Source organism: Ruegeria meonggei, assembly GCF_900172215.1.
Classification (GTDB): domain Bacteria; phylum Pseudomonadota; class Alphaproteobacteria; order Rhodobacterales; family Rhodobacteraceae; genus Ruegeria; species Ruegeria meonggei.
The window spans coordinates 1-56,431 of record NZ_FWFP01000018.1 but is presented as its reverse complement, the minus strand read 5'-3'; the positions used below and the strand labels follow the sequence as shown (position 1 = coordinate 56,431).

General features: G+C 54.7%; 54 protein-coding genes and 5 pseudogenes (1 of these 59 cut by a window edge). 24 read left to right on the top strand and 35 right to left on the bottom strand.

The genetic code is table 11. The features are described 5' to 3' along the window. Both RUM8411_RS21725 and RUM8411_RS21720 read right to left on the bottom strand, forming a co-directional pair. Nucleotides 1-334 (bottom strand): annotated as a pseudogene (locus tag RUM8411_RS21725) (hypothetical protein) (its annotated part extends 158 nt beyond the left edge of the window); the annotation flags it as partial. An 83-nt stretch (nt 335-417) separates the two neighbouring features. Beyond that, on the bottom strand, nt 418-1,752 hold the full coding sequence (locus RUM8411_RS21720) for an APC family permease (protein WP_085824822.1): 1,335 nt from the start codon (nt 1,750-1,752) through the stop codon (nt 418-420). 149 nt (nt 1,753-1,901) lie between these two features. On the opposite strand from RUM8411_RS21720, the gene RUM8411_RS21715 reads away from it, so the two are divergent. From RUM8411_RS21715 to RUM8411_RS21705, 3 genes are all read left to right on the top strand, one after another. Continuing rightward, on the top strand, nt 1,902-2,372 hold the full coding sequence (locus tag RUM8411_RS21715) for a c-type cytochrome (protein ID WP_085824821.1): 471 nt from the start codon (nt 1,902-1,904) through the stop codon (nt 2,370-2,372). A 133-nt stretch (nt 2,373-2,505) separates the two neighbouring features. Then, a complete protein-coding gene (locus RUM8411_RS21710) occupies nt 2,506-2,955 on the top strand; it encodes a phasin family protein (RefSeq protein WP_085824820.1) in 450 nt (149 codons plus the stop codon). 60 nt (nt 2,956-3,015) lie between these two features. Beyond that, on the top strand, nt 3,016-3,423 hold the full coding sequence (locus RUM8411_RS21705) for a universal stress protein (RefSeq protein ID WP_085824819.1): 408 nt from the start codon (nt 3,016-3,018) through the stop codon (nt 3,421-3,423). Between the two features lie 307 nt (nt 3,424-3,730). Here RUM8411_RS21705 and RUM8411_RS21700 read toward each other — a convergent pair whose 3' ends face one another. From RUM8411_RS21700 to RUM8411_RS21680, 6 genes are all read right to left on the bottom strand, one after another. Continuing rightward, nucleotides 3,731-4,354 carry a class I SAM-dependent methyltransferase gene (locus tag RUM8411_RS21700; RefSeq protein ID WP_085824818.1) on the bottom strand — a complete coding sequence of 208 codons (624 nt, stop codon included), beginning with the start codon at nt 4,352-4,354 and terminating at the stop codon, nt 3,731-3,733. A gap of 37 nt (nt 4,355-4,391) precedes the next feature. Then, nucleotides 4,392-4,610, bottom strand: a complete 219-nt coding sequence (locus RUM8411_RS21695; protein ID WP_085824817.1) for a helix-turn-helix transcriptional regulator — start codon at nt 4,608-4,610, stop codon at nt 4,392-4,394. Nucleotides 4,611-4,613: 3 nt separating this feature from the next. Then, nucleotides 4,614-5,063: a hypothetical protein gene (locus RUM8411_RS21690; RefSeq protein WP_085824816.1), complete on the bottom strand. Its 450-nt coding sequence runs from the start codon at nt 5,061-5,063 to the stop codon at nt 4,614-4,616. Between the two features lie 147 nt (nt 5,064-5,210). Continuing rightward, complete coding sequence (locus RUM8411_RS21685; RefSeq protein WP_085824815.1) at nt 5,211-7,115, bottom strand: type IV secretory system conjugative DNA transfer family protein; 1,905 nt, start codon at nt 7,113-7,115, stop codon at nt 5,211-5,213. Next, nucleotides 7,108-7,266 (bottom strand): hypothetical protein, encoded by a 159-nt coding sequence (locus RUM8411_RS22775; protein WP_159453951.1) that lies wholly within the window; start codon nt 7,264-7,266, stop codon nt 7,108-7,110. The genes RUM8411_RS21685 and RUM8411_RS22775 overlap by 8 nt, the downstream gene beginning before the upstream one ends. A 12-nt stretch (nt 7,267-7,278) precedes the next feature. Continuing rightward, on the bottom strand, nt 7,279-7,836 hold the full coding sequence (locus tag RUM8411_RS21680; protein WP_442475985.1) for a CpaF/VirB11 family protein: 558 nt from the start codon (nt 7,834-7,836) through the stop codon (nt 7,279-7,281). Nucleotides 7,837-8,057: 221 nt separating this feature from the next. Here RUM8411_RS21680 and RUM8411_RS21675 point away from each other — a divergent pair. Beyond that, nucleotides 8,058-9,183, top strand: a pseudogene (locus tag RUM8411_RS21675) (IS3 family transposase). Between the two features lie 655 nt (nt 9,184-9,838). Here the strand turns inward: RUM8411_RS21675 and RUM8411_RS21670 are convergent. The 7 genes from RUM8411_RS21670 to RUM8411_RS21645 all read right to left on the bottom strand — a co-directional run bounded on the left by RUM8411_RS21670 (nt 9,839) and on the right by RUM8411_RS21645 (nt 17,117). Next, on the bottom strand, nt 9,839-10,822 hold the full coding sequence (locus tag RUM8411_RS21670; RefSeq protein WP_085824813.1) for a C45 family autoproteolytic acyltransferase/hydrolase: 984 nt from the start codon (nt 10,820-10,822) through the stop codon (nt 9,839-9,841). An 8-nt stretch (nt 10,823-10,830) separates the two neighbouring features. Then, the gene (locus RUM8411_RS21665) at nt 10,831-12,279 is read right to left on the bottom strand and encodes a biotin carboxylase (RefSeq protein ID WP_085824812.1); all 1,449 of its coding nucleotides are present in this window, start codon (nt 12,277-12,279) and stop codon (nt 10,831-10,833) included. Between the two features lie 22 nt (nt 12,280-12,301). Next, complete coding sequence (locus tag RUM8411_RS21660) at nt 12,302-15,034, bottom strand: aminotransferase class I/II-fold pyridoxal phosphate-dependent enzyme (protein WP_085824811.1); 2,733 nt, start codon at nt 15,032-15,034, stop codon at nt 12,302-12,304. 42 nt (nt 15,035-15,076) lie between these two features. Then, nucleotides 15,077-16,045 (bottom strand): carbon-nitrogen hydrolase family protein, encoded by a 969-nt coding sequence (locus tag RUM8411_RS21655; protein ID WP_085824810.1) that lies wholly within the window; start codon nt 16,043-16,045, stop codon nt 15,077-15,079. Beyond that, a complete protein-coding gene (locus RUM8411_RS22770; protein WP_159453949.1) occupies nt 16,042-16,179 on the bottom strand; it encodes a hypothetical protein in 138 nt (45 codons plus the stop codon). Before RUM8411_RS22770 ends, RUM8411_RS21655 begins: the two co-directional genes overlap by 4 nt. Continuing rightward, on the bottom strand, nt 16,176-16,526 hold the full coding sequence (locus RUM8411_RS21650; protein WP_085824839.1) for a hypothetical protein: 351 nt from the start codon (nt 16,524-16,526) through the stop codon (nt 16,176-16,178). The genes RUM8411_RS22770 and RUM8411_RS21650 overlap by 4 nt, the downstream gene beginning before the upstream one ends. A gap of 69 nt (nt 16,527-16,595) precedes the next feature. After that, nucleotides 16,596-17,117, bottom strand: coding sequence for a VOC family protein (locus tag RUM8411_RS21645; protein WP_085824809.1), 522 nt, complete (start codon nt 17,115-17,117; stop codon nt 16,596-16,598). Between the two features lie 230 nt (nt 17,118-17,347). Between RUM8411_RS21645 and RUM8411_RS21640 the strand changes: the two genes are divergently transcribed. From RUM8411_RS21640 to nadC, 5 genes are all read left to right on the top strand, one after another. Further along, the gene (locus RUM8411_RS21640; RefSeq protein ID WP_085824808.1) at nt 17,348-17,578 is read left to right on the top strand and encodes a type II toxin-antitoxin system CcdA family antitoxin; all 231 of its coding nucleotides are present in this window, start codon (nt 17,348-17,350) and stop codon (nt 17,576-17,578) included. Continuing rightward, nucleotides 17,578-17,877 (top strand): CcdB family protein, encoded by a 300-nt coding sequence (locus tag RUM8411_RS21635; RefSeq protein ID WP_085824807.1) that lies wholly within the window; start codon nt 17,578-17,580, stop codon nt 17,875-17,877. Before RUM8411_RS21640 ends, RUM8411_RS21635 begins: the two co-directional genes overlap by 1 nt. Nucleotides 17,878-18,136: 259 nt before the next feature. Further along, nucleotides 18,137-19,189, top strand: a complete 1,053-nt coding sequence (nadA, locus tag RUM8411_RS21630; RefSeq protein ID WP_085824806.1) for a quinolinate synthase NadA — start codon at nt 18,137-18,139, stop codon at nt 19,187-19,189. Between the two features lie 8 nt (nt 19,190-19,197). Further along, on the top strand, nt 19,198-20,763 hold the full coding sequence (locus RUM8411_RS21625; protein ID WP_085824805.1) for an L-aspartate oxidase: 1,566 nt from the start codon (nt 19,198-19,200) through the stop codon (nt 20,761-20,763). Further along, the gene (gene nadC, locus RUM8411_RS21620) at nt 20,760-21,608 is read left to right on the top strand and encodes a carboxylating nicotinate-nucleotide diphosphorylase (RefSeq protein WP_085824804.1); all 849 of its coding nucleotides are present in this window, start codon (nt 20,760-20,762) and stop codon (nt 21,606-21,608) included. Before RUM8411_RS21625 ends, nadC begins: the two co-directional genes overlap by 4 nt. A 298-nt stretch (nt 21,609-21,906) precedes the next feature. On the opposite strand, the gene RUM8411_RS21615 is transcribed toward nadC, so the two are convergent. Next, on the bottom strand, nt 21,907-22,326 hold the full coding sequence (locus tag RUM8411_RS21615) for a methylglyoxal synthase (protein WP_234995320.1): 420 nt from the start codon (nt 22,324-22,326) through the stop codon (nt 21,907-21,909). Between the two features lie 112 nt (nt 22,327-22,438). On the opposite strand from RUM8411_RS21615, the gene RUM8411_RS21605 reads away from it, so the two are divergent. Beyond that, nucleotides 22,439-23,128, top strand: a complete 690-nt coding sequence (locus tag RUM8411_RS21605; RefSeq protein ID WP_085824803.1) for a helix-turn-helix transcriptional regulator — start codon at nt 22,439-22,441, stop codon at nt 23,126-23,128. A 95-nt stretch (nt 23,129-23,223) separates the two neighbouring features. On the opposite strand, the gene RUM8411_RS21600 is transcribed toward RUM8411_RS21605, so the two are convergent. Next, nucleotides 23,224-23,655 carry a helix-turn-helix domain-containing protein gene (locus RUM8411_RS21600; protein WP_085824802.1) on the bottom strand — a complete coding sequence of 144 codons (432 nt, stop codon included), beginning with the start codon at nt 23,653-23,655 and terminating at the stop codon, nt 23,224-23,226. An 81-nt stretch (nt 23,656-23,736) separates the two neighbouring features. Between RUM8411_RS21600 and RUM8411_RS21595 the strand changes: the two genes are divergently transcribed. From RUM8411_RS21595 to RUM8411_RS21585, 3 genes are all read left to right on the top strand, one after another. Next, complete coding sequence (locus tag RUM8411_RS21595) at nt 23,737-24,228, top strand: DUF2938 domain-containing protein (RefSeq protein WP_085824801.1); 492 nt, start codon at nt 23,737-23,739, stop codon at nt 24,226-24,228. A 284-nt stretch (nt 24,229-24,512) separates the two neighbouring features. Next, nucleotides 24,513-25,154: a GNAT family N-acetyltransferase gene (locus RUM8411_RS21590; RefSeq protein ID WP_143534974.1), complete on the top strand. Its 642-nt coding sequence runs from the start codon at nt 24,513-24,515 to the stop codon at nt 25,152-25,154. A gap of 332 nt (nt 25,155-25,486) precedes the next feature. Next, nucleotides 25,487-27,547, top strand: a complete 2,061-nt coding sequence (locus RUM8411_RS21585) for an adenylate/guanylate cyclase domain-containing protein (protein WP_234995319.1) — start codon at nt 25,487-25,489, stop codon at nt 27,545-27,547. A gap of 388 nt (nt 27,548-27,935) precedes the next feature. On the opposite strand, the gene RUM8411_RS21580 is transcribed toward RUM8411_RS21585, so the two are convergent. From RUM8411_RS21580 to RUM8411_RS21570, 3 genes are all read right to left on the bottom strand, one after another. Continuing rightward, the gene (locus RUM8411_RS21580; RefSeq protein ID WP_085824799.1) at nt 27,936-30,470 is read right to left on the bottom strand and encodes a cation:proton antiporter; all 2,535 of its coding nucleotides are present in this window, start codon (nt 30,468-30,470) and stop codon (nt 27,936-27,938) included. Nucleotides 30,471-30,550: 80 nt separating this feature from the next. Beyond that, nucleotides 30,551-31,153 carry a hypothetical protein gene (locus RUM8411_RS21575; RefSeq protein ID WP_143534973.1) on the bottom strand — a complete coding sequence of 201 codons (603 nt, stop codon included), beginning with the start codon at nt 31,151-31,153 and terminating at the stop codon, nt 30,551-30,553. 70 nt (nt 31,154-31,223) lie between these two features. Further along, entirely contained in the window at nt 31,224-32,297 is a 1,074-nt protein-coding gene (locus RUM8411_RS21570) for an AraC family transcriptional regulator (protein WP_159453948.1), read from the bottom strand. Between the two features lie 472 nt (nt 32,298-32,769). Between RUM8411_RS21570 and RUM8411_RS21565 the strand changes: the two genes are divergently transcribed. The 4 genes from RUM8411_RS21565 to RUM8411_RS21550 are packed head-to-tail and all read left to right on the top strand — an operon-like array spanning nt 32,770 to nt 36,198. Continuing rightward, complete coding sequence (locus tag RUM8411_RS21565; protein WP_085824796.1) at nt 32,770-33,828, top strand: DUF1214 domain-containing protein; 1,059 nt, start codon at nt 32,770-32,772, stop codon at nt 33,826-33,828. A 16-nt stretch (nt 33,829-33,844) separates the two neighbouring features. Further along, the gene (locus RUM8411_RS21560) at nt 33,845-34,855 is read left to right on the top strand and encodes a DUF1254 domain-containing protein (RefSeq protein ID WP_085824795.1); all 1,011 of its coding nucleotides are present in this window, start codon (nt 33,845-33,847) and stop codon (nt 34,853-34,855) included. Between the two features lie 40 nt (nt 34,856-34,895). Next, entirely contained in the window at nt 34,896-35,684 is a 789-nt protein-coding gene (locus tag RUM8411_RS21555; protein WP_085824794.1) for a hypothetical protein, read from the top strand. A gap of 49 nt (nt 35,685-35,733) precedes the next feature. Further along, a complete protein-coding gene (locus RUM8411_RS21550; protein ID WP_200818624.1) occupies nt 35,734-36,198 on the top strand; it encodes a phosphate-starvation-inducible PsiE family protein in 465 nt (154 codons plus the stop codon). A 55-nt stretch (nt 36,199-36,253) separates the two neighbouring features. Here RUM8411_RS21550 and RUM8411_RS21545 read toward each other — a convergent pair whose 3' ends face one another. Together RUM8411_RS21545 and RUM8411_RS21540 are read right to left on the bottom strand one after the other, a co-directional pair. Beyond that, on the bottom strand, nt 36,254-36,670 hold the full coding sequence (locus tag RUM8411_RS21545; protein WP_085824793.1) for a hypothetical protein: 417 nt from the start codon (nt 36,668-36,670) through the stop codon (nt 36,254-36,256). 116 nt (nt 36,671-36,786) lie between these two features. Next, complete coding sequence (locus tag RUM8411_RS21540; protein WP_268808370.1) at nt 36,787-37,329, bottom strand: glutathione S-transferase C-terminal domain-containing protein; 543 nt, start codon at nt 37,327-37,329, stop codon at nt 36,787-36,789. On the opposite strand from RUM8411_RS21540, the pseudogene RUM8411_RS23105 reads away from it, so the two are divergent. After that, nucleotides 37,280-37,444: pseudogene (locus tag RUM8411_RS23105) on the top strand (SDR family oxidoreductase); the annotation flags it as partial. The gene RUM8411_RS21540 and the pseudogene RUM8411_RS23105 sit on opposite strands and share 50 nt — an antisense overlap. Before the next feature lie 146 nt (nt 37,445-37,590). Here the strand turns inward: RUM8411_RS23105 and RUM8411_RS21535 are convergent. The 3 genes from RUM8411_RS21535 to RUM8411_RS21525 all read right to left on the bottom strand — a co-directional run bounded on the left by RUM8411_RS21535 (nt 37,591) and on the right by RUM8411_RS21525 (nt 39,855). Then, on the bottom strand, nt 37,591-38,079 hold the full coding sequence (locus RUM8411_RS21535) for a DUF8737 domain-containing protein (protein ID WP_085824835.1): 489 nt from the start codon (nt 38,077-38,079) through the stop codon (nt 37,591-37,593). Between the two features lie 61 nt (nt 38,080-38,140). Next, complete coding sequence (locus RUM8411_RS21530; protein WP_085824791.1) at nt 38,141-38,701, bottom strand: carbonic anhydrase; 561 nt, start codon at nt 38,699-38,701, stop codon at nt 38,141-38,143. A gap of 47 nt (nt 38,702-38,748) precedes the next feature. Then, nucleotides 38,749-39,855, bottom strand: coding sequence for an NmrA family NAD(P)-binding protein (locus RUM8411_RS21525; protein ID WP_159453947.1), 1,107 nt, complete (start codon nt 39,853-39,855; stop codon nt 38,749-38,751). 87 nt (nt 39,856-39,942) lie between these two features. On the opposite strand from RUM8411_RS21525, the gene RUM8411_RS21520 reads away from it, so the two are divergent. Beyond that, nucleotides 39,943-40,530 (top strand): TetR/AcrR family transcriptional regulator, encoded by a 588-nt coding sequence (locus RUM8411_RS21520; protein WP_085824789.1) that lies wholly within the window; start codon nt 39,943-39,945, stop codon nt 40,528-40,530. A 105-nt stretch (nt 40,531-40,635) separates the two neighbouring features. On the opposite strand, the gene RUM8411_RS21515 is transcribed toward RUM8411_RS21520, so the two are convergent. Both RUM8411_RS21515 and RUM8411_RS23100 read right to left on the bottom strand, forming a co-directional pair. Continuing rightward, complete coding sequence (locus RUM8411_RS21515) at nt 40,636-42,867, bottom strand: adenylate/guanylate cyclase domain-containing protein (protein ID WP_085824788.1); 2,232 nt, start codon at nt 42,865-42,867, stop codon at nt 40,636-40,638. A 630-nt stretch (nt 42,868-43,497) separates the two neighbouring features. Further along, nucleotides 43,498-44,064, bottom strand: a pseudogene (locus RUM8411_RS23100) (transposase); the annotation flags it as partial. 422 nt (nt 44,065-44,486) lie between these two features. On the opposite strand from RUM8411_RS23100, the gene RUM8411_RS21505 reads away from it, so the two are divergent. From RUM8411_RS21505 to RUM8411_RS21500, 3 genes are all read left to right on the top strand, one after another. Next, nucleotides 44,487-45,191 carry an adenylate/guanylate cyclase domain-containing protein gene (locus RUM8411_RS21505; protein WP_268808369.1) on the top strand — a complete coding sequence of 235 codons (705 nt, stop codon included), beginning with the start codon at nt 44,487-44,489 and terminating at the stop codon, nt 45,189-45,191. 302 nt (nt 45,192-45,493) lie between these two features. After that, complete coding sequence (locus tag RUM8411_RS22910; protein WP_200818622.1) at nt 45,494-45,697, top strand: hypothetical protein; 204 nt, start codon at nt 45,494-45,496, stop codon at nt 45,695-45,697. Nucleotides 45,698-45,748: 51 nt separating this feature from the next. After that, nucleotides 45,749-45,997, top strand: coding sequence for a tetratricopeptide repeat protein (locus RUM8411_RS21500; RefSeq protein WP_085824787.1), 249 nt, complete (start codon nt 45,749-45,751; stop codon nt 45,995-45,997). A gap of 570 nt (nt 45,998-46,567) precedes the next feature. Here the strand turns inward: RUM8411_RS21500 and RUM8411_RS21495 are convergent. From RUM8411_RS21495 to RUM8411_RS21470, 6 genes are read right to left on the bottom strand one after another with little or no spacing between them, the layout of a single operon-like run. After that, entirely contained in the window at nt 46,568-47,320 is a 753-nt protein-coding gene (locus tag RUM8411_RS21495; protein ID WP_085824786.1) for an ABC transporter ATP-binding protein, read from the bottom strand. A gap of 1 nt (nt 47,321) precedes the next feature. Next, the gene (locus tag RUM8411_RS21490) at nt 47,322-48,170 is read right to left on the bottom strand and encodes an ABC transporter ATP-binding protein (protein WP_085824785.1); all 849 of its coding nucleotides are present in this window, start codon (nt 48,168-48,170) and stop codon (nt 47,322-47,324) included. After that, a complete protein-coding gene (locus tag RUM8411_RS21485) occupies nt 48,167-49,078 on the bottom strand; it encodes an ABC transporter permease (RefSeq protein ID WP_085824784.1) in 912 nt (303 codons plus the stop codon). The genes RUM8411_RS21490 and RUM8411_RS21485 overlap by 4 nt, the downstream gene beginning before the upstream one ends. Next, nucleotides 49,075-50,133: an ABC transporter permease gene (locus tag RUM8411_RS21480; RefSeq protein WP_085824783.1), complete on the bottom strand. Its 1,059-nt coding sequence runs from the start codon at nt 50,131-50,133 to the stop codon at nt 49,075-49,077. The genes RUM8411_RS21485 and RUM8411_RS21480 overlap by 4 nt, the downstream gene beginning before the upstream one ends. Next, nucleotides 50,134-51,729: an ABC transporter substrate-binding protein gene (locus RUM8411_RS21475; RefSeq protein ID WP_085824782.1), complete on the bottom strand. Its 1,596-nt coding sequence runs from the start codon at nt 51,727-51,729 to the stop codon at nt 50,134-50,136. Between the two features lie 35 nt (nt 51,730-51,764). Next, nucleotides 51,765-52,823 carry a dipeptidase gene (locus RUM8411_RS21470; RefSeq protein ID WP_085824781.1) on the bottom strand — a complete coding sequence of 353 codons (1,059 nt, stop codon included), beginning with the start codon at nt 52,821-52,823 and terminating at the stop codon, nt 51,765-51,767. A gap of 118 nt (nt 52,824-52,941) precedes the next feature. Here RUM8411_RS21470 and RUM8411_RS21465 point away from each other — a divergent pair, with 118 nt between their 5' ends. Further along, nucleotides 52,942-53,853: a LysR family transcriptional regulator gene (locus RUM8411_RS21465; protein ID WP_085824780.1), complete on the top strand. Its 912-nt coding sequence runs from the start codon at nt 52,942-52,944 to the stop codon at nt 53,851-53,853. 133 nt (nt 53,854-53,986) lie between these two features. Here the strand turns inward: RUM8411_RS21465 and RUM8411_RS21460 are convergent, their stop codons facing one another. Beyond that, entirely contained in the window at nt 53,987-54,352 is a 366-nt protein-coding gene (locus RUM8411_RS21460; protein ID WP_085824779.1) for a VOC family protein, read from the bottom strand. A 187-nt stretch (nt 54,353-54,539) separates the two neighbouring features. Between RUM8411_RS21460 and RUM8411_RS21455 the strand changes: the two are divergent. After that, nucleotides 54,540-54,915 (top strand): annotated as a pseudogene (locus RUM8411_RS21455) (IS110 family transposase); the annotation flags it as partial. A 281-nt stretch (nt 54,916-55,196) separates the two neighbouring features. On the opposite strand, the gene RUM8411_RS21450 reads toward RUM8411_RS21455, so the two are convergent. After that, nucleotides 55,197-56,213 carry a helix-turn-helix domain-containing protein gene (locus tag RUM8411_RS21450; protein WP_085824778.1) on the bottom strand — a complete coding sequence of 339 codons (1,017 nt, stop codon included), beginning with the start codon at nt 56,211-56,213 and terminating at the stop codon, nt 55,197-55,199. Nucleotides 56,214-56,431: the final 218 nt, after the last annotated feature.

Below are 56,431 nucleotides of genomic sequence, written 5' to 3'. Positions count from 1 at the left end.
TAACGGTGAAGATCTGGTTCAGATATTTTGTTCCAAGGCTGCTTGCCGACAATGCCATGTTGGTGAACGACGCCATTACGGCAAAAAAGGTGGCATTCAGATGTGTTGGGGCGTTGCGCGCGATCCAGGCCAACATTGGGACCATCGCGATCTGACCCAGCGGTGACTCAACGGCCGTGTCAAGAATGGCGATGAACCTTGCATCCACAACGCCACCTGTGCGCGCGGCCGTCCATTCATGCACCCCGTAGTACAAAGCAAGGTTTGGTAGGGCCAGCACTCCGGCGGCAATCGTAAGTAACACCACAACCTGCGCAATCGAACGACTTGCCATATCCGCCTTCCAAGTGTTGGTCGATCAGTGTTCATGCGTCTGTCGGACCCCGTTCTGATGACCCTGTGCTGTCGGTTTTCCTCTCAGAGAAATCCGGCACCAAAAAGCAGAGCGCTGGTCAGCACTCCAAGAATTGGCACGATAAGAGGTACTTGGAATTGTTGCCGGGTTGAGGCTGGTTTCAACTTCAGAATGATTAGCGAGACATTGACCAGAACAAACACTCCCAAAACGATCTGGGATGTGCGTTCCGCTAGTATGCCGATTGGCAAAGTTTGCGTCAGCAGAAGGATTATCGCAACTACCAACAGGGTTGCGACGACCGGTGTTTGGGTAACCTGCGGGACAGTCGCCAGTATTTTCGGCAGATGATCCCGGTCGGCAAGACCATAGATCACCCGCGACGCCATAATCATCTGGATCATGACGCCATTGACTGTTGCAACGACCGCGACTGCGGCGAACCCTTGTTTGATTACTTCGGGTGCGTCGAAGAAAACCAGCGTGAGTGGGGCGGCCGAGGTCGACAAGGTATCGATAGGAACAACGAGCAGGACCGTGATCGAGGTCGCCAGATACAAACCCGTCGCCAGAACGAGCGTCAAAAGGATAGCCTTTGGAATTGTGTGGGTTGGGTCTTTTACCTCTTCGGCGACGTTTGCCATGTCCTCAAAGCCGACAAAGGCAAAAAAAGCCAGCAGAGATGCCGCCATAATACCGCGCCAGGTACTGAGCTCGAGTCCCGGAATCATCTCACTAATTTCATGACCTTGCGGTTCCTGCACAGACATGCCCCAGCCAATCACAAAAAGAAGCCCCGCGATCTCGATGACCGTGATCACGGCTGCCACAAATACCGATTGTGTAATGCCCCAGATTGCAATCAGCCCCATGACCGACACAACGCCGATCGTAAGCAACGCGGTGCCAAGCCCCGTCAGGGTGTGAAGGTATGAGGCCGCGCCAATCGCAACAGCGGAGGCTGAAATAATCCCAGACGCAGCAACGGCAAGACCGATTAGAACCGCCATCCAGCCCCTTTGAAATCCCGCTTCAACGTATGCCGCTTCACCCGCGCTTACGGGAAAGCGTGTCGCGAGTTCGGCGTACGACAAAGCAGTCAGCGAAACGACAAGCGCTGCAACAAGAAACGAAACTGCTGCATAAGGACCCGCGACCTCGGCGGTAGCGCCAACGAGCACATAGATCCCCGCACCGACGGTGACGCCTAGCCCATAAAGCGTAAGCAACGGGGTGGTAAGCGCGCGTCGGAGTTTAGGTGTCGGTGGATCAACTGTATGCATTGGCCTCACTCCTTGATGGACAATTGCCTGCGTACCGAAGCTGTGCCGCGAACAGGCACCCCGAGCATAAACCAGGGGCTCGCCAACACTCATGCCGAGCTTCTGCTGAAACATTCATACTTTGCTATGTAATGCTTCATTTTGCATTGATCTAAATCATTAGGCCTAAGACCCGATCAGCGAGGCGGAATCAACTGCAGCGAACGTCCTTTCGTTACGGTTTTTTCCAGCTGGTACTCAAAGGCTGAATATGAGCGAGATCAATGAAGCGTTCATGCAATAGCGCGTATTCTAAACTCGAAATTCTGACTTTGGAGGAGGAACAGATGCCAGTTTGTCGCGCACTTCTTTTGTCAATATTTGCTGCAAGTGCTGCACTGGCGCAGGATATTGACCTTCAAAACGGGCACAATCTCTACAGAACCTATTGCTGGCAATGCCATGGTTTCGAAGCCTCAGGAGATGGTCCAATGGCGGAGATGTTGGCGATAAGGACGCCTGATTTGACCAGGCTTGCGGCCCAAAACGACGGCGTTTTTCCGATTGAGGCGGTGGCGCGTCAAATTGATGGTCGCGCACCATTGCTCGCGCATGGCGGAGAAATGCCCATTTTTGGACCAGCTTTGGATTCGGACCAAAAAGTTGCGCTGACCATGCCTGACGGCCAGCCGATGTTCGCAGGTGTGCCGTTGGCAAATGTGATTTTTTATCTGGAGTCTATTCAAATCGAGTAGGTTGGTACAAATGCCGCCATTAGATTGTAGAGCACCACTGCCCACGTTTGTTGACGTCGGTTGATCTACATTAAGGTTATTTTCTACGAGAATTGGTAACATTCAGCATTGGGAAGATGAGGAGGAATCTCCGATGCCTGAAGAGAAGCCAAAATCAAGTTACTCCAACCCACTTGTCGATGTTTTCAAGCAGATGCAGCCGACTACTACGGCCAATCCGTTTTTAGGCGCTCAGCTTGAGCAATTCTGGGACACGCAGGAGAAATCACTGAAAGAGACAGAGGCCTTTGCTCAACATTGGTTTGAGAGGCGTCACGAGGCTGTTCGAACCGCGCTAGAAGCTGCGCGCTCGGCGTCTGCTGCAGACCCGGCTGATCCGGCGAAAGCACTGCAATCCATAGCAGACTGGCAGAAGCATTCAGCCGAACGCCTCGTGGCTGACGCTCAGGAATGGTTCGAAACAGTTGCCCGATGTGTAGCATATGCAGCGGAAACCGAAGCCGAAGCTGTGGAAAAAACAATAGATGATGTTGCAAGCACAGCAAAGAAAGCGGGTAAGTCTTCGAAATCCGAACCGGTTTAGAGTGCCGTATCACCGCGGAGGCCGGAATGATCGTAGCTGGAGCAATCGAAGGTCACTAACATGTATAAGAACATTCTGATTCCAGTCGCGCTGGACAAAGATCACGATACACAGGCCTCTTTTGAAGCTGCTCGTTTGCTAGCGAATGCCGATGCGGAATTCACAGTGCTCCATGTGCAGGAGCCGATCCCTGCATATGTGGCATCCCAGATACCCGAGGAAGTTCTGGCAAACACGCGAAAAGAGCTTCAGGAGGGCTTACATCGGAACGCTGCAGAGCTACCGGGTGCGAAACCGCGGCTTATCTCGGGGAGCGCTGGCCGAGCGATCGTTGATTTCGCAAATGAAAATGACATCGATTGCATAGTGCTGGCCTCACACAAGCCGGGGATCGAGAACATTTTTATTGGGTCGACTGCGAACCGGGTCGTTCACCACGCCAATTGTTCTGTCCACGTGGTCCGCTGAACCGGTTTCTGGTAGGTGCCGCACATCGATTATGCGGTCGGTTATTCGATATTGCAGACCTTGGCGCAAACGCGGTGAATTTACCCTTTGTCCCGCGACTCGTTCCTTGCCTGGCGAAATCTTGCTGCACCCGACACGAATGGCGGCTGTAACACTGCATTGCCGCGCTAAAGATGATGCCTGCGCGGCAAAATCCGTGCTGCGAGCGCTCGCAGCGCGAAAAACGAATTCACAGGAAGGGCGCTCTCCAGCCGTTCTCTGCGGCGTGCGTGAACGGCTGGGTTAGTGTTGTCAGATGTCGAACGAACTAACCGCTGTTCCTTGCGATGATGAAAGCAGTCGAACCCGTTTCGGGACGCCACTTTTGTTCAATTTCGAACCCATGAGCTTGCACACGCTCGACAAGGATTTCTTGCGTCAGGACGCGGATCTTGGGCAATAGGCCGATGGTCCCGAGAGCTGGTATGACGAACTTCTCGAGACCTTCCAGGCAGACCGTCGAGCTGAAGAACAGACCACCTTCTTTCAAGGAACTGCGAACGCGATCCAGTGTCGCGTCAAGGTCCAGGACAAGGTGTAAGATCGACATAGCCAACACGGCATCATATTGTTGACCGCTCACTGGGATAGGCCAGCAATCAAATGCGCTGACTTCAAAGTTGACGTTCTTGATGCCCTGCACTTTGGCCTTTTCCTGGGCGATTGAGATCATTTCGGAGGAATAGTCGATGGCGTCGATATGGGCGACTTTTGGGGCGTGAATGAGCGCCGTCGTACCTGTGCCACAACCGAATTCTAGGACGCGGTCTTGGGGGGACAGGTGTCTCGAAGTAATGTTCAGTTTGTACTCATACGCGGCTTGGTTTTGAACCGGACGGCGGGCATAGGAGCGCGCCATCAGATTCCAGAACCGAGGAGGGTTGATGAACATATCTATTCCTTTGGTAAGGTGCAGCAGGCGCGATGATTTAGCTGGCGTCTTGGATGTCGAAGACTTTTTCGAGGGGCTCGCCGAACACACGAGAAATCAAGATGGCCAGCTCGAGCGTTGGTGAATATTTGGCGTTTTCGATGGCAACGATGGTTTGTCGGGTGACTCCAACCTTTTCGGCGAGTTCCTTTTGCGTCATTTCATCAGCGTCAAAGCGTAGACGTCTAATGTTGTTGGTGATCCTGAGCTTGCCCATGGATCAATACCCCCGCCGATAGCTAGCAAATTTGACAATATCTGCTGACAGGGATCCGAAAGCCATTCCGAAATAGATGATGTTGAAGCCGGTGAGCGCTGATGCGTTGAGAGCCATCGCGACGACGGCTGAGACAAAACCCGCACCCGCGAAGATAATGATGGCGTAGCTGCCACGGCGCTCGAACATCTTGTCACGTTCATCAACGACGAAGCTGGGTTTGGGTTCGTGTGTAACAATCGCAAATCCAATGTTGAACAGTATGGTGCCGATGATGGTGGCAAAGACGCCCAGGGGGATCAGCCAGATCACCATGCGGGCCCAGTTGTTCACTGCGCCTGGACCATCAAACAATCCAGAGGCATTCATATCCAGAAGCCGTGAAACAACAAATGCACTAACGGCGAGGTTCACGAAGATCGAGACGACGGTATTGCGATCTTGGTAGGTCATTTCTGAAATCCCTTTTGGACAGGACACTTCTGGTGAGTCGATTATTGTTTACGCCTTGTATGAAATATTATACACAGAGTCAAAAATAATATACCTATACATCGAAGCGCAGTCGCAGCTCGTGCTCGATGATGGGCATCTACGCCTTCAACTGGAGTGCTGCGCGTTTCCGACTGGGCTCGACGGTTGTGTCGCCAACTTCTCCACCGCCATGTCTTTTGCGGACCGGCTTTTTCTTTTGGCTACTGTGCGCTGCGCATCAAACGCCGCCTGAAGTTCCTGATCTTTTTCCGAAACCTCTTTCACCGGGGCAGGGGCCGGTTTCGCATCAGCCAGCACCTTTGCCGTGTCCCTGGCTTGCTCTACAGCCAGATCGAGGTGTGTGCCTTTGATCTTCGGACTTTCGCCACCCAAGAACTGCATGAAATAGGGATCTTCAAAGTACCTGATCTTGTTTGCAATCACCGGCATCTTACCCTCGCGGATCAGCACAACCTCACTTTCAGGCAGTCGGCCAACGTGTTCCGGCCTGAGCAGACGAATGCCTTCTTCACGCTCTGATATGCTGCCCATTTCCATTTTACCCAGCGCCCGTGACTTTGATTTGCTCATGACGGTTTTGTCACCGATGGACCTGGACACATGTTCACGCACCTCAGAGTCTTCGGAGGCCGCAAACATCTGCGTTCCGGCGTTTGCCAGCATCGCCCGGACGCCCTCGTGCCCATAAATGTCCTGCAGGCGCGACAGCGTTTGCGAAATCACGATGATCCGACCGCCGAACGATCGCATGGTGTCATATGCTTCAACGACGCGCTCAAGGTGGCCGAGACGCTGAAACTCATCGAGCAGCATCAAAACCTTGAACGGCTCATCTGGGCCCGGTTCGTGGGTTTCGATTGTGTTCACCAGATCGAGGAAGAACAGGCGAATGAGTGTCCGGAATTCTTTGACCTTTTTCCCCGGCACAGAAAAGTAGATCGAGGTGGGGCGCCGACGCAGATCTTCAAAGTTGATGTCATTGCCCTGCGTCGCCCTTGCCACAGACGGGTTGCGCCAGAGCTGAAGGCCGGAGTTGTTCATAACCGAAATCGTTGACCGGAGGATTTTGGATTCTTCGGCTGCGAGATTCAGGAACTCATCTGCTGCCCGGGCATAGCCTACTTCTTCGGCCATCTTTTCATAATCCTTTTGCTTGGTCGTTTTGACCAGGCGCAGGATCTCGGAAATGTACGGACGGTTCCGCTTGATTGCCAACATTGCCATTGCGCAGAACATGCCTTCGACGCCGCCCAAAAAACCCTGAGCGGACGAGCTGGGCGTGTCGAACATCTGCGTTGCGACCTGAATTACTTCTTCCCAACGCCGATCCAGATTGTCTGCGCGAGCTGCGCGCCTCAGCGGGTTATAGCTGTGGCTTTTTTCTGGGTTCTCAGGGTCGAAAACAAAGACCTCATCCCCCATTGTTGCCCGCCGTGCGCCGGTCGCTTGGAATATCTCGCCTTTGATGTCCAGAACAACGCAGGAGCCGTTGAAACGCAGAATGTCGGGGATCACAAAGCCGCTTGTTTTACCCGAGCCAGACGGAGCAATGAACATCGCATGTGGTTTCTGTACGCTTGGACCGGGCTTATAGAAAATCGCGTTTTTCTCTTTTGGTGGCCCGAATTTGGCAAAGACGATTTCACTGTCCAGTTTTGATTTCAGCTTCAGAGGTGCCGCGTATCCTTCTGTGACGAGCTGAGGCGCTTTCGCAAAAACCGCATCCCCGTATTTGGTCGAGGGGCCGCGCAAAGCAGCGGCCACAAACGCAAAGGTCAGAACGCAGACGGCCACAACAGCCACAAGCCCGATGACCTGTTGTTCTTCTGCAGGCCGTGCCATGAGCTTTTCCGGGATTGCCCAGATGTGCAGCCCCCGGAATCCTTTCGTGTTGAGGTATTCGATGTCCAGGCCGACCACCAACACCGCACAGGCTGAAGTAGCGATAAAGCCCATTGTGCCGGCTATCGCTACCTTCTTGCCTTTTGGGAGATCCTGAAACTCAGCCATCCGTCAGCTCACGCTTGAAAAAGCACACAAGGCCAAATTCAGCGCGGGCGACACCGACCATTCCCCAACCTTCATTCCCCAGCTTTGCGAACTTTACTTTCGCGTCGTCATGCTCCGAAAAGGGCACGTCTCGATACTCAAATTTCTTCATCTTTTGACTCCTTCAGATAAGTTGGTCAGCGGTCATCAGGGGCCGGAAAATCACGCCGTTGACCTTCCGCTCGTCTCCGATTTTCTTCATGTGAACGATCATGTGAATGGTGGCTCTGATGTCATCAACCACCTCTGACTTTTGGACAGTCGGAGATCCGCGCCGCACCATTTTGCTCATGCGCCCAATGGCATCAACGGGCGAGTTTGCGTGCATGGTGCAGACAGATCCATCGTGGCCGGTGTTCACCAGCTCCAAGAACATATTCGCGTCGTCGCCCCGGATTTCCCCGCAAACCAGCCGATCAGGCCGGAGGCGAAGCGCAGATTCAAGCAGTTTCGTCGGGGATCGAGGCCCATTTTCTTCGGAACGATCAGCAAGCAAGTCAACCGAGTTTGGTTGCTCGATGTCCAGCTCTGCCACTTCCTCAATCGTCACGATCCGTTCGCCTGGATCGACGCGCTTCAACATTGCATTCAAAACAGTGGTTTTGCCCGACGATGTACCGCCCGCAATAATCACGTTCCATTTGCTCTGCATCGAAAGGTCGGCCAGCTCGTCAAAGCTCATTGTGCCCGCTGCTAGAGCAGCCCGAGCATTTTCAAGCGCGCTGTGATCGTTGCTTTCAGCTAGTGCGCCCTCTTTGCTAGCAAAGCTGAAAGCGCCCAGGTCAACGCTTTTCACGCGGAGCAGACGGATCGCCACGGAACCCACGCCGGTTGTCGCAGGTGGAATTGATCCTCCCCCACAGAATTGGTCCGCCCCTATAGTTAGGATGCGGAGAATCAAAGATGGGAAACAAGCGACACAAGCCGGAAGAGATTGTCACGAAGTTACGGCAGGTTGAGGTGCTGTGCGGCCAAGGGATGCCACGTGTTGATGCTATCCGCCAGGTGCAGATAACCGAGCAGACGTTTTACCGCTGGCGCAAGCAATATGGCGGCATGGGAACCGACCAACTGAAAGAACTAAAGCGCCTTCAAAAGGAGAATGACCGATTGCGCCGGGCGGTATCGGATCTGACTTTGGACAAGCTGATCCTGTCTGAGGCTGCACGGGGAAACTACTGAGCCCGTCACGTCGCCGGGCTTGCATTGATCACATTCGCAACGAGATGCGGGTGTCTGAACGGCGGGTCTGCCGTGTTCTGGGTCAGCACCGTTCCACGCAGAGGCGGTTGCCAGTTGGACGTGCTGACGAAGACCGCCTGGTGTCTGACATGATCGAGCTGACGCGCCAATATGGTCGATACGGGTATCGCCGGATTGCCGCAATGCTGCGGGATGCGGGCTGGTTGGTGAACGACAAGCGTGTCGAACGTCTATGGCGACGTGAAGGGCTTAAAGTGCCAATGAAACAGCCGAAGAAAGGGCGGCTCTGGCTGAACGACGGCTCGTGTGTTCGGCTGCGGCCGGAGTATCGTGACCACGTCTGGTCCTACGACTTCGTGCACCACCGGACGGATGACGGGAATGCGTTCCGGACTCTGAATGTCCTGGATGAATACAGCCGGGAATGCCTGGCGATCCGGGTGAAGCGGAAGCTGAACTCGACCGAGGTTATAGACGCACTAACGGACCTGTTTACCCTGCGAGGCGTGCCTGCCTACATCCGATCAGACAATGGCCCTGAGTTCATTCTCAGGCCGTCCAAGATTGGATTGCAGCGGCCGGTGCCAGGACTGCCTACATTGAGCCGGGATCACCTTGGGAGAACGGATACTGCGAGAGCTTCAACGCCCGGTTCAGAGATGAACTGCTGAATGGCGAGGTATTCTACAGCTTGCGGGAGGCACAAATCCTGATCGAACAATGGAGGAAACACTACAACACCAAACGCCCTCACAGTGCTCTGGGCTACCGCCCACCGGCCCCGAAAACCATCGTCCCAATGGAAACCAGGCCCATCATGCACTAACATTCAAACTGGACCACTTAGGTGGGGCTGATCATCATCGTAGCGTGGAAACACTCGAGAAGACGTGAATTCAGTTGCATGTGTCGAGCCCAACCATGTAATCTCGTTAGTTATTTGAGCGCCCACAAGCATGGCACCGCTTTGGTAGACTAATCAGATCCTAGAAAAGCAACTAAACCGCTCAAGACCAGTTGCAACCACGGAGAGAACGATGCCTGCGTAAGATGCTTACGTCAATGTCAGCTTCGTAATGCGCTGTAGTCGTGCCATAATAATGCAGCATCCGCGAACTGAGCTCAGAGCCGACCTCGGATGGTCGTAAGATTCTTACGATGGGTTCTGATGCTGTCACATTGGCAGATTGACGGAAATTAGTTTGATCTCCGATGATTTGAATAACGAATGGTTAAAGAAAACGAGGCATTACTTGAGTTAAGTATTAACATACCTCTGATCATAGGATTCTGCTTGGTTGCAACAAACTGCTGAACGATTGAACCCAATTTTCACAATCGCTACGGTTGGGCATAGGTCGAACACCAACAACTTCCGGGCTTTGAAGCTCGCGGTGACACTAGGCTGGCGAGAAATCGCGGAACTCCTAGCGGTTTTAACGGTTGCGTCGCAAAAACCCTGATGACGGACACTGCTACTCTTACAGTAGTTCCTGTTCAGGTAGCCAAATACTGCGTTCACTTTCACTGAAACTATCGAACGAGAAATTCCAACTTGCACCTGGCCACAATAGCTCAAGTTGTCTTTTGGCTGGTCGGTAGGCGGCAGTGTAGAGTGTACCGAACCCCGACTTAAATGCAGTTGAATAAAGCGGAGGACGCAGAAAAGCATCAATGAAGCGCTGTTCGCTCTCCGGGTGATGATTGAGGCGGTTTAAAAGAAACCTCTCTCGCTCAACAGTCGCGGTAAACCGGGCGTGCTGTGACCATTCAACATGGCCCTGATGGTTCGTGGCCACGGGCAGGTCCGAGATCTGCGGGTGCCGGTCGGGCGCAACGTAGACCGTGCTGTGATTGTATTTCGCATCCAGAACGGTGACGTTATAGCTCATGTGGCAGGGGATACGGCACAGGCAGTCCACCGCCTCTACCGTGGTTTGGCAGGTCTGCAGCACATAGCGCAGGATCAGCGGCACGCCGAACCCGTCGCCCACCTCGGGGCGTCCGCCGAAGGTCAGCGAGACGGTCAGACCAGCATCGTTGATCCCATCAAGCAGGCCCAGAACTCCGTCGCTCATCCCGATCACACCGCGCCTGTCCCATCGGGTTTTCAACAAGGCGGCGTCAAATGTTCTTGGGTGATAGTCATAGTTGCGTACTAATATTGGTGTCTTGCCGCGCCAGATCGCTTGACTGCAACCAGACAGGTATTTGGGTGGGCAGTAAAAGCTGAGGAACCGTGCCTGGCTGTCGCTGCCACCCACAAGTTCAACCACCTGCTCATACAGAGGTAGAATCTCAGGCATATGACGTTCCAACGCGCGCAGACACTCGCGATAGGTCGGGCGGGCCGAATACCCCTCTTGCGCCCACCATTTGCGGTAGGCGGGCCAGTATTCGGCAAACAGCTCGGCCAGCTTTGGACCGGGCTGTTCCTCGTCAATTGAGCGAAAAACAAGCGCCATGGGGCTTTCTACATAATTTTGAACGCAGGGTCTTCCATCGGCTGCGCCGCAGGCAGCGGTTCCGCCGCGTAAGCCGACTTGATGCCGTGAATCCACTTTTTCGATTTGTCGGTCAGTTTGAAGCCTTTAGTCATCGATCGACCGCGCGTCACCAGAATGCCCAGATCGGCGCCCTCATAGCGATAATCGCCGACATTCGAGATACGCAGGAAAAACGCCTCATTCTCACCCACCGCGCGGCGGTGATAATCGAACCGGTCAAACACTACGCGGCCATCTTCCAGCATCTTGTAGATGCCCGATTGCGGGGCCTGGGTGATGCGATCCACGCTATCATCGGTGTGCTTGATCACCATCTGCGACCAACTGTCGATCATGTCCGGGTCAGCCCAACGGGCATTGAGTTCCTCAACATCCAGCTTGAAGGGTTTCTTGCTGAACTCCAGCAAGTGAAACAAAAACAGTGGCGCATCCGCATGAGCAAAGGCCGCATGGTTGGTCATCGAACTGGCCCCGGTGATGCGCGGGTTCAGCTCGCCCAGCCATAGCTCGTCAGTTTTTTTGTCGATCAGGAAATCGAGTTCGAAGTAACCGCGATAGCCGGACTTGCGTAGCTCTTCCCCGAATTGGAATGTCAGTTGCCGCGCCTGTTCGCGGGCTTTGGGTGGGAACGCAGTTGAGAAGATTTCATTGCCACACCAACCACCGCGATAGGGGGTCAGTTCATTAAAGCCCACAAGTTCGGTCATCAGCGGACCAACGATGGTGCCTTCAGATGTGGCACAGGCTTCGATCGCCGCGCCGCGACAATCGATCCGTTTCATGATCTTGATTTCGCCTTCGCCAATGATCTCATCTTTGTGTTTGTTGAAATCACCCTCTGACTTGATGAAAAACGTTGTGTGGCCACTGTCGCCGAAGGCGGATTGCAGCACCAGATCATGGCCCAGCCCGGCCTTGTCGCAGATCTTTTGCAGATGATCATAGCTTTTGACGACGCTCAGAGTATTTGGCACGGACGGTACGCCCGCCTTGTTGCCGATGCGCACGGTCTCGATCTTGTTGTCGCATTTGGTGCGCAGCTTGGCTTTGGGAAACCAGAGCTGACCACCCAGATCTTTGACCAGTTTCTCGGTGGTCTCATCGAACATCAGGAAGACAAACTTCGGTTTCCCGCCGCGCCGTTTGATCAGGTCGATGACTTCTTTGTGCTGCAACAGATAGTTGTTAATGTCTTCGATCGACTGGAACTCGTCATGCGGCATTTCTGAAGGCACGAACACGTTCGGATGTCGACCATCAAAGCAATCCATGTAGCAGATATAGGTGAAATTCATCACCCATTCGTCCAACCCCAACAGGTTGAAATTGGTCGCCGACACGAAATAGACCGGATCCTTGTTGGTGTGGAAGTACCGGCGGATTTCCGAGATGTTCTTGAGCACCTTCTTTGGCATGTTTGTTGTCCTCCCTGGCCCCTTAGGGGTTCTTGACTGATTTCAAAGCGTCTTCGGTAAAAATGCGCAGGCCAAGATCAGCGCGGAATCCGTGGATTTCCGAGACGTCCAGCGCTTGCATGAATCTTAGAATCTCTGGGCTTATGACCTGCCCCGGCACCAATATGGGAAAGCCGGGCGGATAGGGGATGACGAAGGTGGCAGAGACAAGTTCTTCGCCCGCTTCCAATCTGTCCAACATGCCCTTGTCCGGCTCGACATAGTCACAGTTATCCTCGTCATACGACAGGAAGAAGGCCCTGCGAATGTTGCCCGCTTCGGTGCCTTTTTCACAGCGGAACGCATCGTGGAACCTGCTGAAATCGGGCAGCGGCGGAACATTTTCAACCAGATTTTTGACACGCTTGTCAAAGGCCAGTTTTTCCATCCTGGATGCATCATCCATAAGATCGTCCAGCTCTTTGGCGATCTCAACCAGAACCTCAATCAAATACGCAACGGAACTGCGCGTTGTGCCGATATTGGTCATGAACAGCACAGTGTTGCGCGAGGTCTTGTTGATTTGGATGCCGTACTTGTCCATCAGTATCTTTGTCTTGAACGTGTCGCCGTCCCATCCGGTGGCACCCACATGCAGCGTGATACGGGTGGCATCCAACACGAACTCGTCACGTGACCAGGAATCCCAGACATCTGCCCAGCCCTGATCGGGGTCGAAATAGCTCTTCATCCCACTTTCACGATATTCCTCGGGAATCATGTCGCCTGCAGTTACCAGTTTGAAATATTTCTTCAGCAGCGGATGTGTCGACACCGCCCTTCGGATTGCCATGGCGCTTTCCACCTGCCGCTGGACAAATTCAAAGCCCTCAAGCTCAACCTGTCTGCGCCCGACATCGAGAGAGGCGATGATCTGATAGTTCGGCGAAGTGGACGTATGTGTCATGTAAGCTTCGTGGAACGCCTCTTCGACCGCTCCCTTAAAGCGCTGATCGTTGACGTGAATCATTGATCCCTGACGCAGAGACGTCAGCGTCTTATGGGTGGATTGCGTGGCGTAAACCCGTACCCGTGCATTGGGCGGCGCGATAAGACGAGTGTTAAGCCAAACATCGTCATCGGCGCCTTCCAGTATTGCCTGTTGGGCGTTATAGGCCTCGGCATGTTCCGGTGTCCGGAACTCTTCACGCAGGATATTGGCCGACCGCATCGCAGTACGCACCCGCGAATTGGGGGCGAACCTTGCATAGGCAAACCATGCTTCGTCCCACAGGAACACGAGGTCTTTCTTGATCGCCAAACATTCCTGCATCACCCGCTGGACGTTATAGACAATGCCGTCAAAGGTGCAGTTAGTCAGCAGCACCATCCGAACTCGGTCCAGCTTACCCTCAGCCCTCAGGGCCAAAAGCTTATGCTTGATTTCGCGGATCGGAACCGCGCCGTACATCGAGTATTCGTGCAGCGGATAGCTGTCCATATAGACCACGCTCGCACCAGCCAGAACCATGCCGTAATGATGCGATTTATGGCAATCGCGGTCGACCAGCACGATGTCTCCGGGCTTCACCAATGCCTGCACAACAATCTTGTTGCAGGTTGAGGTGCCGTTAGTGGCAAAGAACGTCTGTTTGGAACCGAAAGCGCGGGCGGCGGCTTCCTGCGCCTCTTTGATCGGACCACGTGGCTCCAGCAGTGAATCCAGACCACCGGACGTGGCGGAGGTTTCGGCCATGAAGATGTTCGAGCCGTAAAACGCCCCCATATCCTGAATCCAATGACTGCGGCTGATCGATTTACCACGGCTGATCGGCATTGCATGAAACACGCCCGTCGGCTGCTTGGAGTATTCCTTTAGTGCGGTGAAGAACGGTGTTTTATAGCGACGCTGCACACCCCGCAGGATGTTGAGATGCAGCTCCAGAAAATCTTCCTGATTGTAGAACACGCGCCGGCACAGGCCCAGGTCAAGCACGGCGATGTCTTCGGCAGACCGGTCGGTGATCAGATAGGCATCCAGTTCCGGGCGTAACATCCCGATACGGCGGCAGGTTTCGGGCCCGTATTCCGATGGTGTCAACTCCTCGAGGTCGGCCCCTTCGCCATAGAGGCTCATGTAGCGGCCAAGAACATTGGTTTCGTTCTTGGACTTCAGCCCCAAACCCGGGCGGACGATGACAGCCTGCACATTCTGATTGAACAGAACCCCGATCAACGCATCTTCGACACTGGGCACAACGACAGTCTCATAGATGAACGGGTCTTCGCTGCGGCGCATGCGTTGCAGGCTGGTTTGTAAGAATTTTTCCTGCTGCTCGTTGACATTGTCGACGATCATCACCTCGAAATACGGCCGCCCCAATGCGCGGGCTTCGTGGGTTTGGGTCGACTCGTCTTCGAATTCGTCGCCTTCAGTCTCATCCGCGATCAGTGGAATCGAACGACGGCGATAGGCTCCGGAGGTCAACGCGCGCGCCACCCGGCGCACTGCGGTTGAGAAATCGGTGAAATTGCCATGCTCAAGCAACCGGCGCAGGTAATCAAAGGCGGATCCACCGGGAAAGGCGAAATACATCTCGATCGGCGCCAGCGCCTGCATCAGTTGCAGGGCGCGTACACGATGTTTTTCGTCACCGTCGCGGTCCAGAGATTCAGCGGTTTCCCGTAGCGCGCTCCACCTATCCGCCCTCAATTGTGAGGCGCTGTAGTAGTCTGAAATTGTTGGGAGCTTTTCGCTATCGGAAATGCCGTGCATGAAATCCTGTCCTTTCTGCTGATACCGAAAAGCTGCCCGATATCAGTCTGTGCCTGAGCGCCCCTCGTAGAGATACAGATTATCGGGCTTTTTCGCGGCGTCTTCGCTGTATCCCAGTGCTGTTCTGGGGTCGGTCGCGGCGACACCTGCCGCGTCGCCCTTTTGCGGTATGCGCAGCGGGCCGAGGGTGTGCAGATAAGCATCCGCCCCGCTGTTACGGTCATATACGGGGAAATCAGCCTCTCGATCTCGGAAGCTTTTGAGCACCTGCCCCAGACCTTTCAATCCAACCTCGCGCTGGCGGCGAACCTGATCCAGATCGATCTCAATCGGGAAAATATCCTCCTGCCCTGCGGATTGGTGCAGAACGGTGGCTGACGGATCAACCACCAGCGAGCGACCCACGCCACCCGCAGCCAGCCCGTTCACGTCGAACACGTAACACTGGAACTGCGCGGCAGTTGCCTTGGCAATCGACAATTCGGCCTCTCGGTCGGTCGTGCCAGTCAGAACAGGGTGCAGCAGAACCTCGACCCCTTGCGAGGTCAAGTGGCGGGTAGTTTCGGGGAACCAGATGTCATAGCAGATCGACAGACCAAACCGGCCTACATCCGGCACGTCAAAGATGCAGAACTCGGTGCCCGAGGCGATGTTCTGCTCATAGGGTTTGAACGGAAACATCTTAGAATATTTCGAGACGATTTCACCATCCGGGTTGATCACTACTGAGGTGTTGAAAACGCGCCCGTCCTCGCGCTTTTCGAACATCGAGCCGGGGATCAGCCAAATTCCGTAGCGCCGTGCCGCATCCTGAAAGCGTGACAGATCATCATTGGGAAACGGCTGGGCAAACCGATCAAGTGGACCATAAGGTGCCAGCTCACTGAACAAAGCCATTTGGGTCCAGGGGAACCGTGCCATCATCACGTCGATGCGATGCAGCATCGCATCGACGTTCGAGTGCATCGCGCCCACATGCATCTGGATTCCGGTTATCGCAAAAGGGGTCATTTTTTGTTTCTTCTCATTTTGTTGCCGATTGCGACCGCCGTTTTGATCCGGCGTTCTTCATCGGAGCATAAAACCGTGTGGTCACGCAAGCCTGCTGCCCTCAGGCCATGGTTATTCAGGAATTCAACCTTCATAGAGCCGCTTCCTCGGTCGCATCTTCGGTCAGCGGTTCGACAAAATCGATGTCATTACGCACCCAGAAGAAGCGGAAGCCGCAACTGCGCAACCATTTTTCAATCCGGTCCAGGCTGGACCATTCGCGCCGCAGCCCGCGCGTGGATTCAACTAGCGCCCACTGGCCATCTACAAAAAAGTAGACCGTCCAAGTGTTGGGGTGCGCCGACTGGTTGGCAAAGCCACCGCTGACCACCTCGCGCGCGGTGCGAACCGCAACCGGATAATCTCCGATCCGGTTCTCGGCGGTCAGAATAGCCAGATCGTTCTGGCGGATTGTGAAAGTGGGAAGGGGTGCGTCGTTCATGATTTTCCTGTTAATGAACACACCCATTCCGGCACCTCACGATCCGTCTGCCGTTCAACCTCTGACGGATCACGCGGCCTCGGTCTGCTCTGTCGTCTCAACCGCCACGGCTATGGCTTCGTCCTCCTGACCCTGAAACGTTCGAAACAGCACTTTGCGACGCTCGCTGATATCTTCGGACTTGAGGTTCTCAATGCGCGTTGCCAGCGTCCAGATATGTCCGAACGGGTCGGCAACAGTGGCACAACGCTCGCCCCAATAGGTGTCGTTTGCTTCGGCAATCAGGTTTGCGCCGTTTTCCAATGCAGTCGACAGGACAGCATCGATATCCTCGACATACATATGCTGACTAACTGGCGTGATGGCACCCGAAACAATGGGACCATGCGTGCCCCATCCGGTTGACACAAAAAGCATCGAGTTGCCGATCTTGATGGCTGCAAAGCCGGGGGCCTCATCGGCGTCACAGGCCTGAACCTTTGCGTCAAAGGCGTTTTCATAGAATTTCAGAGCCGCAGGAACATCCGCAACGGCAAGCGATACCGTGCAGGTGCGATAACCGCGCGGCAGGGTGGCAGGCTTCTTTTTCATATTCGAAATCTCCGAATAGGGCGGGGGTCGCCCGATGGAATATGCGGGGAAATTCCCGCATTATGCACTATACTGTGGATCAAGTTGCCATATTTTTCAACACTATGATGCATAGTGCTGACGAATCAGTCAGTGAATCCTCAGAAAGTCAGCGGCGTGAAGCCAAGTATGCGCATAGTTGACGCCCATAACTCTTGTTGATATTTTAGGCGCATGCGGAGATCTATCGAATGAATGCCCAATCACGAAAACCAACTAATCTGTCGCTCGACAGTGTCTTACTTTCTGAAGCCAAGGAGCTGAAAGTAAACCTATCGCGCGCGGCCGAAGACGGGGTACGTGTAGCCGTTGCTGCTGCAAAGGCAGAGCAATGGAAAAGTGAAAATGCTGCAGCTCTGAGAAGCTCCAATTCTTATGTGGAACGACATGGGCTGCCACTGGAAAGCTTCAGACAGTTCTAATGCCAAAATACGATGTTTTTCCCAACCCTTCTGGTGATGGATTCCTTCTGGATGTTCAAACTGATCTTCTGAGTGATTTGAACACGCGTGTTGTTGTGCCGCTTTTGCCGAAAACGAAAGCTCCAAAACCTGCGACCCGGCTCAACCCAGTATTCGAGATCAATGGTGAACATGTCGTCATGGCCACCCACTTTTTAGCGGCCGTGCCTGTTGGAATTCTCAAGTCTCAAGTTTGTGATCTCAAAGACGAGTTTGAACAGATCACAGTCGCCGTAGATATGCTCATGCAGGGATTCTGATAGAAGTAAGAGGCGCCGCCCCGGCAGCAGTTGGCACAGGCCCACGTCAACAACTTGGCGAGGTTTTGATGGAATGGACATCCCCATGACCTTGTGGTTTGAGTGTCAAGATAAAAAAGTCAAAGGTAGAAGCTAAAAAAGTCAATTGGTTCCAAGTCGACGGCGAAAATTGGCACATTTTCCTTTATTGACTGGTGTTCAATTTAAATCGAGTTCGTTACTTAGGTCACCACAAGTTAGCTAGGCAGAAATCAGTCCCGTGTTCGACCTCCCCGCGCAGCGCGCTCACCTCTCCGAAAAGTATGATCTGACCCCATCGCCCGAGCTGGCCGCCAGCATGACCGATATCTATGATCGGATGTCGCGTGTGGTATCGCCCGTCGATTGGGCAATCTATGCGCCATATGTAAAGGCAATCATTGATCTAAAAGCCGAGCGTAATGCAGTGATCTTGGGTCACAACTACATGACGCCAGAGATATACCATGGCATTTCCGATTTTGGCGGGGATAGCCTGCAGCTTGCCATCAGGGCGACCGAGGTCGAGGCAGATGTTATCGTGCAGTGTGGCGTGCATTTCATGGCCGAGACGTCCAAAATTCTTAGCCCAACCAAAACAGTGCTGATGCCAGATATGGAGGCGGGGTGTTCGCTGGCAGAATCGATTACTGCGGAAGGTATCGAGGAAATGCGCACGCGGTATCCCGGGGCTCCGGTTGTGTCTTATGTAAACACCACCGCAGAAGTCAAAGCGGCGTCGGACATCTGCTGTACGTCATCCAACGCAGCGCAGATCGTTGCGGCCCAGGACAGCCACACCGTGATCATGACCCCCGACCAATACCTGGCGCAGAACGTTGCGCGCGATGTGCCCCAAAAGAATGTTGTCTGGTGGGAAGGATCCTGCATCGTCCACGAACAATATAGCGCCAGCGATCTGCGTGATTTTCGCGAATGGAACCCCGGGACACGCCTGATTGCGCATCCGGAATGCCCGCCGGACGTTGTGGCGGAATCCGATTTTTCCGGATCAACCAGCGGCATAATCAAATACGTTACCGACGAAAAACCCGAAAAGGCGTTGCTCATTACTGAATGTTCAATGGCATCGAACATTGCCGATGAACTGCCCGAGGTCGAGTTCGTCGGACCCTGCAACATGTGCCCGTACATGAAGAAAATTACCCTGGAAAAGGTGCTCTTTGCACTCGACACCATGACCGGTCAGGTTGAGGTTGACGCCGACGTTGCAGTCAAAGCACGGCAGTCCGTACATCGTATGATAGACCTGTCGCGGCAATTGGGTATCTGATCGTCCCAATGCAACGGTTAGCCACAAATCGCGTGGTCATCATTGGTGCAGGTTTGGCCGCTGTTTATGCGGCGTTGAAACTGGCGCCGCGACCGGTTGTCATGATCTCACCGGAACCTTTGGGAACCGGGACCAGTTCAGCTTGGGCCCAGGGCGGTGTGGCCGCTGCGATGGCACCAACCGACAGTGCTCAGGCTCATGCGGATGATACGATGCGGGCTGGGTCCGGGTCTGTTTTGCGTGAAGTGGCTGAATTTGTGACCCGTTCGGCGCGCGAGCATGTACTGGACCTGTCAGATCTTGGCACCGGCTTTGATCGCAGGGCTGACGGAAGCTTTGTTCAATCGCGCGAGGCCGCCCATTCCGCTGCCCGTGTGGTGCGGGTCAAGGGCGATCAGGCCGGGGCTGAAATCATGCGGGCGATGATTGCGGAATTGCGCCGGACGTCTTCTGTTCAGGTGGTCGAAGCTGCGCAGGCTGTTGCATTGGAAAGTGACGGCGCTCAAGTCACCGGAGTTTTCCTGACCAGCATCGACGCGCCTGATGCGCAGCCGGTTTTGTTACGGGGAAGCGCGCATGTTCTGGCTACGGGTGGCTCATCGGGCCTGTATGAGCAGACCACCAACCCTGCGCATATCCGGGGGCAAGGGATCGGGATGGCGGCCCGTGCCGGCGCGCGTATCGCCGATGCGGAGTTCGTGCAGTTTCATCCCACAGCGATCGACGTGGGAGAAGATCCGACGCCTTTGGCAACCGAAGCGCTGCGCGGGGAAGGAGCAGCCTTGATCGACAAGACTGGCCATCGGTTCATGGCCGATATTCATCCCGATGGTGAACTGGCTCCTCGCGACATCGTCGCCCGCGCCGTCTATCTGCACACGCAATCTGGCCTACGCCCTGCGCTCGATACACGTGCGGCTATCGGTGCCGAAATTGCGACCTTGTTCCCCTCTGTAACCGACGCCTGCACCCGCAACGGCGTCAATCCGGTTTCCGAGACCATCCCGATAACGGCATCGGCGCATTACCATATGGGCGGAGTGGTGACGGATATGACGGGCCGCAGCTCATTGGCCGGGCTTTGGGTTTGTGGTGAGGCTGCCTGCACCGGCTTGCATGGTGCCAACCGTCTGGCCTCAAACGGACTGCTTGAGGCTCTGGTCTTTGCGCGTGCCTGCGCTCGGGATATTGCAGAGGTTGTACCTGCGGAAAATACACCGTCAGTCGATATCCGTTTCGCCCTTGGTATGAACAATACACATGAACAGACCGTGTCCGCCTTGCGCCGAACCATGACCTCACATGCGGGCGTTGTACGCGAGCGGGCCGGGTTGGAAATCGCCCTTTCCGATATCGCAGCGCTTGAGGCCCATCATGCGGAGTCAGAAGTTTTCCTAAACATGACCGCAACGGCCACCCTGATAACCGCGGCAGCACTGATCCGCGAGGAAAGCCGCGGTGCGCATTACCGATCTGATTTTCCTGAAACCACCCCCGGCCCTGGCCAACGCTCGATTCTGACACTGAGCGAGGCAATGGCGTTGAGGGACCGTATCGCAAAGGACGCCACATGAGTTATCCGGCACTGCACGACTTGATCCTTGAACCGCTAGTCCGATCCGCGCTGATGGAGGATCTGGGGGCCAACGGAGACATTACCACCCTGACCGTTATCCCTGCTGCGGCGACTTACAGCGCTCGGCTGAACGCCCGCGAAGACGCTGTGATCTCGGGTTTGCAAGTGGCAGAGCTGGCCTTTCGTCTGGTCGATCCCAAGCTGGATATCATCACTCATTTTCATGATGGTCAGCATTGCGCAAAAGGGGACGCGCTGATGGAAATCCAGGGCAGCGCGGCCTCGATCCTTTCTGCGGAACGGGTGGCATTGAACTTTGTTGGACGACTGGCAGGGATCGCAACGTTAACCGCAGCGTTAGTTGCCGAAACAAGGGGAACCAAAACGCGTATAACCTGCACACGCAAGACAACCCCAGGGCTCCGCATTGTCGAGAAACAAGCCGTTCTGCACGGTGGCGGATTCAACCACCGCTTTTCGCTCTCAGATGCGATCCTGATCAAGGACAACCACATCGCCGCTGCTGGCGGCGTGCGTGCGGTTCTGGAGACTGCAAAGACGCGCGCTTCACATATGATGAAGATCGAAATCGAAGTGGATCAGTTGGACCAATTGGCCGAAGTGCTTGAGGTCGGAGGGGCGGACGTTGTTTTGCTGGACAATATGTCCCCGAACGAATTGCAAGAGGCTGTAGCAATGGCAGACGGCCAATTGGTGACCGAAGCCTCTGGAAGCGTCAGTCATGACACTGTGGCAGCCATCGCTGCGACCGGAGTGGATTACATTTCCTCCGGAGCGTTGACCCATTCATACCGCTCTGTTGATGTCGGCTTGGATTTTTGAATTGCTGATCTGCAATGGATTCGACAGTAGCAGAGCGTAAGTAAATCGATGCCGGATAACGCGGTTTCCTCGAATGGGTTTTTGACTAAGGTTGTGTTCTTGGGAGAGTCGCGATGTTAATCAGTATAGTTTACATAATTCCACTTACCCGGTTTTTGTGAGTTCACAATTTGCTCAAAGCTTTTGCAGCGATCCAAAACAAATGAATTCAATGACTTTTCAGGTCGCACCATACTGTCGCAAAAAAGGTCCCTTTCGCCTCACCCTACCCGAACCTGACTGCTGGCTAAAGGCTGCGTCAACAATCAAGTTGAGAATACAAACCCTTCAGTACGAAGTCCGCAGTGCTTGGGCTATGAGCTGAGGGAAGATCATAGACAATCGCTAACCTGCTGAGGGCTTTGACATCGACATCATGTGGCATAGGAGACATCGGATCGATGAAGAAGAACAAGGCGTCGAGCTTCCCTTCACAGATCATTGCGCCAAGCTGCTGATCTCCGCCCAAGGGGCCGCTTTTGAGGCAGGTGAGCTTTAGCAGTGGTGATGCCTCTTGGACTTTGGTCCCGGTCGTTCCGGTTGCGAATAAGTTTGCTCCTTCGAGCAATGACACATGTAGTCGAACCCAGTCTACCAGATCACCCTTCTTGGCGTCATGAGCGACCAGTGCCAGCCTTAGCGGGCTATCGGATGAATTGCTCAACAAAATCTGCTCCAAGGCCTACCTCTTCATAGTGATTTCGGCACATCTCAATTTTCGTAAAAACGTCCTCATATCCCATCGTCTTTCCCCACGGATCGACGTAGAGCATGACGCCGGTGATACTATCGTGCGCACCCTTCGCCGTAACGGAACCGCAACGGTCGACGAACTGGCCTGTCAGGTCGGTGCGTCCAGACGAACGGTATTGCGCGATATCGGGGCGTTGCGTGATCAGGGTTTTGTCATCCATTCCGAATGTGGGCGCGGCGGGGGCGTGCAACTTGATCCGCAATCCGTGCAGACTACGGCCCGTCTTTCGGTCACAGAGGTGTTTGCACTTCTCGTCAGTGTCGCAGCCATGCGTGCGGCGCGAAGCCTTCCCTTCTCCGGCCTCGCCGACGCGGGGCTCGCCAAGATCGAGAAGGCCTTGCCGTCGGACAAGGTGCGGGATCTGCGCAGGTTCCTTGACTGTCTGCATGTCGGACAACTTTCGCCCAAACAGGACATCTTGGACATGGGCACTATTGACCCCGCGCTTTTGCCTGCCTTCGAGACCGCGTTTCTGCAACGGCAAAACCTGCGCTTCGGCTACCGGGACGCCAAAGGCGCGGAAACAAGCCGCGAAGTCGAACCGCAAGCTATGCTCATCCTGCCGCCGCTCTGGTATCTCGTAGCCTGGGATTCCAGCCGTGAGGATTTCCGGCATTTTCGCATGGATCGGATCAGCCGCCCCGAGATCGTCGAGGGAACCTCGTTCCGGAGACGGCATGTTCCGTTCGAAGACGATGTCTGCCCATTCAGCGAATTACCGCGCTGAACACCGGAAACGCGTGACGTCTGGGCGGAAGTGATCCCAGTATCTTGACACGTCAACAGCCCAAAATGGTGGATAGGTGTCCACGCTCAATCCCCTCACCCGTTGTCGGGATTCTTTTTGGAACGTTTCGCATCGCTCTGTTTCTTCGTCAGTGCAACACGAATGATGCGCTGAAATCGCGGGCAATCCAGATGGTTTTCGGCGGTGCAATTCATGACATGGCGAAGGCCGTCCCGTAAGGCCGTCAGTTCCTTGATCCTAACGTCAATTGCATCGGCCTTTGCTGCCAGAACAGTACGATCCAGATCGGGCCTGCCTTCTGAACCCATCGTCTCTTTGATCACGCCGAGTGAAAACCCGGCGGTTTGCGCCAGAGAAATGAGGGAAATCCGCGTCTTCACCTCATCCTCATATAGACGCTTCAACCCCCTTCGGCCCGCCGACCGGATGAGGTCAACCTCTTCATAATAACGGAGTTTTGACGGTGAAAATCCGCTTGCGCGAGAAAGTTCAGAAATGTCGAGCATGATCTTGACCTCAAGTGGGCTTGAAGTTGCATGTTGCCCCTCCACTGCAAAACATCAACAGAAACTAAGGTCGATACCTCCATGACAACAGAAATTTTCTTCAGCGCGGTTCTGATCGGCATAGGCGCGACAGCCTTCATGGATGTGGTCGCCCTTTCCCAGAAGCTGATCTTCTCTCAGCAATCGCTCAACTATGCGATGGTGGGCCGTTGGCTCGGCCATGTGGCACAGGGACGGCTCGTTCATCGGCCCATCATGGCCAGCGACCCTGTTCCGGCGGAGCGTTTGTTGGGCTGGAGCGCACATTATCTGACGGGCGTCGTGTTTGCGCTGGGTTTTTTGGCCGTGGTCGGTCGGGGCTGGCTTGAAGTGCCGAGCCTGCTGCCTGCGATTACGTTTGGAATACTGACAGTGCTGGCGCCTTTTCTGATCCTTCAGCCGGGCATGGGAGCGGGGTTGGCGGCACGGTTGACGCCCGACCCACGAGCTGCGCGGCTCAAGAGCGTCTTTGCACATCTCAGCTTTGGAATTGGGCTTTGGGTCGCGGCAAACGGTGTATCCAATTTGATCTAACATTTCGCGAAGAGCGTACCGAAAGCAGTCATAAGCGCCACGGGGCGCTTATGACTGCCTTGTTGCGCAGGCTGTGAATTCGGCGGTTACCAAATTTTGCTACTCCAGCCATGTCTCCTCTGGCGGGCCGCACCGCAGCGACGGCACTCGTCGTCCAACGGCAGTTCTGGGCCGGTCTTCATCCAAGTGAAATGTGCCTGACCTCCGAGTGTTGTATTGCCCCCACACGCCTCAGCCCAATTCAGTCATCCATCGTTGCTTGAGCAGGACAATAAATTGCGCATTTGACAACAAGTATTTGCGGCCCACATGCTGAACGTGAAAATCGAGGTGGAACGACCAAAGGTAATTTCATGTTTAGATCATCAACCCCAAGTGAAGCAGAAAGTTTGTTAAGCGGACTTGCTCTTGGGTTTTCTGCCGACCCATTCATGCGTTGGCTGTATCCTGAACCTGCCGATTTCCTTACCCACTTTCCGCGAGTTATCGACTTTTTTGGAGGGCGTGCATTTGAACAGGGTAGCGCGTTTCGAAACGATGATTTTACTGCTGGCGCACTTTGGCTTCCGCCAAGCATTCACCCTGACGAAGAACGGCTTGTCGCCTGTTTTGAGCAGACGGTCTCATCAGAAAAGCATGATGCGTTGTTCGAAACCTTCGGGCAGATGGACAATTATCATCCCGATAAGGACTGCTGGCATTTAGCTTTTATTGCGGTCGATCCAATTCGCCAAGGAAAAGGGTTGGGGTCCGCGTTGCTTGAATACTGCCTCAAACGTTGTGACGAAGATGGAAGACCTGCTTACTTAGAGTCGACAAACCCTACAAATTTATCGCTGTATAAGCGCTATGGTTTCCAAGAGATGGGTCTAATCAAAGCCGACAATGCCCCACCGCTGTTCCCGATGTTTCGAGCCGCCCAATAGCGATAGATCAAACGGCTGCATTGTCCGCAATCAGTGAGTTTGACAGGCCTCCTATCTCGCCGCTGCAGCGAATGGCGGCAAGGCGGGCTGCTACGGCGGCATCAACACTGGGTGGTCAACGGCCGCAATGGGCCGCACGTCATCTGCACACAGCGTCTGGCAAAATCGCAAAGGTCAGCTACAGTAGTCAATGTTCAAGCGCCCGCTTCAACACAGTCCTTTGCTGCTACCTAACAGTTGCGTGAGATTTTGGGATAGGTCGAAGAAAGTTGTGCCCTCCTAGCAATTTCAATTCAATACTGAAGAATATGAGTAATTTGGCGGAGATTTAAGTGCGACTTAGCGTGGGAATCGCTGTGTCAATTCTGGTGGCTGTGTCTATCGGGGTGTCGACCTTTATTGTCCATTCCCTGTGGTGGACGACTGCGCGCGACAATAGCCGCATGCTTGCAGCTGAAATCAACGGCCAGATCGCGAAGACTGTCCGAATCGAACTGGGGGTGACGCTTAGGTCGGCCGAAGCCGCCTGGGCAGCCGTTCGCACGATCTTTGTCCAGAACGTCATCGCGACGCGACAGGCCGACAAGCGCGAGTTTGTTTTTCTGTCGCAATTGCAGGCGCAGCCGAATATCTCATGGATGTTCTTTGGCTGGCCCGATGGCAATTTTTTCGCGTCGCACCGTCTAGGTGACGGCGGGCTTGAGATGATTGAAATCGACAAGGGAATCCGCGACCGGATGCTGCGGAAGGATCGCTACATCTTTATCCCCGGTGACATTCAGTTCGAGGAGCGGACCTTTACCGAAACATCCTATGATCCGCGCGAACATGCCTGGTTTGAAAACTTTATGGGTCTCAGCTCTGCGGGGTGGATCGAAACGCGCGACCTTCCGGATAGTAAAAAAACCGTTTACGCCTTTGCTGGTCCGATAGACGTCAACCGAACGCGGCAAGGTGTTCTGGCCGTTGCAATCGAAACGGATCGTTTGTCACGTTTTCTTGCCAAGCTTGCGCCCGGCGAATTCGGCGCGGCATTTATTCTGAACGCTGACGGCAAAGTTATTGCGGTACCTGATGCAGAAGCGGATGAGATTACCCCAGCGCGCATGGGCGAAGGGAAGCTTTATGAAGTTGCCATGATCTCAGGCGAAAGGTTGTTGGCAGACCCCCAAGCGAATGCCCAGGGCACGTTGACGAAACGCGTCGTCATCGACGGCGTGCCTTATGCGGTGGCGCTGACGCCATTGGGGTTTTATGGCTGGCGCGTTGCCACGGTCATACCCGAAGCGGCGTTTCTGTCGGACATCGATGAAACGCTGATAAACCTTATATACGTATTGATCGGTGTTGTGGTCGTCGCAACCGGGTTGGCGATCTGGCTGATCCGAAGCATTGTCGCAAATCCGTTGGCACGCATCGCCGAAGATCTTGGCAAAATCGAACGCTTTGACGTCGAACGCATTGAGCGCAGACCCTCCAAACTGTCTGAGCTTGCCAATCTTTCTGCGGCAGCCGCGAGCATGGCTGCTGGTTTGTCCGCTTTCCGAAAATACGTGCCCACCGACCTCGTGCGTATGCTGGTTGCTGAGGGCATCAAGATACAGCCGGGCGGAGAAATGAAACAGATCTCTGTGTTGTTTTGCGATGTAACGGGTTTCACCGGGCTGTCCGAAAAACTTGGCCCAAAGATTGTCCAACTGATGGAGCCCTTCTTCAGCGCGGCCTCTGCGGCCATTACTCAAAACGGTGGGACGATTGACAAGTTTATTGGCGATGCCGTGATGGCGTTTTGGGGGGCGCCGCGTAAAGATGCCAACCACGCTGAAAATGCCTGCCGCGCCGCGCTGGACCTTGTCGCTGCCGTGGGCGCGTCCGGAATTAAAGATGAGGCTGGCAACCCCCTATGCGTCAGGATCGGGGTGAACAGCGGCGAGGCTCTGGTCGGAAATATCGGATCAGAGCAGCGGTTGAACTACACCGCGATTGGTGATGTCGTGAACGTTGCCAGTCGGTTGGAAGGGGCCAACAAAGACTATGGAACGCTGGTCCTGGTCGGGCCGGAAACGAGGCGACAGGCAGCTGACGCAATCGTGGTCCGCGAGTTGGACACGGTTACCGTGTTTGGACGTGTTGAAGAGCTGGTGGTCTACGAACTGATCGTCATGGCGGATGGACGTGATGGATCATTTGCCTGGATAGAGGCTTATGAACAGGGCCTTGCACATTATCGGACAGGGCGGTTTGAAGAGGCCGTTGCCGCATTCGCGGCCGCAGACCAGGCGCGAAACGGAGACCCCGCCTCAATCGCCATGATGGCCCGCGCCCAAGACCTGTTAGACAGGCCGCCAAAAGAAGGCTGGCGTGCGGTTACAAGCACCAATAAGAACCAATAAGAAACATCCGTTTAAGTTAAGGGGCTTCGGGAAAGTCCGACAAGTGTCGCGTTGTGTGAGCTCAGCACGCCGGGGACTTCGCTCTCGCAGCGAATGTCCGAAAAATGGGTGCGACCGCAGCATCACCACGCGGTCGCCGAATGACCGGAATGGGCCGTGATCTGTCGAAGATCACGTGCCCTGCCGTCTCATACAGCTGCACTTCTTGACTGACACTCTAATAATGGGAGATCGGATATTTGGGCGATTGTCTGAGATGTTGAGGGTATTGACGGTTTTTCGAGTGACCAACCGTCTAATAGGAGCAGACATTCAACGAAACCGAACTCGACTGGTACCCGTGAAACAACACTGTTGTTTTCGCGGCTTCGTTCCAATTGGTGATCTCTCAAGAAATGGCCCCATTTCCAGAGGAACCTGCGGGCTCATTCAGGTCCAACGCCGCAGGGTCGATCATGCGCTTATCAGCGCTCATCTTGACAGAGTTTCGCATGGCTTTGCTTCGCCGCAGCAAGCGTCGGAAACTTGCCTCGTCGAGCATAAGCAGCGTCGACGGTGCCAATGCCCGCACGTTTACGCGACGGGGCCGTTTCAATAACATGGCCAATTGCCCGAACATTTCACCACGACCCAGCCGCGAGGTTTTCCTGCCGAGTTCCACTTCCACCGCTCCGGAAGCAATGAAGAATACACTCTGGGCGAATTCGTCTTTGGAAATGATGGTATCACCCGCGTTGGCATATCGAGTACGCAGCGCCCGGCTGAGTTTCCTGAGCGAAGACTTGTCGAGATCGGAAAATAGTGGGAATTGCCTGACTAGATCCCGTCCTTTAAGAGTGATGTCCAACTTCGGACGTCCTTCAGATAACGTACGTCGCGTCGCCACTTCCTGCATCAACACAGAATAAAGTTCTTCGCCCACAAGGCCGTCTTCGCGCATGACCGCATATTCACGTTCTTCAAGGCGCAGCGCGGTTCGCTGGATGAATCGTCGCTCTAACTTTTCGGCGTAACCGGGAAATTGCAGTCGCAGGCCTTCAAGCGCCGTCTCAACCGCCTCGGATCGACGCGCCAACACTTCATCCAGCAATTCGGCAACCCGGCGGCCATGGATCCGGCGGATGCGGCCGCGGACGAATCCATCGAGGCCCTGCAGGATCAGACGTTGCATGAGCAATCTTTCGAACCTATCCGTTGTGATACGCGTGAGCGGGAACGAAATTCCAAGCCGGTTGTGCAGAAACACGGCGATCCGAAAAGATCTGCCGTAAACGACCGACCGATTTGATGCGCGCTGATAGCCAATCCGCCCGCCAGCCCGTGCGCCTTCAATGAGCCGATCCGCATCGGACAGAATCTTCTCACTCAGAACCGATGACATGGTGCGTTCCCGCATCCGAGCCAGGACGGAATCCCGCTCTGCACCGGCCAGTGCAATAAGGCCAAGAGTGACCCGGTCACGATCCAGGATCTGCGCACTGTCTTCGGCGGCCTTTACGGCCTCGTCCAGGCGTTCGCTAAACTGTTTGGCTTCGTTTCTGACGATATCGTGCGTCAGGTTATAGTTTTCTGCGGTGCGGGACACGTCCTCGCGAACCGATTGCAAAGCAACAGCGACCACTTGTCGTGAAAGTGCCGTATCAAGCGGAGAAAGCTTGTCGAGCCCCAGTTTTGTGATCACCGTGCGCAAGGTTGTGCCCTGAACAATCAGTGTAAACAGCGTAAAGCCTGTGGCCAGGATGCCGACCAAGCGCTTTGTCTCAAGCGGGATATGCGTGCTTTCGGTGACTGCCAGAGCCAGCGCCAGCGTCACGGCACCACGCAGCCCACCCCACAGTATTGCGGTGCGATAGGGACGTTCAACAGCAGGCGACATACCGATTGCCGTAAGCAATGGCAGCAACCCGAACAGAATTGCCGCTCTCGCGAACATGGCAGCCAGAACCACCACAACCAGCAGGCCGAAGTCGGACGGCCGCACCTCTTCCAGCAATCGCGGTATCAGTAATGCTGCCAGAATAAAGATCAGCGCGCCTGCCCAATGTGCCAGAAGATCCCAAACTTCTTGCAGATTTGTCCAGGCGACCGGTGACAAACGACCGAGGCCTGTGAGGTTGAGAGTAAGACCAGCGGCCACCACCGCGATGACACCCGAAGCCCCGATGCTTTGTTCTGCAACGATGTAGGCGAGGTATGGCAGCGCAATGGAAATTGAAATCTGCGCCATCTCCCAGCGATCTACAAAGGCCATCAGCCAAACTGCTAGGCGCGCCATGAGCCAACCGGTGAGTACTCCGCCTGCGATTAATAGCGGAAATTGCCCCGCGGCTTCACTTAGTAATGGATTGGGTCTCCCGAGCATGACAAAGCTCATGAATAGCCCGAAAAGAGCAACCGCAGCTGCATCGTTAAGAAGGCTTTCGCCCTCGATTATTCGCGACAGCCTGCGCGGTGCCGAGATCGACCGGAAAATGCTGACAACCGCCGAGGGATCAGTCGTTGACACAATGGCGCCAACCAGCAGGCAGGCGGCCAGTGGCAGCGTGCTTACCCAACTCAGCGCATAGCCAATGGAGAATGTCGCCACAATCACTGCCACAACGGCCATCATCAGGATGGGCATCCAGTCATCCAGCATCCTGCGCAGGTCCATGCCGAGTGTGGCCTGAAAGAGCAACGTTGGCAGGAAAACATAGAGGAAGACGTCTGACCGGATCGGCAAATCAATAATCGCCCGCGCTCCGGGGTTCAGCGCATCTGTCAAGTCAGTATTGAGAAAGAACGTCGCGCCAAGTCCGATCACAATACCCAGGACGGCAAGGATAACGCTGTAAGGCAGGCGCAACCGTGCAGCCAATGGTTCCGCCACGCCGATTACAACAAAAAGAGAAGTGATGATGGTCGTAATGACGACGATATCCATAGTTACGTATTACCTGAGAACTCGAATTAATGGAATCCACTCTTAAACCCGGATCGACCACGTGGAATCAATGTGTGAACTTACATTTGACCAGAATGTGCAGTTGCAGCGAATGTCAGGAACGATGGACCGCAGTGCGACACCAGCGCGGTAAATGAACGGTTGGTACGGGCTGCGATCAGAGGGTCTATCCAATCGTCGCTGGTCTTAGCACTTGGCGCCGGGGTGGGGCCGCCGACCAGAGTGGTTGTGCTGCTTGTCTCAAACCAACGAAATCCACCCCCAACATCCACGGCCAGATTTTGGTTCTGATAGGCCGTGTAGGCGGCATAGCCACTGAAGAACTGCGTCTTCAGACTGGTTTCAGCGCCGCTGAACACCGGGCCGGGAGTATCACCGTCAAAGGACAGGTCTGTGCGCATGTAATCCGCGATCAGCGACCATCGGCCATTTCGCGCTTCAAGCGTTCCCATGAAGGCCAGATCAAGGTTTTCAACCGCATCACTGAAGCTCAGCTCCGACTCCAGCGAGCCAATTGTTGTCTTGGTTTCTGCGCCGTAGATGTAGAAGCTGCCGTAAAAGCTCCAGCCGGTATCCTGTGCCACTGCTGCGGATCCGCCAAGCAGCGTCATCGCTGCAACTAGCGAGTTGGCTGCGATACGGCATATTCTTAAGCGCTCCATGACCCGCTTCCCCTGTTTTGCCTATCCAGAGTTTGAAGCGCGGCAAAAGGTGGACCGCGCCGTAGTCCTGTTACGTTTCACACTCGCATTCGACTGGGTCGAGTATCGGCACAGACGCCGCGTGGCGCTTCACTTCGTGCGCGCGAAAATCAGAAGGTGTTTGACCGGTCCATTTCTTGAATGCCCGTGTCATGGCGGTTGCGTCAGAGTACCCTAGCTGATCAGCGATATCGCCGACTGACGTCGCAGACCCGGAAAGCAGGTGTTTAGCACGGTCGCATTTGGCTTCGATGACTATGCGCGAAAGAGATGTCCCATAAGCCGCAAGTCGGCGATTGAGAACAGCACCACGAGCACCGCATGCTCTTGCAAGCGTCGTAACTGAAAAGTCACTTCGCCCTACCATCGAGTTGGCAACGCTCTGGATCGAACTCAGTAAGTCTGTCGGTACTGGATTTTTGGCGTCCTGACCTGCCGGAATGCCTTCGGCGGCGGTTCGGTTAACAAAATCGTGCAGAAGCCAGGCACTTGGGAAGCGGATGGAATACCCGTCTGGGCCCGCACCGACTGCCCTGATACCGTAGAAGTATGATGGGAACAAATCAGGACGATTCACCCGAACAAGGACCCTGTTTGCTTCCCAATTCTGACCAGCGGTTTCATGTAGTAACGTGACCCACCGGCTGATCTGGAACGCATCCATATAGGCAGGAGAGCAGCGCGGCGTGAACCTGCGTTTAGCAGAAAGCACGGCGTAATCTCCGGATACATCGAGTGTCATCGTGACCGCATTTGTGTTGTTTCCCGCATGAACGCAGAACTTGCCGATGAAATCAGCCAGGGAATTGGCGGTCCGAAAGGCTTGCCCGAATGGGGATGAAACGGTCGGATCTGAAGTCTGGCCAACAAGTGCGGGAAAATCTGGTGATGTGTTTTGCGCGACCGCTTCGAACACGGCGTAGATCGTATCGTGTGGAATGAAGCAATTTGGTGCGCTTAACTCTGAAAACGAAAGATCGAAACCCGCAAGGAGATCTTCTACGGATCGACCGGATTCCCGATAAGCCACCAACAGCGGCAAGAGAACCCGCCCGCGCGCAAGTGGCGGTGTCCTGTGCTGAGCGTTCCCGTCCTGGCCCGTCATCCTACATCCTACACGAACTGCAATGAAAATTTTGAGCACTCCAAACATAGTCCGGCGCAGCTCGGTGTCCCTGACCTGTGTCAAAGCCAAACACACTTTTTGAAGAAAGAAAGTCAGTTCCCGTTGGATGGGACATGCGCAAGTTACATCTCACCACCCGCTGATTGCAGTTTAAGGAATTGATATTCTAACAGGAATTATCGGTCAGCCGCATGACCGCAAAGAAGAAGAAATTCTGACAGACTGGTTAAAGCGTTTTCGCACCCTGTCATTTTGAACCAGTTTTCCGACGCGGTTGTTCCAATCTGTCAGGGCATACATTCGAGTTCTGTGTTTTGTTGAAAAGCAATGACCACGGTTCCAATAGTAGAATTTCTGCACACCGCAAAGTGAGAGGCGTGAGTATGCGCGCCTGATCAGGTGCCGGGACCATCAAGCAATGCATTTTTATAGTTGGTTAGTGGAGAGGCAAATGATCAATCACACGCACAAACGCTGGAAGCTGGCGGCCTTGGCTGCAGCGTTAGGCAGCTCCGCGACGGCTCAGAGCTTTGATACCACAGTCGATGCACTTGCCGAGACATACGAGGTGCCGGTCACAATAAGTAACTTTGTTCGGGCTGCGACTGATAACGAATTGAAAACGTATGACAGGTTGGCCGGAGGCGTAAACCAGTTCTTCCACTTCAAAGAACCCACGCCAATCGACAATCAGCCCACTATCCGGATGAACCGGGACACGCTCTATAGCGTTGCGGTTATCGACATCAGCAAAGGCGCAACCTTGACACTGCCCGATGTGGGCGACCGGTACATGACGACGATGGTGGTCAATCAGAACCATTTCATCAATGAAGTGTTTGACGGTGGTGGTGTGTTTCAGCTCGACATGGACACATTCGACACCCCCTACGTACTTGTATTTATGAGAATACTGGTGGATGCCGAGAGTCCGGAGGACATCGCGGCAGTCAACACAATTCAGAACGGGTTCACTATCGAAGCTGCCTCGGCAACGCCCTTTGAGATGCCCAATTATGACACCGAAAGCTTCGCGGCCGTGCGTCAGGCCGCGATTGAGTTGGGCAGGTTCGCCACAGATAGCGTTCGGACCTTTGGCACGGCAGATCACGTCGACCCGTTGCGCCATTTCCTGGGCACCGCAGTCGGCTTTGGAGGTCTACCGGAAGAGGAAGCCTTCTATCTCAATATCGAGCCCGGCCTGCCGCTCGGCGAATACAGTATCCAGGTGCCGGCGGATGTGCCCGTAAACGCATTCTGGTCCGTGAGCCTGTACAATGCAGACGGATTCTTTGAACTCAATTCCCTTGACGCCTACGTGATCAATTCGGTTTCGGGCACCAGGAATGACGACGGCAGCGTGACCGTGCATTTCGGGGGCTGCGACGACGGTCGCGCCAACTGCCTTCCGATCATGGATGGCTGGAACTATGCAGTACGCCTTTATCAGCCCGGCCCTGACGTAATCGACGGAAACTGGGCCTTCCCGACCGTGCAACCCGTGAACTGAAAAACAGGATGCTGAGATGAAGATACTATTTCTGACAGTCGCTCTTACACTCCCAACAGGGGTCTGGGCTGAGGATGTTGTCGATGTGAACGTGGACAATCTCGTGCGCGCTGAAACGGACCATATGTTCCGCACCAACATGAATAACCTCGGCTCGGCCGTTGGCGAGTTAGGGCATATGCGCGAAGCCACCACACCTGACAATCAGCCAGTGATCCGCATGAACCAGGACACGCTCTATTCCGCCGTTCTATTGGATTTGAGCGAACCAGTCGAAGTCACGCTTCCCGAAGCGGATGGCCGTTACATCTCGATGCATGTCATCAACCAGGATCATTTCATGTACGCCGAGGCAACGCCCGGCTCTTACCTGATCACCAAAGAAGACCTTGGTACGCCATTCGGATTCATCGCCTTCCGCACTTTTGCAGACGTAACCGACCCAGATGACATCGCCGCAGCACGGGTGGCGCAGGATCAGATTGTCGTCAGTGGCGGTGGAACTGGTCCGTTTGATGCGCCCAGCTGGAATACCGAACAACTCGCCGTAGCGCGTCAGGCAATCAGCGATTTGTCCCTGCTGGGCATCGATACGTCGCGTGCCTTTGGTAGAACCAAAGAGGACGTTGACCCGGTTCAGTTTCTGGTTGGGGCGCTTTCGGGTTGGGGCGGTCTGCCCCCTGAGGCAGCAATTTACCTGCTAAGCGCGGTCGATAAGAACGACGGAGAAACGCCACACACGGTTACAGTTAAGGATGTCCCGGTTCGGGCGTTCTGGTCGGTGACCGTCTATAATGGCGAGGGTTTCCTGGCTGCTAATGATCTGGGTGTTAACAGCTACAACGGCTACACGGCCGAAGCCGCGGATGACGGATCAGTTACGCTCCATTTCGGTGGGTGCGAGGACGGCCGCGTGAACTGCCTTCCGATCACTCCGGGGTGGAACTACGCCGTCCGTCTTTACGAGCCAGAGGATGCAATCCTGAGCGGTAGGTGGTCGTTCCCTACGGTGGAACCGATCAACTAGGCCACTCGCCCATCCCGCCCTTCAAAAGGAGTACACGGCTATGCGTCGATCCCATGCACTTGTGGGGCTGTTTTTTGCAGCCAGCGTAGGAACCTCAACCGTTGCAGACGAGGCCGCCGATTTGGCCCAGGAACTGGCCAACCCGCTTGCTGCCATCATCTCGGTTCCGTTTCAGTTGAACTATGATGATAACCTGGGTGTCTCTGATCAGGGGTCGCGCACCACGTTGAACTTTCAGCCGGTCGTGCCCTTTGAACTTAACAATGACCTAAACCTGATCACCCGTACGATCATTCCTTACATCTGGCAGGAAGACGTTGTCCCGGGGACGCGTCAGGAAGGGGTCGGCGATATTCTGTTCTCCGCATGGTTTTCTCCCACAGGAACAGGGGATCTGACATGGGGCATTGGTCCGGTCGTGCGGTTACCAACCTTTAGTGACGTGTCAAGCGACACATGGGCAGCCGGGATCACCGGCATTGCCCTGCGTCAGACCGGGCCGTGGACCTATGGTGCGCTGGCCAATCATCTGTGGGATCTGGAGAGCAATCCCGAAACCCCCACGAATGTGAGTTTTCTCCAGCCTTTTCTTGCTTACTCCACTGAAGGTGCATGGACCTATTCGCTTCAAAGCGAAAGCACCTATGACTGGGAGGCTGAAGCCTGGGCCGTGCCAGTCAACGCATCGGTGTCACGGCTGGTGCAATGGGGGGCGGTGCCGGTCAATCTGCAAGCCGGGGTCGGCTATTGGCTGGAGACACCCGAGGTCGGTGCAGATGGCCTTAGACTACGCTTGCAGGCCCAAGTCGTCTTACCCAGAAGGCGCTGACCTTTGGCACAGGCTTTGCTTGCCAGATGCGGAAATTAGGGAGGTCTTGATGGTCGAACAGATGCAACCCAACGGGCAAGCGCATGTCGAGCTTGATCCCGATCATGAAGACCTGATCGTCAGAAACTGCAACCGTCTTTTACGACACGCGGTTCGGGTGATGTCTTTGTTCATGGTCATTGTGATCGGATTCGCCGTCATTGATGCCGGGTATTCGTTCTACATAAAGCTTGTAAGTCCACCGGTTCTTATTCTTGATGTCAGTGATCTGCTCGACGTCTTTGCGGCCGCTTTGGTGGTTTTGATCGCTATCGAAATCTATACCAACGTCACACTCTACCTGACTGCAATTGTCATCCATGTAAAACTGGTTATTGCAACTGCTCTTTTGGCGGTTGCCAGAAAGGTTATCACACTCGATACTTCGGACTTAGAACCGCTTTACTTCGTTGGGTGTTCGGGGCTCGGTTTGGCGTTCGGTGTCACGTATTGGTTACTGTGGCGCGGCAAGTGAAAACGACAAGGAACACCTCTAATACTAGCCTAAGCTTGCCTACCCAATTCGGTGCTTAAGCAAACCCGATAATCGCCCCTTCTTCGCCCCAAGGGGCAACACCCGGCTCCGAGGTAATCAGAAACCCTCCATTTTCGACGGTAGGGACCCGACCCGCAGCCTCGATCTGGGCCAGAAGGTCATCACGGGTCAATTCGAAATGCGAAATCAGCGCCTCGGCCTCTTCTTCGGCTATCGCCCGGGAATGTGAGGCCTCCAGCAACGGCAATGCTTCTTCCGGCACGGCAACAGTGCTTACGCGAACACCAACACCGCGCAGAACTTCGTTCACGCCGTCGATACCTACCGCTGTCGCGCGGCCATCGTTTTTTGCCAGCTCCAGCACACCAGCGGTATCTTGAGCGCCGGCAATGGCTTGATTGGAAAGCCAAAGTGCCATCGCACCTACGGCCAGTTTGGACAGGATTTGCATGAAAAGTTTCTCCATCAGCAGATATTGGGGGCTGTCCCCAATTGGTTACGGTTCAGTTCGTAAGAAATTCAGCCGGTTAAGCGTTCGATCGTCGTGACGCGATCACGCACACGTTTTCAGATCTTCGGAAACGCAAGGTCGCGACTATGTGGCTGGTCGAGGTCGAACTCGGGCCCGGCAGATACGATCCAATGAGGATTGAAATGCCTGTGGCTCTGGAAATAATGTGCGCGGAGTGAACCCATATCGATTGTGTCCGAGACACCTGAGACCTGGTACAATTCGCGCAGATATGGTGCCAGGTTCGCATAGTCCGAGATACGTTTGCGGTCGGTCTTGAAATGCGTCACGTAAACCGGATCAAAGCGGACAAGGGTTGTGAATAGCCGCCAATCAGCCTCGGTAATCCGGTCCCCGACAAGATAGCGCTGCATGCCGAGAAGCTGGTCGAGATCGTCCAGCTTGGAAAACAATTTCGTGACCGCTTCGTCATAGGCTTGCTGAGAGGTGGCAAAACCGGCGCGGTAGACTCCATTGTTCACTGGCCCGTAGATATCTTCGCTGATCCGGTCGATTTCCTGCCTTTGGGCAGGCGGATAGAAATCCTGCCCGGGTTCAACGAGGACGTCGAATGCCGGCCTGCATCCCCTGAAACGCATGGCAGAGCCAAAGGAGATTGCCCAATCTGCTTTGTTCTTGTTGTCAGACCGGGCAAGTTTCGTGACGGGATCTCCATTCGCTGTCGACGGTGGCATGGCGACCCGCCTGATTTGAGTTTCTGCCGTTGGTTACTTGATAGCCAACGGCAGTCGGGGAAACCGCTTCGCGGCGTCATGGAGCATGATGAATTTCATCTTTGGACCGTGAGGCCCAGTGGGGCAGGCAGCAGCGCTGCCTGCCCTGGAACGATATCTGTCCTCTCATGCCGAGACTGTCTTGGGTCCATCTGCCCTCAGCAGTCGTGCAAAGATCATCACATGCGTGACCAACAGTACCGGCACAAAGAATGTCGGGATGAACCATGTGGGGCCAAAGTAGTCAATTGCCTCGGCTTGGCGCAGGGCGTTCGCCAAATCGAGGGTACCAAGGATGTTGAAACCCCACACCAACGGAAGGGCGGCCACTGATCTCCATCGCAAGGCTAGAAGCGCGGCGATTGCCAGAAATGCCGAGAGCAGATCCCCATAGCTGGCGCTGGTTGCAAACGCCTCGGGCAGGCCTGAGTTATTGAGATTTGGCACCATGAAACTCATTCCGATGTGTCGGAAAGCATGCGGCAGCAGGAGGATTGAGAGCGCCGCCGCCGCGGACAGCCGTGCAAGCCATGGTGCTACGTACCACGCTGCGATTAGAGAAAAGACAAAGAGGCTCATCGCGAACTGAAGAAGGAATATCACTGTGGGGGTCATCTGATCGGTCCTTTCGATATGCGTCTGTTTACGGAATTTGGAGGCGGATTCGGGCAGACGTTCACCCTCGCGATGCACTCGCTTTAGCCCGCATTGCCCCTAGTGAAATGGCAGGAGAAATAGCGTGGGCTGTTCCAGTGGCGACATCGTAAAGCAAGGCTGAGACGGTGATTGCGTCCGGCACCTCTGGTGCCACGGCCAAACGCTTGATGTCTGCCGAAAGGTCGCTTTCCTGGTCCGTGATTGCGTATTCGGACACGTCGATTCCAAGCTTTTCCAGCAACATGTCCTGAAGGTCAGGATTGGACAGCCGCTGGGCTCCACATTGTGTGTGCTGCATCAGGATTACGTTGAACCCCTGTTCGCGGCCCTCTGTCATTGCACTCACCAGAAAGGCGAGGGTGGCAATTTCTTCGATTGCGGCGCGTGTAACTCGTCCGCCGTTGTTTCGGATCACAACCGCGTCGCCAAGCTCCAGACCGAGGATGTGCGCGGGATCGACCCGGGCATCGCCGCAAGTCAAAACAACCGTTCGCAACTTTGGCAGGATCGGCAGGTCAGCACTGTCAAAGCCTGCGGCGAATTCCTGGTTTCGAGTGATGAGTTCATTTTGAACGTTCATAAAAATGTCCTTTCGTCGGGTGGGTCAATCCTTCGTCTCGCGCAGTCTCAGGCGACACGCATCTGTGAGGCTGCTCCGCCGTTGGGTTGGTGTCCTTCCGTCCATGCCGCATCGTCCAGGCAGTACGACGAAGAGGAAAGCTGAACGTAGTCTCGCTGCATCTGTGCGCGATCAAGATCGAAGGGCCGCGTCGCGAGGATCTTTAGAAAACTGCCGATCGCGCCAATGCTGCCTGGTAGGCTGCGCGCCAGGTCTGGTTGATCAGCGACCTTGCGGCGCACGATGTTTTCGAAGGCTTCCGGTTCGCACCCTCCGACTTGGAATACATCCTCGGTTGTGGCGTTCACCGCAAAGGCGCCTCGCTTGTACTCTTCTGAATAGATTGCAAGCTGGGTGACTGCAGCTTCTGAATAATTTGCTGGGCGCAGGGCTTTCAGAGCCTTGACCATCATACGCTCGGAAATGTCGACATAGCGTACCCGCCGTCCCAGCGCGCGGCCCATTGCTTCGGCGATCTCGTTGGGCGACAGCAGCGTTGGTCCCGTGGGGCGGTAAGTCTTGCCCGCATGGCCTGCCGGGTCCGCCAAGGCACCGACCACCACGCGTGCAATGTCCTTGTTCGAGGGGGCTGCATTCTTTTTCACGTCGCCGTCGCCAAGCGGCATCGTGAACAGCCCAAGATGGGCCGCCATGCCCAGCACCATCAGGTAGTTTTCTGCAAACCATCCGACATTCACCGTGGTTACGGACATCTCGGGGCGCATGCCGATCAGGATGTCGCCCAGGTAAACTTCGCGCGTAAACAGTGATGGGTGATCTACGCTCGAAAGCCATTGGCTAAGTGTAACGACGTGTTCAACCTCTGCTTCGTAAGCCGCAGCGGTGAAGACCGCATTGAAGTGCAGCCCGTTGGGTGCTGTCGGAGCGCATTGATACGCCCGCAGCACGCCTTTCATGGCTTTGCGCATGTCGCTCAGCGAATACTGGTCACCCACGAATAGTTCAGCGCCAGCGCGCTCAAGCAGGTCAGAACGATGATCCCTCTGACGTACGAACGCACGGACAGGAAAAGTCTTGGCTCTGAGCTGAAGTGCAACTTGCGATCCGGTCTTACCGCTTGCGCTTGTGACTAGGATCTTGGGCTTGGCAGGCACGGGCACGCTCCTTTAGATGATGGTTGCAATCTATAATTTAGATGATAGATACAATCTTAATTGTCAACCCCTTCTGGGAGCGCGAAAATGCCGAGGATGTCGGAAGCGGAAAAACAGCGCAGTCACAACAGGATACTGGATGCTGCAGCGCAGTTGTTCCGCGAACGCGGGGTCGAAGCGACTAGCGTCGCTGATGTCATGAAGGCAGCCGGAATGACACATGGCGGTTTCTACCGGCACTTCGAGTCGAAAGAGGATTTGATCGCGGCAGCCTTCCGGCATGCGGTCGACGATGTCGTTTCAGGCATGGAACGCGAAGAAGCCAGCGAAGGGCAAGAGAGGGAGCGCCAGGACTACATCGCGAAGTACCTGTCCCAAGCGCATGTTCAAGACAGTCGGCATGGATGCCCGCTGGCGGCGATGGGAACTGAGCTTGCCCGCACCAAGGGTGCATCCCGGCACGCGGGCGCTCAGGCTTCGGATCGCATGGCGGCCCTACTAAGAGACACGTCGGAAACAGGCTCCGACCAGGGCTTGGCCACGATGGCACTCTTGATGGGTACGATTACTCTGGCTCGTTTGGCAGGAACTGAAGAAGAGGCAGACCGGGCACTGGAGGCCGGACGCACTGCCATAGATTTGCTGCAGGATCATTGGCCGAAAGACAGGTCCTAGCCGAACTGAACGATCCACCACACCAAGCCAGCCGAAACAATGGCGTCTGCCGATAGACGAGACAATCTCGGTGTTGGATTAACGAAAGCAGGGCAGATCTGACCTTCAATCATTCACGCGTACGAATTCAGAATCGATAACACCGAAGTTTAGGACGGATGAAACGAACAGGGTCTCGTCAGTCGATCGAGCGCGATCAAGGTAAAGATAGTGGCAGAGTTCGCGACCCTGATGGACTGAAGGAAGTCTTCGACAAATCTGATCGCCAGCGATCCGCCATGTTCCGGTCAAAGGTATCCCATTCATCCAGGCGAAGTTCATTGAGATCGTCCCGTCGGGCATCCGCTCTTCGGAAAAAGGAGCACCGAAGGGTCCAATCGTGTGCTTTTCCTCGAATTTGTCGGAATGCAGCTGAACGAGTTGTTCATGATCGATACGATCGCCTTCCCGCCCTTTAGGAAAGTCGAACGGCCACTCAGGCAGGCCAGATCCCAGCATGGCCTCGGCATATGTCTGATAGACTGTCGGATCCTGGTAGATTTCGAACCATGGCTTCATCCAATTCAGATTCAGCCAGACATTGTTTACCAGAAACCGCTCGATATTGGCCCGGGCGGCCTCTACGTTTCCTTCCTCATACTGTGCATCGGCCATAATCCTGAGATGCTGTTCTTTTATCTCCTCCTGTGGAATCTCCGATAGGAGCGCGAGTGCCCTGTCGCTGTCTCCGGCACGTAGATAGCTCCAAGCAAGATCACCTGTCTCGCCGGAGTTCAGCCTGGGCGACAGTCGTTCAAACTCTTCGAATGCCTCGATCGCCTTGTCGTAGTCACCTATCGTGGTCAGGCTCAGGCCGTGGACATATCGCAAGACTGGCTCGTTGGGATTGCTGAACACGGAGCTTCGCGCAATCGACAGGGCGCGGTCGCGTTCGAGGTGCTGAATCAACAACTGGACCTGCAAGCCAATGGCCACCGGGTGCTTTGGATCGTTCTGCAAAACCTCGTCGACAGTGTCAGTTGCAATCTTGAGGGCGTCCAGTGTGAAGCGGATCGTATTGAAACTGCCTTCCCAGACTTTGAAATTGGCTTCTGCGTATCCGAGCTTCGCTTCGACAAAAGCCGGATCCAGTTCGATCGCTCGCTCGAATTGGGTGAGCGCCTCGCCGATGTCCGTAAAATCCTTGCTATCGAGCAAACGTTTAGCCTTGGCAAATGCAAGATAGGCCGCTGGACTGTCCGTGGGCGCCGATTCAAAGATGGCCCGTTCAACGGGATTGAGTTTGAGTTTCATTGCGCCGGCTGCGCCCAGTTTGAGCGTGACGACCATGTCGAGAAACTGATCTCGATCTCCGGTCAAGGACCGATGCCAGAGCGTGCCGTCACCCGGTTCCGCAGTATCACGCAGACGCGCCTGCACTTTGATCTGGCCCTTAACCGTCTCTGCTGACCCATCGAGGACATAACGCAGGCCCAGGTTTTGCGAGACCTCGTCCAGCGGCACATCAATGCCCTCGTAGGCCAAAGCCATTCTGTAGGTGGAAATGGGCATATGGCGTTGCCGCTCGAAGGACAGAAGCAGCATTTCGGTCGCCGCATCGGCAAGGACTTGATCGCCGCCATGTTCAGACTCAAAAGGTAGGATCAGCAGGCCCGCCGTGTCTGGTGCGGTGTCCTTGAACAGATCCTTGGCCGTAAATACGCCGATGACGGCCGCAAGGCAAAGAACTGCCGCGATCAACGGCTTCCGGCGACCGACGCGCAGACGCTCTTTGCGTGCGACGATCTTGCCCGCATCTCCCGGGTCGAGTAGGACACTGTAGGCATGCACGGGTTCGGAGATGTTTTTTACTGACAAGGTGCCCTGGTCCGCGAACCCGAGGTCGAGCTTGCCTTTGACATTCCGAAAAACCGCTTCGGACACGAGGATGCCTCCCGGCTCGGCCAATCCTTCGAGGCGCGCGGCGATGTTGACCCCTTCTCCGAAAATGTCATCGCCGTCAACGAGTATGTCACCAACGTTGATGCCAACCCGGTAGGCGATCCAGCGGTCACCGCTGGCCCCGCGTGCCCTTTTGGCGATTTCGCATTGTATCTGGGCGGCCCATCGGACGGCGTTGACCGCGCTGCCGAACTCGATCAAGGCACCATCGCCGGTCGTCTTGACGACGCGCCCACCGCATTCTTCGATCGCGGGGCCAAACACTTCGTCCTGAATCGCCTTTTGCAGCGCGAGCGTACCAACTTCGTCGAGTTCCATGAGCCGGCTGTAACCAACCATGTCTACGGCCGTGATCGCCGCAAGTCTTCTCTTCCCGTTCAGCTCCGCTATACTCATCCCGCAGCAGCTCCGCAGTTGCGTTCTCTTGCCCGGGTCATTGAACCACAGTTTCAGGGATGCAGTAAGTTTGGATTACGGGGATCAGTAATTCCGGCGTCTCCGACGACTGCTATTTCTGCAGAACTGTCATCGGCACCCTCGGAATGCTGCGCTGACTATCAACGTCCGCTTTATAGAAAGCTGCGTCGCAGCGACGTCTATCGCTATAGAGGGCAGCTTTGGGCCGTCCTCATCTGGGGTAGCAAGACCTACTGATCTACTGCTGCTCCAGTTCCGACGGCTGTAGAGAGCCCTTCGTGACCGATGCTGCAAATCGCATGAGTGTCCTCAGAGCGCAGAAAGCGAACTTTGCAAACTCAGAGCCGTTTCCTGAAAGCAGACTTACACGTCTTGAGGGAATTTGGTTACCCGAACCCAAGGCGGACGTTTGCGCTGAGTAAGCTAATGCGCCTATGTCACAGGTCGATCAAGAGAATGCTCTGTATGTTCGTATTTCCACAAACGTAGGTAGTTTCAGACCGACCGAGTTCAGCGCTGACCAAAGAAAACAGTCCCTCTAAACCGCGGTTCACCGACCAGCTTATCTGGTGTCATGTCGAAGCGCTCTGTGATCCGATCAATCATGCGCCGTGCCGCAGGATAAACGGGCGAGATGTACTTGGGGACGACTTTTGTGGACGCACCGAAAGCGGCATCATCCAGTGTTTCAGGGTATTCGTCGATAACACGGGCGGTCAGGTCTGATGAGAAGCCTTCCTTGCTGTCAATGCCACGCGTCTGGTTCGCGTTGGCAGGGATCAGGCTGGCGTCGACGCCAAAGCTCTCGCCGCCGACCAAGCCCTCATCAATGCACGTCTGCAAAACTGTCTCGAAGAGATGCCGGAACAATCCGCTCTCCCGGAAACGCCCGTGCCGGTTCTTCGAAAAGGTAGAATGATCGGGCACTAGGTCGGCTAAATCGAGCCTGCAAAACCACCTATATGCCAAATTGACGTGAACCTACTCGCACAAGCGACGCTCGGACCGAATACCCTGGCAATAGCCCAGCAACAGCATCCAGACCATCAACTCAGGGTCAATCGAAGGACGGCCATGCGAACTGTACGATGGCGCTAAAAGCGGGCGAACCTCAGACTGATCGAGAAACCGATCAAAGTAGCCTAGCGGATGATCAATTGGCACAAATTCTTCGATTCAGAACTCATAAAACAGCGCACCTAGCGCCACCTGCTTTGGACCCATCATCGCAATGCCCTCCACTCTCAAATCAAGTGAATCAGGACACCAGCAACCAATCAGCGGACTTTTTCAACAGTATCCGGACAATGCAGAAGTTGGTATTTTCCACTCGAGCGACCGCATAGCGCACTTCGCAACCATAGCCATCTACGCCACGGACGGGGAGGAGACGTTGGGTGCGCTTGATTGTGCTCGTGGTTGTGTGGATGAAGCTGCCTTCAAGGGGCCGCATCAATCTTCTCTTTGCGACAAATTCTGATGGCGAGAATAACCAAGGGCGGACTCTCAACCAAGTATTTTGTAAGATAGGTTTGTGGGCTTTTTGCCGCTAACGTTCGCGTCCGGGGGGATCACTTTTGAAACGTTGACTTGCGGCCATAGTTGCGGCGGATGTGGTCGGCTATTCACGCTTGGTCAGGGCTGATGAGGAGGGCACGCTGTTGGCCTTGCGGACCCTTCGCGAAGAACTCATCGATCCCGCGATCAAGAAACGTCGCGGACGTATCGTTAAGCTGATGGGTGATGGCATTCTGATTGAGTTCGCTAGCGTTGTCGATGCGGTGGCGTGTGGCGCCGAGATGCAATTATCGTTGGCCGATGGAGACCCCGGATTGTCGAAGATTGTTTTCCGGATCGGCGTCAATCTCGGTGACGTGGTCATTGATGGTGAGGATATCCAAGGGGACGGAGTCAATGTGGCAGCGCGTCTCGAAACCTTGTCAGAGCCAGGCGGGATGTGCATTTCAGTTGCAGTCCATGAACAGGTCCGAGATCGGCTCGCCTTCAACTTCGAGGATGCTGGCAAACAGGAGGTCAAGAACATTGACCGCCCGGTGCGGGTTTGGAAGTGGTCCGCGGGGAACCCGGAAACCGATCCCGGCGCAAGTAGCGCTACCAGGCCCTTACGGCAGCCAGTGGCTCTGCCACTGCCGGAAAACCTCTCTATTGCCGTTCTGGCGTTCGACAATATTTCGAATGACCCGGAGCAGGAGTATTTTGCCGATTGCGTCGCCGAGGATGTTTGCACCGCGCTTTCCCGCGCCCGTGACCCTGTTTGTGATCGCCCGCAACAGTTCGTTTAGCTATCGGGGTCGGGCGAAGGATATGCGTCAGATCGGGCGCGAACTCGGTGTGCGTTATTTGCTCGAGGGCAGCGTCAGGCGCGCTGGTGAGCGCGTGCGTGTGACGGCACAGTTGATCGAGGCTGACAGCGGCAATCACATCTGGGCCGAGCGTTACGATCGTCCAGTCACGGACATATTCGCTGTCCAGGACGAAATCACCATAAACGTTGCCGGCGCGATCAGCAGTGAAGTTTGCACGGCTGACATTCGAAACACTGCCCTGCGTAGTGCCGAAGGCGCTCGTATCCTGGGAGCACCTAATGAAGGCCCACTGGCATCTTTATCGTGTCACCCCAGAGGACACCATTGAGGCCCAAAACATTTGCCGCAGACTCATAGAAGAGTCCGGCGAGAATTCTATGGCATACGCCGTGCTCTGTTTCAGCTACGGCTGGGATCTGATTTGCGGCTGGGTTGAGCGGACGCCGAAAGAAACGATCGAGAAGGCCGTGCAGACAAGCTAGGCAGCGATCGAACTGGACAGCAAGAATGAGTTGGCACACGCGATACTCAGCATGGCTTACTGGGTAAGCGGCTATCACGAGGGGGGGATTCGTGAGGGTGAAACCGCGGTCGCGCTCAATCCAAATAACTCGCTTGCACATGCACAGCTTGGTTGTTCGTTAGGGTTTTCCGGCACCGAATATCACGCAAGAGCCATCGAGCACTCAAATCAGGCCATCAGACTTGGGCCGCGCGATATCTGGGTTCACTTGCCGCATTCACATCTGGGACTCTATGCCATCATGGCTGGGCGTTACTAAGAGGCAATCGAGCATGGACGGGCATCGCTTGACCACACTTCTGCCCATGATACGGGCCACCGGGTCGTCGCCGCGGTGCTGGCGCTTTCCGGCCGGCAGGATGAGGCAAGGACAGCATTTAACGCGGCAACCCGAATGCAGCCCCTCGACATGAAGGCCTATTCCGAACAAGTCCATCGCATGTTCAAAAAGAGCGAAGACACCGAGCGTTATTTCGACGCCTTGCAACTGGCCGACGCGAGGACAGAGGTGTGAGAGCCCGCTTTGGGTCAAATTCTCACCGTCGAATAACTTTCCGAATGTTCCAGCAGCGACATCTTACAACCAGCTGAGAAGCACTCCGGAAAACTGCCCATCGCCGATAAGTCCCAATGTCTTGTGTGGATGGCTCCTGCATTGCAAGCGAATTTTATGAATCGCCAAATTTCAGTCTGGCTGCAATGCCCGCAAATCATTTTTAGGCGTTGTGGTCAGTGGACTATTCAACATTAATAATTTTATTCTTAGCGGCGTTTACTTTAACGGCATCGGTGTTGTCACATTAAACGTCCCAACATTAATACGCCACACTCACTGAGGAGCAACCGAAGCTCTGAGCAATTCCTGTGAGTATTCATGCCTAGGGTTTCCCATCCGCAGAGTTGCGGAGGACATGACTTCCACAATCTCGCCGTTTCTCATGACAGCCAATTGGTCACACATATGCGCAATAACAGGAAGGTCATGGGATACCATCAGATACGTCAGTCCGTGTTTCGTGCGCAGGTCAGCGAGCAAATTCAGAACTTCGGCCTGAACGCTGACATCCAAGGCTGATGTGGGCTCATCCAATAGCAGGATATCTGGCTCACCTGCCAAGGCCCTTGCAATGGCAACGCGCTGACGCTGACCACCAGAGAGCTGGTGCGGATATCGGAACCGGAACCGTTGCCCAAGGCCGACATCATCCAACAGACCCGCCACCCGTTTGTCGATATTGTCCAATCCGTGCAGATGCAGAGTTTCGCTGAGCACCTGATCGACTGTGTGCCGCGGATGAAGCGAGGCGTAAGGATCCTGAAACACCATCTGCACCGTCCGAAAGAATGCGCGATCCCGTTTCGCTCCGGACAGCGTCTGACCTTCGACTTCGATGGTACCGGACCATTGCGGCGCAAGCCCCGTTATTGCGCGCAGGATGGTAGATTTTCCGGATCCGCTCTCTCCCACAAGACCAAAGCTTTCGCCCTGCATGACACTGAGGTTGGCACCTTTGACCGCATCAACGCGGTCATGTGCGTGGCCGAACCAGACGTCTAGGTCCCTGATTTCCAATGCCGTCATTTCAACCTCTGACACTTGGTGCGTTCGACCATGACGGGTCTCGGGTCAGGACGCTCAGATGGGTGCGCTTGTCATCAAGTCGGGGAAGTGAATTTAACAGCCCCTGGGTATAGGGATGCTGGGCCTGATGCAGCTTGTTCGCTTCGCAGACTTCGACAATCCGGCCTGAATACATGATGAGAACGCGGTCGCAGAACTCGGACACGAGGTTCAGATCGTGACTGATGAAGATCAGCCCCATGCCCCGTTCCTTGACCAGCCCGTCCATGATGTTCAGAACCTGTCTCTGGACACTAACATCCAGTGCTGAGGTCGGCTCATCCGCGATCAGTATCTTGGGATTGGGGATCAGCATCATCGCGATCATGATACGCTGTCCCATACCTCCGGAAACTTCATGGGGATAAGCGCGCATCACCCTCTCAGCATCACGGATCGACACATTCTCCAGCATCTCGATAGCCATCTTCCGTGCACGAGACTTGGAGCCGGAATTGTGTTGAAGATAGGCCTCCATAAGTTGCTCACCGACAGTGACCACCGGGTTCAGTGAGAATTTGGGGTCTTGCATGACCATGGAAATCTGCTTCCCCCGGACCTCGCGCATCTCGCGTTCGCTTAACTTCAGCAGATCGCGGCCTTCAAGATTGACATGACTGGCCTCTACTATGCCGGGCTTGCGGATAAGGCGCAGGATAGCCCGACCCGTCATTGACTTGCCGGAGCCACTTTCACCGACAATACCCAGCCGTTCGCGTCCAAGCGAGAACGACACGCCGCGTACAGCGTCGAACACGCCTTGACGGGTTGGAAAACGGACCCAAAGATCTTCGATGTCCAGCAAACTCATTGTCCGTCATCCTTCGGGTCCAGAGCGTCCCTTAGGCCGTCACCCAGCAGGTTGAAAGCCAGCGATACCGTAAAAATCGCGAGCCCCGGTACGGTAGCAACCCACCAGTGGTCCAGAATAAATCTTCGACCCTCTGATATCATCGCCCCCCATTCAGGACTGGGCGGTTGTGCGCCCAGACCGAGGAAACCCAAGCCAGCCGCCGCCAGAATAATACCAGCCATATCCAGCGTGACGCGCACAATCAGTGATGAAATGCAAAGTGGCCAAATATGACGCGTGATGATCCGCAAAGGCCCTGCACCTTGCAGGCGGATCGCGTTGATATAGTCAGTTGACCGGATGGTCAGCGTTTCGGCCCGCGACATACGTGCATAGGGAGGCCAAGCCGTAAGCGAAATTGCGAGCACCGCATTTTCGATCCCGGCGCCAAGGGCAGCAACAAATGCCAGCGCCAGAACCAGTCGCGGGAAAGCTAGGAAGATGTCCGTGATGCGCATCAGGACGACATCGGTCCAACCTCCTGCATACCCCGCAACAGTCCCCACCAAAAGACCCGCTACTGGGGCGATCAGTGCAACCAGAGCGACGATGTAGAGCGTGATACGTGCACCATAAATCAATCTGGACAGAATATCCCGCCCCAAACTGTCGGTGCCCAAAAGATGCCCCCCGGTCCCTATGGGCTGAAGACGGCTAGCAAGATCCTGAGAAAACGGATCATGCGGGGCCAGAACAGGGGCAAATACCGCGGTGAAAACAAGAAGTACCAGAATGGTCAAACCAACCATAGCCATGGAATTCGTTCGCAGTGTTAGCCAGCCCTTATACAGACTGGACAATCTGGCGTGACGGCGAGACGTAGGTGCGTCGGCCAGCAGCCATTGTCGCAAAGTCAAATCGTTCATTTCGACCTCGGATCAAAGAAACGATAGAGAAGATCAGAGAATATATTCAGACAGATAAAGATCAGCCCGACCACAACTGTTCCGCCCAGAACAGCATTCATGTCTGCGCTCAGCAATGCCGTTGTGATGTAACTGCCGATGCCTGGCCAACTGAAGATGATCTCGGTCAGAACGGACCCTTCAAGCAGGTTGGCATAGCTCAGCGCGATGACCGTGATCAGTTGCACCCGGATATTCTTGAATGCATGGCGCCAGATCACTTGCCGTTCCGACAGGCCTTTGACCCGTGCGGTGATGACATATTCGGCCGAAAGCTGTTCCAGCATGAAGGAACGGGTCATCCGGCTGATATAGGCCAACGAGTAATAGCCGAGCAAAGCCGCCGGCAAGATGATATGGGTTAAAGCATTACGGAAGACATCCCAGTCTTGAACGATAGCGCTGTCCAACAGGATCAAACCCGTACGCGTTGGCACAACATCTTCGTAGAAAATGTCCAGCCGTCCGGGACCACCAACCCAACCAAGAACCCCATAGAACACCAGCAGACCCATTAAGCCCAACCAGAAGATAGGCATCGAATAGCCGACAAGCGCGACAACCCGAGCGATCTGATCAATCCACGAACCACGCTTGACTGCGGCAATCACCCCTAACGGAACGCCGAGAAAAATACCGATCAGAACACCCAGAGTGGCGAGTTCCAACGTGGCGGGGAAAACGCGGGCGATATCCTCGGATACAGGGCGCGCATTCAGCAGTGAATTGCCGAAATCTCCGTGCAGGACATCCCACAGATAATACCAGAACTGCACCAGAAGCGGTTTATCGAGACCTAGTTGTTGGTAGACCGCATCATATGTCGATTGTGATGCACGTTCACCAACAATGGCCAGCACCGGATCAATCGGCATCACGCGACCGATGATGAATGTCACGAACAACAAACCCAGCATCGTAATTGCAATGGTACCAAGAGTTTTCAGAATGCTCTTGATCCAATGGATGAGAGGCGCCGAACGGCGCCCCCCTGTTGGTCTTTCGGCTAGTGCCATCTATTTGGTCACCTGCCAGTATGACGCCGACGTAATCGCCTGCCCGGTCGAGAAATCCGTCACATTGTCACGCATTGCCGATTGTTCGATTTGCTGGAACATGATGACAAAAGGCGATGTCTCACGGAAATCTGCCTGAATTGTCTTATACATATCAGCACGTTTTACTGTATCGTTTTCCACAACGGCAGCATTCGTCTTCTCGGTCAGACCATCTGTATCCCAGGAATTCCGCCAGGCCAGCAAACCGGTGGCATTGGCCTCGTCTGAATTGTCCGGGTTGTACGCGAAGGTACCGGCGTTTGTCTGCGGGTCGGGGTAATCTGGTCCCCACGCACCAAGATAAACGTCCAGTTCACGCGAGCGGTATCGCGCCAAAATCTGCTTAGCGGTCCCGACGGTGATGTTCATCTTGATACCGACTTGTCCCAGCGCGTTTTGCATGGCCTGCGCAATCTCAATGCGCTCCTGTGCTTCGCGCACGCCGACCTCAATCTCTAGACCGCTTACACCGGCCTCATCCAGCAAGGATTTGGCCTTTTCGATGTCAAAGTTGAACGGGGCCTCATCGGATGCGCCCAGATAGGTCTGAGGTAGAAAGTTCTGATGGATGGTGTACTGACCCTTTAAGAAGCTGTCGCGCATTCCCTCATAATCGATGAGATACTTAAACGCCTGCCGGACCTGAGGCTTGCTCAGTTCAGGATGCTTCTGGTTCAGCGATACATACATCAGACGGCCTTTCAGCTCGTCAGCAATTTTGACCCCATCTACCGATGAGGCACCAGCCACATCTTCGGGGTTCAGATTGCGGGCAATGTCGATGTCCCCGCGTTCTAGCAACAGGCGCTGACTGGCGCTTTCTTGAACGTGGCGCACGACCACACGCTCCATAGTCGGGGCGCCCAGATAGAAGTCGGGGTTAGATTTCAGCGTTACGCTTTCATTCGGCTTCCAGCTGACCAGACTATAGGCACCCGATCCAGCCGTGTTGGTTTTGAGCCATTCATTGCCCAAATCGCCATCTTTATCGTGCTCCATCACTGTCTTTTTGTCGACGATCCCGCCAATTGTAGAGGTCAGGCAGTTCAGGACAAAGGATGTCGCATACGGCTTGTCCGTGGTGATGGTCAACGTATCGCCATCTGCAACGATTGTTTGCTCGATGTTTTCAGGCGTGAATCCAAACTGTGTTAGGATAAACGCCGGAGTTTTGTTCAGAATGATCGCGCGGCGCAGCGAAAACTGAACATCATCGGCGGTCACAGGGTTACCGGAGTGAAACGTCAACCCGTCCCGGATCTTGAATGTGATGGACTTTCCGTCCTCTGACACGTCCCAGCTTTCGGCAATATCCGGCTGATATCCGGCATCCAAATCCAGCGGGTCGAAATTCACCAGTTTCCGATAAACATTCCTGCTGACATCGGACCCGGCAAATTCAAAGCTCTCGGCTGGGTCCAGTGTGGTGATGTCGTCAATGCGATTTGCGATAACCAGCATGTTTGGTGGTGTTTCTGCCATCGCGGAAGTCGAAGTCACGGCCAGCGCCATTCCAAGCGCCGCTCCGGTAAGCAATCTACTAAATGCGTTCATGTTGTCCTCTCTGTCACTATGTCTTTCATCGACGGTTACGCCCCCCAGGTCTTTTCGAGAACACGCAACCAATTTTCGTGGCAGAGCTTCTTGATGAGCTCTTCACCATAACCATGGCGCTCCATGGCATCTCGTAGTCGGGGCAGCATGGATACATCCGTCACATCCTCCGGCACCATTGCCCCGTCATAGTCCGACCCGAGCCCAACCCGATCCTCACCCAGTATACCAATCAGGTGATCAAGGTGCCTCAGAACCTGCGTCAAAGGCACGTCGGAAACCATCCGCCCATCTTCGCGTAGAAATGCAGTGGCAAAATTCAGGCCGACCATTCCGTCGCTTTCAGCAATCGTGCGGAGTTGATCATCCGTCAGATTGCGGGCGTGCGGGCATATAACATGGGCGTTGGAATGGGTCGCAACCAATGGGGCGTCAGAATACCGCGCCACATCCCAAAAACCCTTTTCAGTGAGATGTGACAAGTCCAGCATAATGCCAAGTGCATTGCAGCGCCGCACAAGCCTGAGACCACGATCGGTCAACCCGCCGCCAGTATCTGGCCCTGATGGGAATTTCAACGGTACTCCGCGCCCGAAGATGTTTGGTCGGCTCCAAACCGGCCCTATCGACCGCAGGCCCGCGGCGTAAAAAACATCTAGCGCATGCAGATCGGTGTCGATCGCCTCGGCACCCTCTATGTGAAAAATGGCGGCCATCCGGCCTTGCGCCATGCAATCCCGGATGTCAGCGACCGAACGAACCACCTGCAATGCGCCCAAACGCTCCAGTTCGAGCAGGATTGCGATCTGGCCCAACGCGGCAGGCAAGGCATCTTCGGCATCAATCTGATCTGGAAGCGGCAGGTCATAACTCGACTGGACCATCTTTTTCATCTTGGCCGCCAAATCCATCGATGATGGAACCCAGATCGCAAAGAAACCTCCGCCAAAGCCTCCACTTCGGGCTTTGACCAGATCAATCGCGCCATCAAGACCTGTAAGGAAGCGACCAGCTTCTGACAATCCACCCGCCGAGGCAAGTTTCGACAATACGTCGTTATGCCCGTCGAAGATCAGCGGAGACGTTTTCACCATTGCACCACATGTTTCAGTATCATTTCGATACACGCTAACAGACGGGATCATCATAATTGCAAAAAATTTCAATGAGTTTTACTCATAGAAGTAGACGGAATCATGAGGCCGTAAAGAAATGGTAAAACCTCGCAACTGGCATTCGCTGCCAGAATACCAAGCATTGCGAGCACTCATGCAGGCCGGAACAACGGCGGCGGCGGCGCGACAACTGGGTTTGTCGCAATCGGCGGTCAGCCGTTCGATTGGCAGCCTTGAAGCGCGGCTTGGGAAAATGCTCTTCGAGCGGGACGCGGGCAGGTTACGCCCAACGCAAGAGGCGGTCAGGCTCAACATGCGGCTTGATCCTCTGTTCGAATCTTTGGACCGGATCGACGGCCCCGCCGAAGCCGTGCAAGAAACCCTGCGTCTGGTCGCACCACCCAGCTATGCGCATCGATATATCGTTTCCCTCATCGCAAGTTTTTTACGGGGGAACCCAGGGTTCTTCATCAATTTGGAAGTGACAACTTCGGACCTGGTCACGCTAGGTGTCTTGGAAAATCGATTTGATCTGGCAGTGACCGGCGTTGAACAAAGCCGTGCAGGTATCAAACTCATTCCTTTTCGGGTATCTCCTGCAGTTTGTGTTATGCGCCCAGAACACCCACTAGCAACGCGCGACACACTCACCCCGTCTGACCTTCATGAACAGGATCTGATCGCCTTGACATATCGTCATGGACGGCGTGGACAACTTGATCGGTTGTTGCACCAGGTTAGAGCCGAACCCAGAATTGTTGCTGAAGTTTCGACCTCTTTCGCCGCTGCTGACATGGCGCGAGAAGGTTTGGGCTTGGCGGTGATCAACCCATTTCCGGTGTACATGTATCGATCCCCAGAACTGGCATTTGTCCCGTTTGAATCCCCCATGCGATATCGAGGTCATTTTGTTGTTTCAGACCAAAGGCCCGTTCCAAGGATCGCCCGAGCCTTTATGCGGCATCTCCGGCTGAACACACCTCCTGATCCCTTTTCAGATCGTAACTAGGAAGCGTACAGACCCACCCAAATCCGTTTTTTTGTTTTCACGGTCGCCACTACGGTGCCAATCGACCATCCCGCGAAGCATTCGGGTTAGTTGGATGGAGGAAACGCGGGCTCTGTTGTCCTCGTGCCGAGCGCTACAATGCAACTACTTCAAGCAGTTCAATACGATTTCCAAACGGATCGCTGATATAAATTCTCTTGATGTCGGGTAAGTCGATGTCAGTTCGAACGTCAACACCTGCAGCCTTAAGATGAGCAACAGTGTTCTCCAGTGAGTCTACTCTAAAGCCCGGGTGGGCTTTCAGCGCAGGAACAAATGGTTCTTCCACTCCCAGATGAAAACGCACATTCTGGCATTGAAACCAAACTCCTCCGCGACCGCGCAAGGCCTTGGGTTTTTCAACTTCAGAAAAACCCAATACGCCACAATAGAATTTGCGAGCGTCACCTTCTCTGCCTTTTGGCATAGCAATTTGGATGTGATGTAGTTCTTCAATCATCTTGCCCGGCCCAGAGACTAAATCAATACAACTAATGTAGTACGTCATTGCATACGTTAGTGCATTCCCAATCACAATTGGGTCGTTAAAAACGGCGCAAAGCGGATGAGGTGGATGGCTCCTGCTCCACCGGCATCGAACGTGCCAAAGTGCAGTTGTTATCGACTGCTAGGAAAGGAGCCACCCAATGACAGTAAAAACCGTGGGCCTGGATTTGGCCCCATGAGCGCTGACGTCAGACAGTGCACTGTGTTTCAGCCACCGGACGCCGGATCATCAACAAGAAGATCAAGCGCGCGAAGTTACCGGCGTTCTTCGAAACGCTGCCGAGATGTGTTGTCGGCATGGAAGCGTGCGGTTCGGCGCACCACTGGGCACGCGAGCTGCGCAAACTTGGCCACGATGTTCGGCTCATGCCAGCAGCCTATGTCAAACCCTATGTGAAGCGCGGCAAGACAGACGCGGCGGATGCCGAGGCGATTTATGAAGCAGTGCGTCGACCAACCATGCGCTTTGTAGAGATCAAGTCCGAAGACCAGCAGGCCGTTCTTGCAATACACCGCGCCCTGGTTTTGTCCAGCGGCGCTGGAGCTGCCGCGCGCGTGTCTATTGGTTTTCCCGTACTATTTGGCATAGTTCTGGACAGCACGCTGGGTCTGCTCATGATCCCAGTGCTGTATGCTGTGTTTCAATCACTCAGCGAACGGCTTGCCAAAATCGGCCTTCGCTGAGTTGGCGTTGTCTGCGTTGTCGTTGTTACATGACTACCGGTGACGGGATGTTAAAGCGCATCAGGGGTCGCTACTCGTTGAAAATTTGGCGCGTCACTTATCAAAGCTCTTTTTTAGAATTGAGTGTGCTTTGCCATCAGCGTGCCGTCATTTCCATGAAAGCGCTGAGTTCGAATATTTTCCGGCCGCGTATTGTAGTGCTCGAAAAAAGCGCGCGCCAATGCGACGCTTGAGGAAAAGCCGGTCGCTACTGAGATTTCAATCTGGGTCATGTCAGTGAGCCGCAAAAGGCTATGCGCGCGTTCTAGGCGAAGTTCTTTGTAAGTTGCTAACAGCTTTGTACCCGTCTTTTTCAGAAATTGACGTTGAAGCTGACGCGTTGATGTTTTCACTTTTGCAGCCAGATCAGAAATCCTTATTGGATCTTCAATATTGTCCAGCATTGTGTCCAAGACGCGCAGGATCAACTGATCGCCTTTTGCGCGACGTACCAAACGGGTCGCCAATTGGCTTTCGTGTTTGTACTGCGGTTCCGACAGTCCGATATAGGCGCGCAAAAGATCCGCCAGATGCTCGCCATGGTCAATTGACACGAACTCGGACAACAGTTTTAGCGCGCTCAGCCTGGTGGCCGCACTGTGCGCACTCCCCTCGAACGCCAGACTGGTTCCGCGGCCGCAGCTTGTGATCCCATTTTCGAGTGCTGCGGCTTTGAAGTTAGGGTGAACTGCCACTGCCGTTTGGTCCGCGCACCGAAGTCTTGCCAGCACGAAAATAGCACCACCAACGAGGATGGATCTGGGCGATTGGCTTAGTACCTGCGAAGCCCAGGTTTTGTGCGGACCATTCAAGCTCCAGGTGTTTTCAAGATCACCCCAGAAAATTGCAGTGCGACCTGACCAGTACATTGGTCCACCCGCTGGTTGTTCGGTTGGTACACAAAGATTGACAACATAGGTGTGATCTTCAATCAGAGTGTTCAAAGCCCGATAGAATTCAATGACCACTTCGGCAGACGCTTTTTCATTCTCGTCGCTTAGGATGACTTCTATGTGTTTTAGCCTTCCTGGTTTCGAAGGCCGTGAGTCGACCGGGCAAAGTTCGGGGTTTCCAAGGACATAGTGTTTCATTGTTCCTCAAACGGCTAGGTACGGGTGGTACATGAAACGGGACGAACCCAGATTTGCAGGCCCCCCGCCTGTTGGCGGGGGGGTATTGTGTTTACTCTGCTGCGTCTTGGTATTCTGACATTGGAGGGCATGTGCAGATTAGGTTTCTGTCACCGTATGCGTTGTCGACGCGGTTTACGGGGGACCAGTATTTGTCGACGCCCATCGAGCCCGGGGGG

Excerpts from the sequence above, each read along its gene's own strand:
- RUM8411_RS21660 (WP_085824811.1), bottom strand. The coding sequence starts at position 15,034 with ATGCACGGCATTTCCGATAGCGAAAAGCTCCCAACAATTTCAGACTAC.
- RUM8411_RS22770 (WP_159453949.1), bottom strand. The coding sequence starts at position 16,179 with ATGAAGGTTGAATTCCTGAATAACCATGGCCTGAGGGCAGCAGGCTTG.
- RUM8411_RS21635 (WP_085824807.1), top strand. The coding sequence starts at position 17,578 with ATGCCAAAATACGATGTTTTTCCCAACCCTTCTGGTGATGGATTCCTT.
- RUM8411_RS21680 (WP_442475985.1), bottom strand. The coding sequence starts at position 7,836 with ATGAGCTTTGACGAGCTGGCCGACCTTTCGATGCAGAGCAAATGGAAC.
- RUM8411_RS21545 (WP_085824793.1), bottom strand. The coding sequence starts at position 36,670 with ATGCAAATCCTGTCCAAACTGGCCGTAGGTGCGATGGCACTTTGGCTT.
- RUM8411_RS21655 (WP_085824810.1), bottom strand. The coding sequence starts at position 16,045 with ATGACCCCTTTTGCGATAACCGGAATCCAGATGCATGTGGGCGCGATG.
- RUM8411_RS21710 (WP_085824820.1), top strand. The coding sequence starts at position 2,506 with ATGCCTGAAGAGAAGCCAAAATCAAGTTACTCCAACCCACTTGTCGAT.
- RUM8411_RS21550 (WP_200818624.1), top strand. The coding sequence starts at position 35,734 with ATGGTCGAACAGATGCAACCCAACGGGCAAGCGCATGTCGAGCTTGAT.
- RUM8411_RS22775 (WP_159453951.1), bottom strand. The coding sequence starts at position 7,266 with ATGAAGAAATTTGAGTATCGAGACGTGCCCTTTTCGGAGCATGACGAC.
- RUM8411_RS22910 (WP_200818622.1), top strand. The coding sequence starts at position 45,494 with ATGAAGGCCCACTGGCATCTTTATCGTGTCACCCCAGAGGACACCATT.
- RUM8411_RS21575 (WP_143534973.1), bottom strand. The coding sequence starts at position 31,153 with ATGGAGCGCTTAAGAATATGCCGTATCGCAGCCAACTCGCTAGTTGCA.
- RUM8411_RS21465 (WP_085824780.1), top strand. The coding sequence starts at position 52,942 with ATGGTAAAACCTCGCAACTGGCATTCGCTGCCAGAATACCAAGCATTG.
- RUM8411_RS21690 (WP_085824816.1), bottom strand. The coding sequence starts at position 5,063 with ATGACCTACCAAGATCGCAATACCGTCGTCTCGATCTTCGTGAACCTC.
- RUM8411_RS21530 (WP_085824791.1), bottom strand. The coding sequence starts at position 38,701 with ATGAACGTTCAAAATGAACTCATCACTCGAAACCAGGAATTCGCCGCA.
- RUM8411_RS21650 (WP_085824839.1), bottom strand. The coding sequence starts at position 16,526 with ATGAACGACGCACCCCTTCCCACTTTCACAATCCGCCAGAACGATCTG.
- RUM8411_RS21720 (WP_085824822.1), bottom strand. The coding sequence starts at position 1,752 with ATGTTTCAGCAGAAGCTCGGCATGAGTGTTGGCGAGCCCCTGGTTTAT.
- RUM8411_RS21570 (WP_159453948.1), bottom strand. The coding sequence starts at position 32,297 with ATGACGGGCCAGGACGGGAACGCTCAGCACAGGACACCGCCACTTGCG.
- RUM8411_RS21705 (WP_085824819.1), top strand. The coding sequence starts at position 3,016 with ATGTATAAGAACATTCTGATTCCAGTCGCGCTGGACAAAGATCACGAT.
- RUM8411_RS21500 (WP_085824787.1), top strand. The coding sequence starts at position 45,749 with ATGGCTTACTGGGTAAGCGGCTATCACGAGGGGGGGATTCGTGAGGGT.
- RUM8411_RS21580 (WP_085824799.1), bottom strand. The coding sequence starts at position 30,470 with ATGGATATCGTCGTCATTACGACCATCATCACTTCTCTTTTTGTTGTA.
- RUM8411_RS21565 (WP_085824796.1), top strand. The coding sequence starts at position 32,770 with ATGATCAATCACACGCACAAACGCTGGAAGCTGGCGGCCTTGGCTGCA.
- RUM8411_RS21560 (WP_085824795.1), top strand. The coding sequence starts at position 33,845 with ATGAAGATACTATTTCTGACAGTCGCTCTTACACTCCCAACAGGGGTC.
- RUM8411_RS21460 (WP_085824779.1), bottom strand. The coding sequence starts at position 54,352 with ATGATTGAAGAACTACATCACATCCAAATTGCTATGCCAAAAGGCAGA.
- RUM8411_RS21485 (WP_085824784.1), bottom strand. The coding sequence starts at position 49,078 with ATGAACGATTTGACTTTGCGACAATGGCTGCTGGCCGACGCACCTACG.
- RUM8411_RS21600 (WP_085824802.1), bottom strand. The coding sequence starts at position 23,655 with ATGCTCGACATTTCTGAACTTTCTCGCGCAAGCGGATTTTCACCGTCA.
- RUM8411_RS21700 (WP_085824818.1), bottom strand. The coding sequence starts at position 4,354 with ATGTTCATCAACCCTCCTCGGTTCTGGAATCTGATGGCGCGCTCCTAT.
- RUM8411_RS21555 (WP_085824794.1), top strand. The coding sequence starts at position 34,896 with ATGCGTCGATCCCATGCACTTGTGGGGCTGTTTTTTGCAGCCAGCGTA.
- RUM8411_RS21495 (WP_085824786.1), bottom strand. The coding sequence starts at position 47,320 with ATGACGGCATTGGAAATCAGGGACCTAGACGTCTGGTTCGGCCACGCA.
- RUM8411_RS21670 (WP_085824813.1), bottom strand. The coding sequence starts at position 10,822 with ATGGCGCTTGTTTTTCGCTCAATTGACGAGGAACAGCCCGGTCCAAAG.
- RUM8411_RS21640 (WP_085824808.1), top strand. The coding sequence starts at position 17,348 with ATGAATGCCCAATCACGAAAACCAACTAATCTGTCGCTCGACAGTGTC.
- RUM8411_RS21715 (WP_085824821.1), top strand. The coding sequence starts at position 1,902 with ATGAAGCGTTCATGCAATAGCGCGTATTCTAAACTCGAAATTCTGACT.
- RUM8411_RS21480 (WP_085824783.1), bottom strand. The coding sequence starts at position 50,133 with ATGGCACTAGCCGAAAGACCAACAGGGGGGCGCCGTTCGGCGCCTCTC.
- nadC (WP_085824804.1), top strand. The coding sequence starts at position 20,760 with ATGAGTTATCCGGCACTGCACGACTTGATCCTTGAACCGCTAGTCCGA.
- RUM8411_RS21695 (WP_085824817.1), bottom strand. The coding sequence starts at position 4,610 with ATGGGCAAGCTCAGGATCACCAACAACATTAGACGTCTACGCTTTGAC.
- RUM8411_RS21665 (WP_085824812.1), bottom strand. The coding sequence starts at position 12,279 with ATGCCAAAGAAGGTGCTCAAGAACATCTCGGAAATCCGCCGGTACTTC.
- RUM8411_RS21595 (WP_085824801.1), top strand. The coding sequence starts at position 23,737 with ATGACAACAGAAATTTTCTTCAGCGCGGTTCTGATCGGCATAGGCGCG.
- RUM8411_RS21475 (WP_085824782.1), bottom strand. The coding sequence starts at position 51,729 with ATGAACGCATTTAGTAGATTGCTTACCGGAGCGGCGCTTGGAATGGCG.
- RUM8411_RS21625 (WP_085824805.1), top strand. The coding sequence starts at position 19,198 with ATGCAACGGTTAGCCACAAATCGCGTGGTCATCATTGGTGCAGGTTTG.
- RUM8411_RS21540 (WP_268808370.1), bottom strand. The coding sequence starts at position 37,329 with ATGCGTTTCAGGGGATGCAGGCCGGCATTCGACGTCCTCGTTGAACCC.
- RUM8411_RS21685 (WP_085824815.1), bottom strand. The coding sequence starts at position 7,115 with ATGGCTGAGTTTCAGGATCTCCCAAAAGGCAAGAAGGTAGCGATAGCC.
- RUM8411_RS21490 (WP_085824785.1), bottom strand. The coding sequence starts at position 48,170 with ATGAGTTTGCTGGACATCGAAGATCTTTGGGTCCGTTTTCCAACCCGT.
- RUM8411_RS21450 (WP_085824778.1), bottom strand. The coding sequence starts at position 56,213 with ATGAAACACTATGTCCTTGGAAACCCCGAACTTTGCCCGGTCGACTCA.
- RUM8411_RS21535 (WP_085824835.1), bottom strand. The coding sequence starts at position 38,079 with ATGACCCCCACAGTGATATTCCTTCTTCAGTTCGCGATGAGCCTCTTT.
- RUM8411_RS21515 (WP_085824788.1), bottom strand. The coding sequence starts at position 42,867 with ATGAGTATAGCGGAGCTGAACGGGAAGAGAAGACTTGCGGCGATCACG.
- RUM8411_RS21470 (WP_085824781.1), bottom strand. The coding sequence starts at position 52,823 with ATGGTGAAAACGTCTCCGCTGATCTTCGACGGGCATAACGACGTATTG.
- RUM8411_RS21645 (WP_085824809.1), bottom strand. The coding sequence starts at position 17,117 with ATGAAAAAGAAGCCTGCCACCCTGCCGCGCGGTTATCGCACCTGCACG.
- RUM8411_RS21520 (WP_085824789.1), top strand. The coding sequence starts at position 39,943 with ATGCCGAGGATGTCGGAAGCGGAAAAACAGCGCAGTCACAACAGGATA.